The organism is Pseudomonas sp. AC193, assembly GCF_979258075.1.
In genome coordinates this window covers 4,968,650-5,026,094 of the sequence record NZ_OZ409832.1, presented here as the reverse complement: position 1 = coordinate 5,026,094, position 57,445 = coordinate 4,968,650, and the positions used below count along the sequence as shown (strand labels likewise).

The 57,445-nt window shown below is 59.9% G+C and carries 45 protein-coding genes, 1 tRNA gene and 5 pseudogenes (1 of these 51 only partly in view); 32 read left to right on the top strand and 19 right to left on the bottom strand.

Annotation, left to right across the window (positions count from 1 at the left end; all coding sequences use genetic code 11):
* Nucleotides 1-238: 238 nt before the first annotated feature.
* The 5 genes and pseudogenes from ACZZ0D_RS22565 to ACZZ0D_RS22545 all read right to left on the bottom strand — a co-directional run.
* A tRNA-Phe gene (locus ACZZ0D_RS22565) sits at nt 239-314 on the bottom strand.
* Between the two features lie 103 nt (nt 315-417).
* Nucleotides 418-690, bottom strand: coding sequence for an oxidative damage protection protein (locus ACZZ0D_RS22560; RefSeq protein WP_053116583.1), 273 nt, complete (start codon nt 688-690; stop codon nt 418-420).
* On the bottom strand, nt 687-1,754 hold the full coding sequence (gene mutY / locus ACZZ0D_RS22555; protein ID WP_053116584.1) for an A/G-specific adenine glycosylase: 1,068 nt from the start codon (nt 1,752-1,754) through the stop codon (nt 687-689). The genes ACZZ0D_RS22560 and mutY overlap by 4 nt, the downstream gene beginning before the upstream one ends.
* On the bottom strand, nt 1,751-3,973 hold the full coding sequence (locus ACZZ0D_RS22550; RefSeq protein WP_463554321.1) for an AsmA family protein: 2,223 nt from the start codon (nt 3,971-3,973) through the stop codon (nt 1,751-1,753). Before ACZZ0D_RS22550 ends, mutY begins: the two co-directional genes overlap by 4 nt.
* Before the next feature lie 78 nt (nt 3,974-4,051).
* Nucleotides 4,052-4,192: pseudogene (locus ACZZ0D_RS22545) on the bottom strand (aspartate 1-decarboxylase autocleavage activator PanM); the annotation flags it as partial.
* Between the two features lie 306 nt (nt 4,193-4,498).
* On the opposite strand from ACZZ0D_RS22545, the gene ACZZ0D_RS22540 reads away from it, so the two are divergent.
* The 7 genes from ACZZ0D_RS22540 to ACZZ0D_RS22510 all read left to right on the top strand — a co-directional run bounded on the left by ACZZ0D_RS22540 (nt 4,499) and on the right by ACZZ0D_RS22510 (nt 10,318).
* The gene (locus tag ACZZ0D_RS22540) at nt 4,499-6,163 is read left to right on the top strand and encodes an OFA family MFS transporter (protein WP_463554320.1); all 1,665 of its coding nucleotides are present in this window, start codon (nt 4,499-4,501) and stop codon (nt 6,161-6,163) included.
* Nucleotides 6,164-6,427: 264 nt separating this feature from the next.
* A complete protein-coding gene (gene hisB / locus ACZZ0D_RS22535; RefSeq protein ID WP_042557195.1) occupies nt 6,428-7,021 on the top strand; it encodes an imidazoleglycerol-phosphate dehydratase HisB in 594 nt (197 codons plus the stop codon).
* The gene (hisH, locus tag ACZZ0D_RS22530; RefSeq protein ID WP_075947168.1) at nt 7,021-7,659 is read left to right on the top strand and encodes an imidazole glycerol phosphate synthase subunit HisH; all 639 of its coding nucleotides are present in this window, start codon (nt 7,021-7,023) and stop codon (nt 7,657-7,659) included. The genes hisB and hisH overlap by 1 nt, the downstream gene beginning before the upstream one ends.
* Nucleotides 7,660-7,920 (top strand): DUF2164 domain-containing protein, encoded by a 261-nt coding sequence (locus ACZZ0D_RS22525; RefSeq protein WP_053116588.1) that lies wholly within the window; start codon nt 7,660-7,662, stop codon nt 7,918-7,920.
* A gap of 42 nt (nt 7,921-7,962) precedes the next feature.
* A complete protein-coding gene (hisA, locus tag ACZZ0D_RS22520; protein ID WP_007909210.1) occupies nt 7,963-8,700 on the top strand; it encodes a 1-(5-phosphoribosyl)-5-[(5-phosphoribosylamino)methylideneamino]imidazole-4-carboxamide isomerase in 738 nt (245 codons plus the stop codon).
* 9 nt (nt 8,701-8,709) lie between these two features.
* A complete protein-coding gene (gene hisF, locus ACZZ0D_RS22515) occupies nt 8,710-9,480 on the top strand; it encodes an imidazole glycerol phosphate synthase subunit HisF (RefSeq protein ID WP_053116590.1) in 771 nt (256 codons plus the stop codon).
* An 82-nt stretch (nt 9,481-9,562) separates the two neighbouring features.
* Entirely contained in the window at nt 9,563-10,318 is a 756-nt protein-coding gene (locus ACZZ0D_RS22510) for a substrate-binding periplasmic protein (protein ID WP_053116591.1), read from the top strand.
* A gap of 187 nt (nt 10,319-10,505) precedes the next feature.
* Here the strand turns inward: ACZZ0D_RS22510 and ACZZ0D_RS22505 are convergent, their stop codons facing one another.
* From ACZZ0D_RS22505 to gpmI, 4 genes and pseudogenes are all read right to left on the bottom strand, one after another.
* Nucleotides 10,506-11,282 (bottom strand): divergent polysaccharide deacetylase family protein, encoded by a 777-nt coding sequence (locus ACZZ0D_RS22505; protein ID WP_463554319.1) that lies wholly within the window; start codon nt 11,280-11,282, stop codon nt 10,506-10,508.
* A gap of 2 nt (nt 11,283-11,284) precedes the next feature.
* On the bottom strand, nt 11,285-12,604 hold the full coding sequence (locus tag ACZZ0D_RS22500) for a S41 family peptidase (RefSeq protein WP_053116593.1): 1,320 nt from the start codon (nt 12,602-12,604) through the stop codon (nt 11,285-11,287).
* Nucleotides 12,605-12,638: 34 nt separating this feature from the next.
* Nucleotides 12,639-13,924 (bottom strand): annotated as a pseudogene (locus ACZZ0D_RS22495) (murein hydrolase activator EnvC family protein).
* A gap of 241 nt (nt 13,925-14,165) precedes the next feature.
* Complete coding sequence (gene gpmI, locus ACZZ0D_RS22490; protein ID WP_426618628.1) at nt 14,166-15,695, bottom strand: 2,3-bisphosphoglycerate-independent phosphoglycerate mutase; 1,530 nt, start codon at nt 15,693-15,695, stop codon at nt 14,166-14,168.
* Nucleotides 15,696-15,848: 153 nt separating this feature from the next.
* Here gpmI and ACZZ0D_RS22485 point away from each other — a divergent pair, with 153 nt between their 5' ends.
* From ACZZ0D_RS22485 to secB, 3 genes are read left to right on the top strand one after another with little or no spacing between them, the layout of a single operon-like run.
* Nucleotides 15,849-16,262, top strand: coding sequence for a rhodanese-like domain-containing protein (locus ACZZ0D_RS22485; RefSeq protein WP_008080560.1), 414 nt, complete (start codon nt 15,849-15,851; stop codon nt 16,260-16,262).
* The gene (grxC, locus tag ACZZ0D_RS22480; protein ID WP_463554318.1) at nt 16,263-16,517 is read left to right on the top strand and encodes a glutaredoxin 3; all 255 of its coding nucleotides are present in this window, start codon (nt 16,263-16,265) and stop codon (nt 16,515-16,517) included.
* A 57-nt stretch (nt 16,518-16,574) separates the two neighbouring features.
* Nucleotides 16,575-17,060, top strand: a complete 486-nt coding sequence (gene secB / locus ACZZ0D_RS22475) for a protein-export chaperone SecB (RefSeq protein WP_016772114.1) — start codon at nt 16,575-16,577, stop codon at nt 17,058-17,060.
* 183 nt (nt 17,061-17,243) lie between these two features.
* On the opposite strand, the gene ACZZ0D_RS22470 is transcribed toward secB, so the two are convergent.
* On the bottom strand, nt 17,244-17,699 hold the full coding sequence (locus ACZZ0D_RS22470) for a tRNA (cytidine(34)-2'-O)-methyltransferase (protein ID WP_463554317.1): 456 nt from the start codon (nt 17,697-17,699) through the stop codon (nt 17,244-17,246).
* On the opposite strand from ACZZ0D_RS22470, the gene ACZZ0D_RS22465 reads away from it, so the two are divergent.
* Nucleotides 17,698-18,135 (top strand): hypothetical protein, encoded by a 438-nt coding sequence (locus tag ACZZ0D_RS22465; RefSeq protein WP_053116598.1) that lies wholly within the window; start codon nt 17,698-17,700, stop codon nt 18,133-18,135. The genes ACZZ0D_RS22470 and ACZZ0D_RS22465 overlap by 2 nt on opposite strands.
* Nucleotides 18,136-18,675: 540 nt before the next feature.
* On the opposite strand, the gene ntrC is transcribed toward ACZZ0D_RS22465, so the two are convergent.
* From ntrC to glnA, 5 genes and pseudogenes are all read right to left on the bottom strand, one after another.
* Nucleotides 18,676-20,112: a nitrogen regulation protein NR(I) gene (gene ntrC, locus ACZZ0D_RS22460; protein WP_053116599.1), complete on the bottom strand. Its 1,437-nt coding sequence runs from the start codon at nt 20,110-20,112 to the stop codon at nt 18,676-18,678.
* Entirely contained in the window at nt 20,109-21,194 is a 1,086-nt protein-coding gene (gene glnL, locus ACZZ0D_RS22455; protein WP_053116600.1) for a nitrogen regulation protein NR(II), read from the bottom strand. The genes ntrC and glnL overlap by 4 nt, the downstream gene beginning before the upstream one ends.
* A 231-nt stretch (nt 21,195-21,425) precedes the next feature.
* Nucleotides 21,426-22,049 carry a DUF4124 domain-containing protein gene (locus ACZZ0D_RS22450; protein ID WP_282358463.1) on the bottom strand — a complete coding sequence of 208 codons (624 nt, stop codon included), beginning with the start codon at nt 22,047-22,049 and terminating at the stop codon, nt 21,426-21,428.
* Entirely contained in the window at nt 22,046-22,558 is a 513-nt protein-coding gene (locus ACZZ0D_RS22445) for a DUF4124 domain-containing protein (RefSeq protein WP_053116602.1), read from the bottom strand. Before ACZZ0D_RS22445 ends, ACZZ0D_RS22450 begins: the two co-directional genes overlap by 4 nt.
* A 232-nt stretch (nt 22,559-22,790) precedes the next feature.
* Nucleotides 22,791-24,198 (bottom strand): annotated as a pseudogene (gene glnA, locus ACZZ0D_RS22440) (type I glutamate--ammonia ligase).
* Nucleotides 24,199-24,526: 328 nt separating this feature from the next.
* Here glnA and thiI point away from each other — a divergent pair.
* Together thiI and typA are read left to right on the top strand one after the other, a co-directional pair.
* Nucleotides 24,527-25,981, top strand: coding sequence for a tRNA uracil 4-sulfurtransferase ThiI (gene thiI, locus ACZZ0D_RS22435; RefSeq protein WP_159815527.1), 1,455 nt, complete (start codon nt 24,527-24,529; stop codon nt 25,979-25,981).
* A 139-nt stretch (nt 25,982-26,120) separates the two neighbouring features.
* A complete protein-coding gene (gene typA / locus ACZZ0D_RS22430; RefSeq protein ID WP_053116604.1) occupies nt 26,121-27,941 on the top strand; it encodes a translational GTPase TypA in 1,821 nt (606 codons plus the stop codon).
* A gap of 221 nt (nt 27,942-28,162) precedes the next feature.
* On the opposite strand, the gene ACZZ0D_RS22425 is transcribed toward typA, so the two are convergent.
* A complete protein-coding gene (locus ACZZ0D_RS22425; protein ID WP_008080573.1) occupies nt 28,163-28,600 on the bottom strand; it encodes a YkgJ family cysteine cluster protein in 438 nt (145 codons plus the stop codon).
* Between the two features lie 260 nt (nt 28,601-28,860).
* Here ACZZ0D_RS22425 and ACZZ0D_RS22420 point away from each other — a divergent pair, with 260 nt between their 5' ends.
* The 5 genes and pseudogenes from ACZZ0D_RS22420 (at nt 28,861) to ACZZ0D_RS22400 (ending at nt 38,380) form a co-directional block, all read left to right on the top strand.
* Nucleotides 28,861-31,311 (top strand): glycogen/starch/alpha-glucan phosphorylase, encoded by a 2,451-nt coding sequence (locus tag ACZZ0D_RS22420; protein ID WP_212549948.1) that lies wholly within the window; start codon nt 28,861-28,863, stop codon nt 31,309-31,311.
* Between the two features lie 167 nt (nt 31,312-31,478).
* Complete coding sequence (locus ACZZ0D_RS22415) at nt 31,479-35,063, top strand: DUF2339 domain-containing protein (RefSeq protein WP_463554316.1); 3,585 nt, start codon at nt 31,479-31,481, stop codon at nt 35,061-35,063.
* Nucleotides 35,060-36,432: pseudogene (locus tag ACZZ0D_RS22410) on the top strand (DUF3999 domain-containing protein). Before ACZZ0D_RS22415 ends, ACZZ0D_RS22410 begins: the two are co-directional and overlap by 4 nt.
* Before the next feature lie 331 nt (nt 36,433-36,763).
* Nucleotides 36,764-37,774 carry a class 1 fructose-bisphosphatase gene (locus ACZZ0D_RS22405; protein WP_007909265.1) on the top strand — a complete coding sequence of 337 codons (1,011 nt, stop codon included), beginning with the start codon at nt 36,764-36,766 and terminating at the stop codon, nt 37,772-37,774.
* Between the two features lie 3 nt (nt 37,775-37,777).
* Nucleotides 37,778-38,380: a DUF924 family protein gene (locus ACZZ0D_RS22400; protein ID WP_212544801.1), complete on the top strand. Its 603-nt coding sequence runs from the start codon at nt 37,778-37,780 to the stop codon at nt 38,378-38,380.
* Nucleotides 38,381-38,561: 181 nt separating this feature from the next.
* On the opposite strand, the gene ACZZ0D_RS22395 is transcribed toward ACZZ0D_RS22400, so the two are convergent.
* Both ACZZ0D_RS22395 and ACZZ0D_RS22390 read right to left on the bottom strand, forming a co-directional pair.
* Nucleotides 38,562-39,326 (bottom strand): methyl-accepting chemotaxis protein, encoded by a 765-nt coding sequence (locus ACZZ0D_RS22395; RefSeq protein ID WP_463554833.1) that lies wholly within the window; start codon nt 39,324-39,326, stop codon nt 38,562-38,564.
* Between the two features lie 93 nt (nt 39,327-39,419).
* A pseudogene (locus ACZZ0D_RS22390) lies at nt 39,420-40,442 on the bottom strand (HAMP domain-containing protein); the annotation flags it as partial.
* Between the two features lie 294 nt (nt 40,443-40,736).
* Between ACZZ0D_RS22390 and ACZZ0D_RS22385 the strand changes: the two are divergent.
* Both ACZZ0D_RS22385 and ACZZ0D_RS22380 read left to right on the top strand, forming a co-directional pair.
* The gene (locus ACZZ0D_RS22385) at nt 40,737-40,991 is read left to right on the top strand and encodes a hypothetical protein (RefSeq protein ID WP_053116610.1); all 255 of its coding nucleotides are present in this window, start codon (nt 40,737-40,739) and stop codon (nt 40,989-40,991) included.
* A 30-nt stretch (nt 40,992-41,021) separates the two neighbouring features.
* The gene (locus ACZZ0D_RS22380) at nt 41,022-41,591 is read left to right on the top strand and encodes a lipocalin family protein (protein WP_053116611.1); all 570 of its coding nucleotides are present in this window, start codon (nt 41,022-41,024) and stop codon (nt 41,589-41,591) included.
* 122 nt (nt 41,592-41,713) lie between these two features.
* On the opposite strand, the gene ACZZ0D_RS22375 is transcribed toward ACZZ0D_RS22380, so the two are convergent.
* Nucleotides 41,714-43,078, bottom strand: coding sequence for a formimidoylglutamate deiminase (locus ACZZ0D_RS22375; RefSeq protein ID WP_463554315.1), 1,365 nt, complete (start codon nt 43,076-43,078; stop codon nt 41,714-41,716).
* Between the two features lie 146 nt (nt 43,079-43,224).
* Here ACZZ0D_RS22375 and hutC point away from each other — a divergent pair, with 146 nt between their 5' ends.
* The 12 genes from hutC to pip all read left to right on the top strand — a co-directional run.
* The gene (gene hutC, locus ACZZ0D_RS22370) at nt 43,225-43,935 is read left to right on the top strand and encodes a histidine utilization repressor (protein WP_163013658.1); all 711 of its coding nucleotides are present in this window, start codon (nt 43,225-43,227) and stop codon (nt 43,933-43,935) included.
* A 9-nt stretch (nt 43,936-43,944) separates the two neighbouring features.
* A complete protein-coding gene (locus ACZZ0D_RS22365) occupies nt 43,945-44,514 on the top strand; it encodes a HutD/Ves family protein (RefSeq protein ID WP_463554314.1) in 570 nt (189 codons plus the stop codon).
* 464 nt (nt 44,515-44,978) lie between these two features.
* Nucleotides 44,979-46,646 (top strand): urocanate hydratase, encoded by a 1,668-nt coding sequence (hutU, locus tag ACZZ0D_RS22360; RefSeq protein WP_162130775.1) that lies wholly within the window; start codon nt 44,979-44,981, stop codon nt 46,644-46,646.
* A gap of 155 nt (nt 46,647-46,801) precedes the next feature.
* On the top strand, nt 46,802-48,274 hold the full coding sequence (locus ACZZ0D_RS22355; RefSeq protein ID WP_463554313.1) for a purine-cytosine permease family protein: 1,473 nt from the start codon (nt 46,802-46,804) through the stop codon (nt 48,272-48,274).
* A gap of 70 nt (nt 48,275-48,344) precedes the next feature.
* A complete protein-coding gene (locus ACZZ0D_RS22350; RefSeq protein ID WP_053116616.1) occupies nt 48,345-49,313 on the top strand; it encodes an ABC transporter substrate-binding protein in 969 nt (322 codons plus the stop codon).
* An 83-nt stretch (nt 49,314-49,396) separates the two neighbouring features.
* Nucleotides 49,397-50,248 (top strand): ABC transporter permease, encoded by an 852-nt coding sequence (locus ACZZ0D_RS22345; RefSeq protein ID WP_008080600.1) that lies wholly within the window; start codon nt 49,397-49,399, stop codon nt 50,246-50,248.
* The gene (locus ACZZ0D_RS22340; protein WP_426618617.1) at nt 50,245-51,075 is read left to right on the top strand and encodes a quaternary amine ABC transporter ATP-binding protein; all 831 of its coding nucleotides are present in this window, start codon (nt 50,245-50,247) and stop codon (nt 51,073-51,075) included. Before ACZZ0D_RS22345 ends, ACZZ0D_RS22340 begins: the two co-directional genes overlap by 4 nt.
* 134 nt (nt 51,076-51,209) lie before the next feature.
* Nucleotides 51,210-52,733 carry a histidine ammonia-lyase gene (gene hutH / locus ACZZ0D_RS22335; RefSeq protein ID WP_463554312.1) on the top strand — a complete coding sequence of 508 codons (1,524 nt, stop codon included), beginning with the start codon at nt 51,210-51,212 and terminating at the stop codon, nt 52,731-52,733.
* 118 nt (nt 52,734-52,851) lie between these two features.
* Nucleotides 52,852-54,384 carry a histidine ammonia-lyase gene (hutH, locus tag ACZZ0D_RS22330; protein WP_053116619.1) on the top strand — a complete coding sequence of 511 codons (1,533 nt, stop codon included), beginning with the start codon at nt 52,852-52,854 and terminating at the stop codon, nt 54,382-54,384.
* Between the two features lie 100 nt (nt 54,385-54,484).
* Nucleotides 54,485-55,690, top strand: coding sequence for an imidazolonepropionase (gene hutI / locus ACZZ0D_RS22325; RefSeq protein ID WP_159811603.1), 1,206 nt, complete (start codon nt 54,485-54,487; stop codon nt 55,688-55,690).
* Between the two features lie 10 nt (nt 55,691-55,700).
* On the top strand, nt 55,701-56,504 hold the full coding sequence (gene hutG, locus ACZZ0D_RS22320) for an N-formylglutamate deformylase (protein ID WP_463554311.1): 804 nt from the start codon (nt 55,701-55,703) through the stop codon (nt 56,502-56,504).
* Nucleotides 56,505-56,812: 308 nt separating this feature from the next.
* Nucleotides 56,813-57,445, top strand: the 5' portion of a protein-coding gene (gene pip, locus ACZZ0D_RS22315) for a prolyl aminopeptidase (RefSeq protein WP_053116622.1). 339 nt of this gene lie beyond the right edge of the window; 633 of the gene's 972 nt are visible here — the first part of the coding sequence; it begins with the start codon at nt 56,813-56,815; the stop codon falls past the right edge of the window.

The window sequence follows — 57,445 nt, the reverse complement described above, 5'->3', positions numbered from 1 at the left end:
AGGTAGAAACGACCAATCGATCTACCTACCCATCAGCGGTTATCAGGGGGGGGGGCAGGGCGATTTCCAAGAGCTGTTGCGAAAAGCTCCGCGGTGGGCTTGGCGTACAGGCGCCAGGCTGCCTGTATTTCTTGGAAAACCGTTTTTGTTATTTGATATGACATGGCACGAATTGAGCGATCGCCAAATCGCAGACATAAAAAAACCCTGAATCTTGCGATTCAGGGTTTTCGGTATTTGGTGCCCAGAGACGGAATCGAACCGCCGACACGGGGATTTTCAATCCCCTGCTCTACCGACTGAGCTATCTGGGCAACGGGGCGCATTAAAAGGGTTTTTCGGATTTACGTCAACGACTTTTTTAAAATTTCTTAAATTAATTCCGTCGCTTACGATCCGACCCCCGATTTCCGGGGTTTACTCTGCAGGTGGAACGTAGCCTTCGGCTTGAGCGTATTCCTCGCCGGAGAAGTACTTGTCCATTTCGCCCTGAAGATATTTGCGGTCTTCGGCGTTCATCATGTTCAAACGCTTTTCATTGATCAGCAGGGTCTGGTGTTTCTGCCAGTCGGCCCAAGCCTTGGCCGAGACGTGGTCAAAAATATCCTGACCTTTAGCGCCCGGGAAAGGGGCGCGTTCCAGCGCGGGCAGTTCTTCTTTGTATTTGCGGCACATTACGGTGCGGGTCATGGCGACTCTCCTGCATTCAAGACGGCGGCCGCGCGTTCGAGCAAGGTTTTGACCGGGGCAGCGAGGCCCAGGCGCGGCGGGGTGGCGAGGTTATACCAGAGCCAGTCGGCCTCGGCCACGTGATGGGCGGCCTCCTGTACCTGAACCAGCCAGGGTTCGATGGACAGCTGGAAATGGCTGAACGTGTGGACAAGGCTCGGCAGCGCCTGCTGCTCGCCCATGGTCAGCGCGTGCTGGTCGGCGAGGTGCTGCAGGTCGTCGAGGTCGTCGAGTTCCGGAAGGCTCCACAAACCGCCCCACAAACCGCTCGAGGGGCGACGGTAAAGCAGAATCGCGCCGTCGCCGTTGGCGAGCATCGGCATCAGCGTGCGCTTCTGCGGGATGGCTTTGCGCGGCTTGGGAATCGGATAGCGGGTTTCGAGGCCGAGCATGTGCGCTTCGCAACCGCGCTCCAGCGGGCACAGCAGGCAACTCGGCTTGCTGCGCGTGCAGAGTGTGGCGCCGAGATCCATCATCGCCTGGGTGTAGGCGTTGACCCGATCGTGCGGCGTAAAGCGCTCAGCGTTGGCCCATAGCTGTTTGGCGACCTTCGGCTCGCCGGGGTAGCCCTCTTGCGCAGTAAAACGCGCCAGCACGCGTTTGACGTTGCCGTCGAGGATCGGCGCGCGCAGGCCCATGCTGATGCTGGCGATCGCGCCGGCAGTGGACAGGCCGATGCCCGGCAAATCCGTAAGCTTTTCGACGTCGCGCGGAAACTCGCCACCGTACTGGCTGACGACGATCTTCGCGGTCTTCTGCAAATTGCGCGCGCGGGTGTAGTAACCCAGGCCAGTCCACAAGTGCAGCACCTCGTCTTCCGGCGCTTCGGCCAGCGCTTCGACCGTCGGCAGCGCGGCCATGAAACGGTCGAAGTAATTGAGCACGGTGCTGACCTGAGTCTGCTGCAACATGATCTCCGACACCCACACCCGATACGGGTTGATGTCCTGCTGCCAAGGCAAATCGTGGCGGCCGTGGCGGTCGAACCAATCCAGCACCGCCGTGGAAAACTGCTCCGCTCTCATCGCTTGAACAGCCCCTTCAATGCGTTTTTCAATTCCGGGCTGACCTTGTCACCGAGTTTCTCGTCGATCTTGTCGCTGAGCTTGTCGCCAGCCAGTTTGGTCGCGACCTGACCGAGTCGATCATTGTCGACGCGGCAGGCTTTCGCGCCCAGCTCCAGCGGGCCACGGCAGCGCAGCGGCCACTCGATGCCGACGAATTTTTCGCCGACCTGACAGGCTGGATCCGGCATCGCACTGGTGTCACCTTCGACGATGATGCCGACGCGATAGTCCATGCCGAGCACGCGCAAATCGATGTCGCCGTCACCGTTGACGGTCATGCCGGGGATGCGCACTTTCAGATCGGGGTTGCTGGCGACGCCGTTGCGGAAGGTCAGGTTGCCCTTGAGTTCCTGGAACGGCGTGTCTTTGCCGCGTGGCTCGCCGCTGAGGGTTTTGCGGTTGAGTGTGGCGATGCCTTTGCACAATTGCTGTTCAAGGTTGGCGTTGAGCAGCACGCCGTTATTGATCACGAAACTGGCGTTGCCGTTGAGGCTTTCGATCAGCGCTTGCTGGCTGTTGCCGTTGCCGGTGACGTTACTGGTGAGGGTAATCAAACCTTTCACCGGCGGATTCTTGCCTTGGCTTTCGAGGATTTTATCGACCGGCACGCGATTGAGCTTGGTCTGCAAATTCAGCACGGGTGCGGTTTGGCGGACATCAAGGGTGCCATTGGCGGCGAAGTTGCCGTTGTACAAGTCGCCGCTCAGGTTGGTCAGGGTCAGCAGGCCGCCCTGGCCGGTGGCTTTCAGTGCGGCGTTCTGGATCGGCAATTTGTCGAGGGTCAGTTGGCCGAAGGTCAGATCGGCGTCCACATCGAGCTTGGCCAGACGTTCCACCGGCAGCAGGCGATCGGTGCTCCACGCGGTTTTGGTCGGCTTGTCCGGCAGCGGCGTACTGCCGGCGCCGGCCATGGCATCGGCTTCGGTGCTGGCGACTTCGGCCTGACGCACTTGCGTGGCGTTCGCGGCTTTTTCCGATTTCGGCGGCAGGTAGCGGTCGACGTTGAAGGTGTCAGCCTTGAGGATCGCGCGCAGCGATTGCTTGGCGAAATCCTCGACGGCGATGCGGCCGCTGAAGCTGCTGTCGTCGACTTTCAGGTTGATGTTGTCGAACGCGACGCTGGTTGGCGTGGCGGCAATGCGGCTGACCAGTTCGACTTTGCTCAGGCTGCCGGCGGCCATCGCTGGAAGTGTCTGGCCGATGCTGTCGACGAATTTCGCCAGATCGAACTGAGCGATGGACAGGCCGCCAGTGATCTGCGGGGTTTTATCGAGATCGTTGGCTTTCAGTTCGCCCAAGGCGCGCAATTGGTTGGCGGAGATCTTGATCCCCGTCCATTCGGCGACGTTCGCGGCTTTATCCAGCGAAACCTGACCTTGAGCCGAGAAGGTCATGGCCTTGCCTTGCAGCGGATCGCCCGTCAGTTCGCCGGACAATTTCATGTCTTCGAACCTGTAGCGTTGTAGCGCGCGCTCGATGCGCAATTCGCCGTTCAGCTCGGTGCGCACCCGCAGCATCGGCTGATTGGTGCTGAGGAAAGCGGTGGCCTTCAACGGAATATTGGTCGAATCGTGAACCGCGCCGGTGCTCAACTGGATGCTTTCGGCGCTGAACTGCTTGCCGGTCTTCTCGTCGTTGTATTCAACGCGGGCGTTGTTGACGGTCAGGCTGTCGATGTCGAGGCGGATTGGTTGCGGTGGTTTTTCCGCTGCTGGCGGGGTTTCGCTGGCCGGTTGATTGGCTGCGACAGGCGGCGTTGCACCGGCAGGCTGCGGCAGCTTGCCAATGTCTTCCCAGTTGCCATGACCGTCCTTGTCGCGGTTCAGGCGCAGGTTCAGGCCTTCGACGCGCACGTCGCTCATCTGCACTTCACGGCGCAGCAGCGGCAGCACACGCACGGACAGGCCGAGCATCTGCAAGTCGGCAAACGGTTCGGCCGGTTTGATCAGGGTGGCGACGCTGGCCTCGTGCAATTCCAGGCCGAGCCACGGGAACAGGCTCCAGCCGATATCGCCATTGAGCGTCAGCTCGATGTGGGCCTTGTCGCGGGCTATCTGGCGGATCTCGTCTTTATAGTCGTTGGGATCGAAGAGGTGGGTCAGGGCAAAGCCTGCCGCCACGATGATCAGCAACAGCCCGAGAAGTACCAGACCCAGGATTTTGCCGAACGCTTTCATGGGCGAGTCCTTGTAATTAGTCGAATTCGTAATTTAGCCGGGGAGTATAGCGCTGCAAATGCCCGGTTCGGTGTGGCGTCATGTTGCCAGTACCTCCAGCGGCACGTGCAACTTCGCCGCGATGGCCAGAGCTTCAGGATGTCCGGCAGGTGCCAGCAGGCGCAGTTCGGCCCCCGCTTGCGACGCCATTTTCTGCGCTTGGTTCACCCGTCGTTCAGCAAAAATCGCCCCGTGTTGGAGCTGCGGAACGCTGCGATCTTTTGATGTTTATCAAAAACAGGATCAAAAGATCGCAGCCTTCGGCAGCTCCTACACAGGTGTAGAGATCAGATGACATGAAAAAGGTGATATCAGTTTGGTTTTTCTGTCACTTGCAAATGGTAACCTTCGCCCCGTTCGTCCGTCCCTCTGCGACTTAACGTCGCGCCTTCAAGGAGCTTCACCCAAAAAACGGTCATGCCTGCGTGCATAAGGCCGAGGGTGAACAGTGGCTGGCGAACCATACTAATAATTGGGGGATACACAATGAGCACGAGCATTACGGCGGACGGCCTCAGCGCCGCCCAGCCTGCGTTCCTCTCCAAGGAGCGCATCATCGCCAAGCCCGGTTTCAACCGCTGGCTGGTACCACCGGCCGCTCTGGCCATTCACCTGTGCATCGGCATGGCGTACGGCTTCTCGGTGTTCTGGTTGCCGCTGTCCAAGGCGCTGGGCGTCACCGCGCCAGTGACTTGCGCGCCGGACATGAGCTTCATCGCGCAGGTTTTCTCTTCGCAATGCGACTGGCCGATCTCGATGCTCGGCTGGATCTACACGCTGTTCTTCATCTTCCTCGGCTGCTCGGCAGCGATCTGGGGTGGCTGGCTGGAGCACGCTGGCCCGCGCAAGGCTGGCGTGGTATCGGCACTGTGCTGGTGCGGCGGTCTGCTGATCTCGGCGCTGGGTATTTATACCCACCAGATCTGGCTGATGTGGATTGGCTCGGGCGTGATCGGAGGTATCGGTCTCGGTCTGGGCTACATCTCGCCGGTCTCGACCCTGATCAAGTGGTTCCCGGACAAGCGCGGCATGGCGACCGGCATGGCGATCATGGGCTTCGGTGGCGGCGCGATGGTCGGTGCACCGTTGGCGACCGCGCTGATGAGCCACTTCGGCTCGGCTGAAGGCGTTGGCGTCTGGCAGAGCTTCGTGGCCATGGCCGCGATCTACTTTGTGTTCATGATCGGTGGCGCTCTGTCGTACCGCGTGCCGCCAACCGGCTGGAAACCTGAAGGCTGGACTGCGCCGGCGAAGAAAGCCGCGAACGCGATGATCACCAATCGTCACGTGCACGTGAATGTGGCGTGGAAAACCCCGCAATTCCGTCTGGTCTGGCTGGTACTGTGCCTGAACGTTTCTGCCGGTATCGGCATCCTCGGCATGGCGTCGCCACTGTTGCAGGAAGTGTTCGGCGGCAAGCTGCTGGGCGTTGATGTGCCGTTTGGCCAACTCGATGCTGGGCAGTTGGCTTCGATCGCTGCGATCGCTGCAGGCTTCACCGGTTTGCTGAGCCTGTTCAACATCGGTGGTCGTTTCTTCTGGGCTTCGTTCTCGGACTACCTGGGCCGCAAAAACACCTACTTCGTGTTCTTCGCCCTGGGTTTTGCCCTGTACGCGCTGATTCCGAACATGGGCCATTTGGGCAACGTTGCGCTGTTCGTGGCGGCGTTCTGCATCATTCTGTCGATGTACGGCGGTGGTTTCGCGACGGTTCCAGCGTATCTGGCTGACCTGTTCGGTACGCAAATGGTTGGCGCGATCCACGGTCGTCTGCTGACTGCCTGGGCGGCGGCTGGCGTGCTCGGCCCGGTGCTGGTGAACTACCTGCGTGAGTATCAGCTGAGCATCGGCGTTGAACGCGCTGCCGCTTACGACATCACCTTGTACATCCTCGCCGGCCTGCTGGTGTTGGGCTTCCTGTGCAACATGCTGGTTCGTCCGGTGGCCGAGAAGTACTTCATGACCGACGCTGAACTGGCCGCCGAACAGGCGCTGGGTCACGACAAAGGTGCTGATGCCAGCACGGTTCTGGAGTGGAAAGCCGCGCCGGGCAGCAAGCCGCTGGCGATTGCTGCGTGGTTGGCCGTGGGTATTCCGTTGGCGTGGGGTGTGTGGGTAACCCTGCAGAAAACGGCGGTACTGTTTCACTAAGTAAAAACGCAGTACCCCTGTAGGAGTGAGCCTGCTCGCGATAGCGGTCTGACAGTCACAGAAATGTTGACTGTGAGGCCCTCATCGCGAGCAGGCTCACTCCCACATTTGTTTTTGCAGTGCCTGTAATGGCTTGTATGGACATGTCTACCCGCGACAGCCGGGCGTTCTATCCGTCAGCCATATCACCTCTCGTGTTTCTGTTTACGCCCCGCGTGCCTATAATGGCTGCCTTTTTCGCCCAATGATTTTGCGGAGCTGGTGATGGCCGAACGTAAGGCTTCTGTCGAGCGCGACACTCTGGAAACCCAGATCAAAGCCTCGATCAACCTTGATGGCACCGGAAAGGCCCGATTCGATATCGGTGTTCCTTTTCTTGAGCACATGCTGGATCAGATCGCCCGTCACGGGTTGATCGACCTGGATATTGAATGCAAGGGCGATTTGCATATCGACGACCACCATACGGTGGAAGACGTCGGTATCACCCTCGGCCAGGCATTTGCCAAAGCCATCGGCGATAAAAAAGGCATCCGTCGCTACGGTCATGCTTACGTGCCGCTCGATGAAGCGCTGTCGCGCGTGGTGATCGATTTCTCCGGTCGTCCAGGCCTGCAGATGCACGTGCCGTACACCCGCGCCACCGTCGGTGGTTTCGACGTTGACCTGTTCCAGGAATTCTTCCAGGGCTTCGTCAACCATGCGTTGGTCAGCATGCACATCGACAACCTGCGTGGCACCAACACCCACCACCAGATCGAAACCGTGTTCAAGGCTTTCGGCCGCGCGCTGCGCATGGCCGTCGAGCTGGATGAGCGCATGGCCGGGCAAATGCCATCGACCAAAGGCGTTCTGTAATGCAGACGGTTGCAGTAATCGATTACGGCATGGGCAACCTGCACTCGGTGGCCAAGGCCCTCGAACACGTCGGTGCCGGCAAGGTGTTGATCACCAGCGATGCCAACGTGATTCGCGAAGCTGACCGCGTGGTGTTTCCCGGTGTTGGCGCGATTCGCGACTGCATGGCAGAGATCCGTCGCCTCGGTTTCGACTCGCTGGTGCGCGAAGTCAGTCAGGATCGTCCGTTCCTCGGCATCTGTGTCGGCATGCAAGCCTTGCTCGACACCAGCGAAGAGAACGATGGCGTCGACTGCATCGGCCTGTTCCCGGGCGCGGTGAAGTTCTTCGGCAAAGACCTGCATGAAGACGGCGAGCACCTGAAAGTCCCGCACATGGGCTGGAACGAAGTGCAGCAGAAGGTCAGCCACCCGCTGTGGCATGACATTCCGGACATGGCGCGTTTCTACTTCGTGCACAGCTACTACATCGCTGCCGCCAACGCGCGGCAAGTGGTCGGTGGCGGTCATTACGGTGTCGATTTCGCTGCGGCGCTGGCCGATGGCTCGCGCTTCGCCGTGCAGTTCCACCCGGAGAAAAGCCATACCCATGGCCTGCAGTTGCTGCAGAACTTCGCTGCGTGGGACGGTCGCTGGTAAATGGCCGCCAAGAAAACCAAACCGCCGATTCTGACCCTCACTCCCGAACAGGAGAACGAGGCCAATCGCAAGATTCAGCGGTTCATGGAAGACCGTTTCGAACTCGATCTGGGATCGTTCGAAGCGGGGGAAATTCTTGAGCTGTTTACCCGCGAAATTGCTCCGCACTATTACAACAGGGCGATTTTCGATGTGCAGACCCATCTCAAAGAGCGGTTTGAAAGCATCGAAAGCGACCTGTGGGCGCTCGAGAAAAACTGATTTCCGAGCCAAGCTGAACATTCAAATTTGAAGGTTTGCCAGATGCTGATTATTCCCGCTATCGATCTTAAAGACGGTGCCTGCGTACGTCTGCGCCAGGGCCGCATGGAAGATTCCACAGTGTTCTCCGATGACCCGGTGAGCATGGCTGCCAAGTGGGTGGAGGGCGGTTGCCGCCGTCTGCATCTGGTCGATCTGAACGGCGCGTTTGAAGGCCAGCCGGTCAACGGCGAAGTTGTTACCGCGATCGCCAAGCGTTACCCGACTCTGCCGATCCAGATCGGTGGCGGCATCCGTTCGCTGGAAACCATCGAGCACTACGTCAAGGCTGGCGTCAGCTACGTGATCATCGGCACCAAAGCCGTGAAAGATCCGGCTTTCGTTGCTGAAGCGTGCCGCGCGTTCCCGGGCAAGATCATCGTCGGTCTGGACGCCAAAGACGGTTTCGTCGCCACCGATGGCTGGGCTGAAATCAGCACCGTGCAGGTCATCGACCTGGCCAAGCAGTTTGAAGCCGACGGCGTCTCCTCGATCGTTTATACCGACATCGCCAAAGACGGCATGATGCAGGGCTGCAACGTACCGTTTACCGCTGCGCTGGCCGCGGCTACCAAGATCCCGGTGATCGCGTCCGGTGGCATCCACAATCTGGGTGACATCAAATCGCTGCTCGACGCCAAGGCGCCGGGCATCATCGGCGCCATCACTGGCCGGGCGATTTACGAAGGCACCCTCGACGTCGCTGAAGCGCAAGCTTTCTGCGATTCGTATAAAGGCTGAGGACTGACCATGGCGCTGGCCAAACGCATCATCCCTTGCCTGGACGTGGACAACGGCCGGGTCGTCAAAGGTGTGAAGTTCGAGAACATCCGCGACGCCGGTGACCCGGTGGAAATCGCCCGTCGCTATGACGAGCAGGGTGCCGACGAGATTACCTTTCTCGACATCACCGCCAGCGTCGATGGTCGCGACACCACGCTGCATACCGTCGAGCGTATGGCCAGCCAGGTGTTCATTCCGCTGACCGTTGGCGGTGGCGTGCGTACCGTGCAGGACATTCGCAATCTGCTGAATGCCGGTGCGGACAAGGTGTCGATCAACACCGCGGCCGTGTTCAACCCGGAATTCGTTGGCGAAGCCGCGCAGCATTTCGGCTCGCAGTGCATCGTCGTTGCCATCGACGCCAAAAAGGTTTCTGGCCCGGGCGAAACCCCGCGCTGGGAGATCTTCACCCACGGCGGGCGCAAGCCAACCGGCCTCGACGCGGTCGAGTGGGCGAAGAAAATGGAAGGCCTTGGCGCCGGCGAAATCCTGCTGACCAGCATGGATCAGGACGGCATGAAAAACGGTTTCGATCTCGGCGTGACCCGCGCGATCAGCGACGCGCTGGGCATTCCCGTGATCGCTTCCGGCGGTGTCGGCAACTTGCAGCACTTGGCTGACGGCATTCTCGAAGGCCACGCCAGCGCTGTGTTGGCGGCGAGTATTTTCCACTTCGGCGAATACACCGTGCAGGAAGCCAAGGCCTACATGGCTAAACGCGGCATCACGATGCGTTAAGCGTCAAAATCGATACAGGCCAGTGGACACCATGGCGCACCCAAGGCACTCTTGGGCACGCCATGGATTTCGGTAGCCCAACATGATCAAACGCCTGCTCCTAGTTCTCGCCAGCGCCTCTCTGTTGCTCATCAACACTGCCCGCGCCGAAACCAGTCCCGACACCGATCTGGTGCTCCTTACCGAAAACTTCCCGCCGTACAACATGGCGAAGAACGGCAAAAATTTCGCCCAAGGCGAAAACATCAACGGCATCGCCACCGACATCGTTCGGGAAATGTTCCAGCGTGCCGGCGTCACTTACAGCCTGACCCTGCGCTTTCCTTGGGAGCGCGTGTACAAACTCGCCCTGGAAAATCCTGGTTACGGCGCCTTCGTGATGGCGCGCCTGCCGGATCGCGAAAAGCTCTTCAAATGGGTCGGCCCGATCGGCCCGGACGACTGGATCCTGTTGGCCAAGGCCGACAGCAAGATCACCCTCGAAACCCTTGAGGATGCGCGCAAATACAAGATTGGCGCGTACAAGGGCGATGCGATTGCCGAGACACTGACCAAGCAGGGCTTGAAGCCGGTGGTGGTGTTGCGCGATCAGGACAACGCCAAGAAGCTGGTCAACGGGCAGATTGATTTGTGGGCGACGGGTGATCCGGCCGGGCGTTATCTGGCAAGGCAGGATGGGGTGACGGGGCTGAAGACAGTGCTGCGCTTCAACAGCGCTGAGCTGTATCTGGCGCTGAATAAAGATGTGCCGGAAGAAACCGTGAAGAAGCTCCAGGCCGCGCTGGATCAGATGCGCAAGGATGGTGTGGTGGATGACATCATGGGACGGTATTTGTAGCGCTTATCAGATCGCTACCCCCTCACCCCAACCCTCTCCCCCAAGGGGGCGAGGGGGAAAGGGAGCTGATCTATGTACTTTCAAAACCTGAGTTCGACTCGGTATTGCAAGTCGGTGCAGCTGTCCCAATCAACTCGGTCAGCTCCCTCTCCCTCCGGGAGAGGGCTGGGGTGAGGGGCTTCTAAAGTCAGCGGTACACGCCATCCTTGCCGTGTGCCGCAGTCGCCTTGTTACTGCGCACGCTGATCATCTGCCGGATATCAATCCACTCAATCCCCTGAGCCTTCAGCTTCGGCAATTCCCGCTCCAGCACCGCCAGCGTCTGCGGATACGGATGCCCGATCATCACTGCCGAACCCTGCTTGTGCGCCAGACTAATCGCCGTCTGCAACTGCGTATAAATCGCCGCTTCGGTGCGCTCATCATCAAGAAACACATCCCGCGAAACACTCGCCAGATCGATCTTCTGCGCCTGCTGCGCGGCGACGGTTTGCGCACTGGTGCGGCTGTCGACGAAGAACTTGTGGCGGCGCTGCAACTCGCCCATCAACCACGCCATCGCCACTGGTTGCGCAGTCATGCGGCTGCCCATGTGGTTATTGATGCCGGCGGTGTACGGCACCATTTTGAACGCGGCGTTCAGGCGTTTTTCCAGTTCTTCGATAGGCAGATCGGGATGCCAGGCGTAAGGCCCGGTGGCCGGATCCATTGGCATGTGCAGGATGACGATCTTGCCGGCGCGATGGGCCTCGCGGGCAAATTCGGTGGCGTGCGGGGTGTCGGGCATGATCGCCGTGGTCACCGGGCCGGGCAGGGCCAGCACGCGGCGATCCCGGGGCAGATTTTGCCCCAGGTCATCGATGATCAGACTCAGGTAGGCCTTGTGAGGCTTTGGGCTGACGGGCTCTGCGTGAGAAGCACCCGCCAGACAGCACAACAGAACGAAGACGAAACGCAAAAACATCCTCAACGGCCGGACGTAATGCTCAGCCCTTTGAGCAGGCTCAGGGCCTGGGCCAATTGGTAGTCATCATCCTGCGGCATGGCTTTAGGCTTGGCGCCCGAGCCAGTCGGTTTGTCGGCGCCGCCGTTGCCGTTACCCAAGTGACCTTGCAGGTCGGCTTCTTTGAAGTAATCGCCGTCCGCCTCGTTGGTGATCTTCGCTTTGCGCACTTCGATGTCCGGGACGATGCCCTGCGCCTGAATCGAGCGGCCGTTCGGCGTGAAGTACAGCGCGGTGGTGATCTTCAGCGCGCGGTCGTTGTTCAGCGGCAGCACGGTTTGTACCGAGCCCTTGCCGAAACTGGTGGTGCCCATGACCACGGCGCGTTTCTGATCCTGCAAGGCGCCGGCGACGATTTCCGAGGCCGAGGCGCTGCCACCGTTGATCAACACCACCATTGGCACCGCTTCGCTTTCGTCTTTGCCGGTGGCGGAGAAGCGCAGTTCGGAGTTGGCGATGCGGCCCTTGGTGTAAACGATCAGGCCTTTGGTGATGAAGTGGTCGACCACTTCCACCGCTGCCTGCAACACGCCACCCGGGTTGTTACGCAGGTCGAGAATGATGCCGTTGAGCTTCTTGCCGTTGTCCTTGCGCAGCTTGGCCAGAGCCTTGGAGACCTCTTCGCCGGTCTTGACCTGGAACTGGGTGATGCGGATGTACGCATAGCCGGTTTCCAGCAGCTGCGCCTTGACGCTCTTCACCTGAATCACTGCGCGGGCCAGGGTCACGTCGAACGGCGTGCCGCCGTCGCGAACCAGGGTCAGGGTGATTTTCTGGCCGATCTTGCCGCGCATTTTGTCGACGGCTTCGGTCATGGTCTGGCCGCGAGTCGGCTGGCCGTTGATCTTGACGATGAAGTCACCGGCCTGAATGCCGGCCTTCGATGCCGGGGTGTCATCGATTGGCGAGACGACTTTGATGAAGCCGTCCTCAGCGCCGACTTCGATACCCAACCCGCCGAACTCTCCGCTGGTGCTTTCCTGCAGTTCGGTAAAGTCCTCTGGGCCGAGGTAGGCCGAGTGCGGATCAAGGTTGCTGAGCATGCCCTTGATCGCGTTTTCCAGCAGGGTCTTGTCGTCCACCGGCTCGACGTAAGCGGCTTTGATCCGATCCATGACCTCGGCAAAGGTGCGCAACTCTTCCAGCGGCAACGGCGCCTTGGAGGTTGCGGCTGTGCCTGCCGGAGCGACGGCCGGAGCCGGTTGAGCGGCGAACGCCAGAGGCGCGCCGATCACCAGGGCGATCGTCAGGGCCAGCGAGGTAAGACGGGACAAATGCAGCATGTCGAACGAACTCCTAATGTAGGTGACTCAACGCCTATCCTTGCGCGCGGCACCATTGCGCCGGATCACTCGGGTGACCCTGCTGACGAATTGCGAAATACAGCGCTGATGTGTCCTGACCGCCACTGTTACCGACAGTGGAAATCGACTCACCGGCTTTGACCACGTCACCCGCTGACTTGAGCAGCGTCTGGTTGTGGCCGTAAAGACTCAAAAAACCGTTACCGTGATCGAGGATCACCAGCAGCCCGGCGCCACGCAACCAGTCGGCGAACACCACGCGACCGCCGTGCACGGCATGCACCTGGCTGCCGGCGGCGGCGCTGATCATCACGCCATCCCACTTGGTACGGGCGTCGTCGCCACGGCTTTCACCGAAGCGCGCCAGTAGTCGACCATCAACCGGCCAAGGAAGTTTTCCCCGGGTTGCAGCAAAAGCGCCACCGAAGGTCTCGCCGCTGCTGGAAACCAGCGCGCCGGGCGTCGATTTGGCGGGTTTTCGTGGGGCGTCGGTGTTTTCCGCCTGCGCCTCACGCAAGCGCTTTTTTTCCGCTTCCTGCTGGGCGATCAGCGCTTTCTGCCGCGCTTCTTCTGCCTCACGGGCCTGACGGGCCAGGGTTTCTTCAATGGTTTTAAGGACTTTAGACAGGTCTGCCTGATCCTGCTCGCGTGCGGCGAGTTTCTGATCGCGGGCCTTTACGTCGTCATTGAGCTTGGCGAGTACCTGCTGACGTTCCTTGCGGACTTTTTCCAGTTCGTCGCGCTGGGTGTCGAGGCTGCTTTTCTGCACCAGCAATTGCGCCTGTTGCGCGGCGATATCCTGTTCGACATTGGCCAGTTGGCGCAGGGTTTCGTTGAAGTTCTTCAACTGCTCCAGGCGGGCCTGGCTCAGGTAATCGTAATAGGTGAGGGTGCGGGCGAATTTCTCGGGATTCTGCTGGTTGAGCAGCAGCTTGAGGTATTCCTGACGACCGTTCTGATAAGCCGCACGGGCCTGAATGGCGATCAGTCGCTGCTGTTCAGTGCGCGCGCTCTGGAGTTTTTTTTCTCTGCATCGAGTCGCTGCAGCTCGGATTCGCTTTTCTGCAGTTCTTTCTGCAGCGCATCGACCTGCTTCTGCAGCTTGCCCAGCTCGGTTTCCGTGCCCTTGAGCTCTTTCTGCACGCCGGATTTTTCTTCCTGGACTTTGCCCAGCAGCTTTTTCAGCTCGGCAATGTCCTGACGCGTGGCGTCCAACTGCTGTTGGGTTTGCGCGCGCTCGTCAGCGAAGGCCGGTTGGAGCAGGCATGTCAGAGCAAGGGCGATCAGGACGCGAAGCATAGGGGCGGGCGGCACCAGGGTAAGGGACGGCCTAGTATGCCCGCCCGAGGCTGCAAAAAAAACGCCCAATTGGGGCTGTGTGATAACTGGAGCAGATTCGGTATTGAAAATAGCGCAAAACCAATGTGGGAGCGGGCTTGCTCGCGAATGCGGTGGATCAGGCAACATTGAAGTCGACTGATCTACCGCATTCGCGAGCAAGCCCGCTCCCACAGGGCTTTGTGGTGTTTGATCGGGTTGGTTAGACCAGGATGGAGGTGCCGGTCATCTCCGCCGGTTTTTCCAGACCCAGCAGCTTCAGCATGGTTGGCGCTACGTCCGCCAGCACGCCGCCTTCACGCACTTTCAGATCACGCTTGCCGACATAAATGAACGGCACCGGCTCGGTGGTGTGCGCGGTGTGCGCCTGGTGGGTTTCTTCGTCGGCCATTTTTTCGACGTTGCCGTGGTCAGCCGTGATCAGCGCTTCACCGCCAACCTTTTCCAGTGCTTCAACGATGCGGCCGACGCAAGTGTCGAGGCATTCAACCGCTTTCACCGCCGCGTCGAACACACCGCTGTGGCCAACCATGTCGCCGTTGGCGTAGTTGACCACGATCACATCGAAACGCTGGTTTTCGATGGCTTCAACGATGCGGTCGGTGACCTCCGGCGCGCTCATTTCCGGCTGCAAGTCGTAAGTGGCGACTTTCGGCGACGGGATCAGAATGCGCTCTTCGCCCGGGAACGGCTCTTCACGACCACCGGAGAAGAAGAAGGTCACGTGCGCGTATTTCTCGGTTTCAGCGATGCGCAGCTGGGTTTTGCCATTCTTCGCCAAGTAATCGCCCAGCACGTTTTCCAGGCTGCCCGCGGCGAATGCCGACGGTGCCGGGATGCTTGCCGCGTATTGGGTCAGCATGACGAACCCGGCCAGTTTTGGCTGGCGTGCACGCTCGAAGTCCTTGAAATCGTCTTCGACGAATACGCGGGTCAGCTCGCGGGCGCGGTCGGCGCGGAAGTTCATGAACACCACAGCGTCGCCGTCTTCAACTTTCACCGGCTCACCGATGGTCGTGGCTTTGACGAATTCGTCGCTCTCGCCGCGAGCGTAGGCCGCTTCGAGACCTTCCTGCGCGGTGGCGGCGTTGAATTCGCTGTTGCCGTCGACGATCAGGTTGTAGGCCTGAGCGACGCGATCCCAGCGGTTGTCACGATCCATTGCGAAGTAGCGGCCGATGATGCTGGCGATGCGGCCCTTGCCGAGTGCCTGGAAGGTTGCATCGAGCAATTCGATCGACGACGCAGCGCTTTTCGGCGGCGTATCGCGGCCATCAAGGAAAGCGTGCAGGTAGATTTTTTCAGCGCCGCGTTTGAAGGCCAGTTCGGCCATGGCGATCAGGTGATCCTGGTGGCTGTGCACGCCGCCATCGGAGAGCAGACCCATGAAATGCACAGCTTTACCGGCGGCCACGGCTTTATCCACAGCGGCGCAGATGGTCGGGTTCTCGAAGAATTCGCCATCGCGGATCGACTTGGTCACACGGGTGAAGTCCTGATACACCACGCGGCCGGCGCCGAGGTTCATGTGGCCGACTTCGGAGTTGCCCATCTGGCCGTCCGGCAGACCGACGTCCATGCCGCTGCCCGAGATCAAGCCGTTTGGCACGGTGGCCCACAGGCGATCAAGGACGGGCTTCTTCGCCGCAAAAACGGCGTTGGATTCGGGGCTTTCGCTGTGACCGAAGCCGTCGAGAATCATCAGGACCAAAGGTTTAGGCGTGGTAGTCATGGAATCCACTCGTGGCTAATAAAGAAGAGGGCGATGGAAAAGGGAGTTGGAGTTTAAAGCTAAGTTCCGACCGCGTCACCGCCGGACGGGGTTTGGCCGACCATAGTGGCTGTGTATACTGGCCGACATTTTAACGCCCTGGAACCTCCTTCGATGGTTGCTCACCTGATTGAATTTGCCACTAACCACTACATTCTTGTCGGTATCTTCGTCGTACTGCTGGCTCTGCTGCTGGCGCACACGATGCAGGGCGGCGGTAAAAGCCTGAGCACCGGCGAACTGACTGCGCTGGTCAATAAAGACGCAGGCGTGGTGGTGGACATCCGTCCGGCCAAGGATTTCGCTGCCGGCCACATCGTTGGCGCGATCAACATTCCCCAGGACAAACTGGCTGCGCGCACCGCCGAGCTGGAAAAGCACAAGGCCAAGACCATCATTCTGGTCGACGCCCTGGGCCAGACCGCCGGCACCCACGCCCGCGAACTGATGAAATCCGGCTTCACCGCCGCCAAGCTGTCCGGCGGGATCTCCAGCTGGAAAGGCGACAACCTGCCGCTGGTGAAATAAATGAGCGAAGTCATCGTCTACTCCAGCGACTACTGCCCTTATTGCTCCCGAGCCAAGTATTTGCTCGAGAACAAAGGCGTGGTCTTCAAAGAGATCAAGGTCGATGGCAAGCCGCAGGTGCGCGCCGAAATGGCCCAGAAAGCGGGGCGCACGTCCGTTCCGCAGATCTGGATCGGCAGCAAGCACATCGGCGGTTGTGATGATTTATTTGCCCTGGAGCGCGCCGGCAAACTCGACGCGCTGCTCAAGGCCTGAACGGCTGCACCCACGTACAGCACTCCCTAAAAGACCCAAGATCAGAAAGGATCTGAGATGACTGACCAACAGAACACTGCAGCCAGCGAAGAAGAAACCGCACCGCAATTCTCCTTGCAGCGCATCTATGTACGCGACCTGTCCTTCGAAGCCCCGAAAAGCCCGGCGATCTTCCGCCAGCAGTGGGATCCGGCGGTCGGTCTGGATCTGAACACTCGTCAGAAAGCGCTGGAAGGTGATTTCTACGAAGTCGTGCTGACCCTGTCCGTCACCGTGAAAAACGGTGAAGAAGTTGCCTTCATCGCTGAAGTGCAACAGGCCGGCATCTTCCTGATCAAGAACCTCGACGCGGCTTCGATGAGCCACACCCTGGGTGCGTTCTGCCCGAACATCCTGTTCCCGTACGCCCGCGAAACCCTGGACAGCCTGGTCACCCGTGGTTCGTTCCCGGCCCTGATGCTGGCTCCGGTGAACTTCGACGCCCTGTACGCGCAAGAACTGCAGCGCATGCAGGAAAGCGGCGAGACGCCAACCGTTCAGTAAACGGTCTGGGCTACAAAGAAAAAAGCGCCGCAACAGGCGCTTTTTTCTTGGGCTGAAATACTCGTCTCATGTAGGAGCTGCCGCAGGCTGCGATCTTTTGATCTTGATCTTGAAAAGCAGGATCAAAAGATCGCAGCCTTCGGCAGCTCCTACAGTGGAGTCAGGAACTGCGGTTTTGTGGTGTTACTTGAAGTCGTTCTGGCGCCAGGCTTCGTACACGGCGACCGCCACGGTGTTGGACAGGTTCAGGCTACGGCAGCCTTCACGCATCGGCAGACGCAGGCGCTGATCCGGCCCAAGGGCGTCGAGCACTTCCGGCGGCAAGCCACGGCTTTCCGGGCCGAAGATGAACGCATCACCCGGGACAAACGCCGCATCATGAAACGGCCGCGAGCCCTTGGTGGTGAACGCATACACCCGAGGGTTGCCGATGCTCTCCAGGCAACTGGCGAGGTCGGCATGGCGTTGCAGCGTGGCATAGTCGTGGTAGTCGAGACCGGCACGGCGCAAGCGCTTGTCGTCCATCTCGAAGCCCAGCGGTTCGATCAAATGCAGGTGGCAGCCGCTGTTGGCGCACAGCCTGATAACGTTGCCGGTGTTCGGCGGAATTTCTGGTTGAAAAAGGATGACGTGAAACATGCACGGCTCCGAAGGTAAAGATGACGCGCATTCTACGCCGCAAGCAGACCGGCGTTCGAAACTATTCCCGCGAGTGATCGGTTCGCTGGCGATTGTCGGCATGATGATCGGCTTGATGATTGGCCGTCTGACCACGCCGGATCCCAGTGTGCTGCAGCAAGTCGAAGTGACTGACGGCGGTTTGGTGGTGTGGTTCAACAACGAGCCGAAGCTGCACGGTGAGATCATCGATGGCACCGTGGCGCTGCTGTTTCAGGCCGAAGGACGGGCGCAGAAAGGCCAGCTCAAGCTCAACGGCAAAGACGTGAACTGGCGGACGCGAGCGAGTGACGGAGGGTTGTTGCTGACGGTGTTGGCGGCGCGGCCGCTGCAGGGAGACTGGGCCGGCAGCAAGGTCGATGACCGCTGGCGGCTGGAGATCCATCTCCGCGAGTAATAAAAGCGGGAATCCCTGACCTGCCTGTATCAGGGTTCCCAAAACGGGGTGGACTTCGCGTGACGCGTCGGTCCAGGTATAAAGAGGGAACCCCCGGCCTGCCTGTACCAAGGATCCCAAAAGGGTGGGCGCATCGCGTGGCGATCTGCGCCCGGTGTAAAGAGGGGAATCCCCGGCCTGCCTGTACCAAGGTCCCCGAAACGGGTGGTGAAACGAATCACCTGTAAGAGGTATTGCAGGGCGCGTGCCAGGTTTTAATTTGTTGAAACAAAAAAGCTGAGCAGAAACGCGAAAGCCCCGGGATTCGGGGCTTTCGTGTTTTTTGAAGGCTTAGCTTTTAAGGTTTTGAGGTGGTCTTTCGAAAGACTGGCAGTGCCCGATCACAGGTCATCGTGCATCCATGCGGTGCACGGAGAACCAAATGTGGGAGCGGGCTTGTTCGCGAAGGCGTCGTGTCAGTCACCCTATATTTCAATGACCCGCCGCATTCGCGAGCAAGCCCGCTCCCAAAGGGGATATCGGGTGCTCGCCTATTATGTGTTAACCCTCATCCCCCTCATCCTCATCCGCACCATCAACCTTCATCCCCAATTCCTTGATCTTGCGCGTCAGGGTATTACGCCCCCAACCCAGCAACACCGCCGCATCACGCCGACGTCCGGCCGTGTGCTTCAGCGCCGTCTCGATCATGATTCGCTCAAACGCCGGCACCGCGCTGTCGAGCAAACTCGACTGGCCGCGCGCCAAGGCCTGATCCGCCCACTGACGCAGCGCCTGCTCCCAATTGGTCACTGGCGCCGAATCCTGCGGCAGGTTCAGCAGTTCCGGCGGCAGGTCGCTGATGTGCACTTCGCGCCCGGACGCCATCACCGTGATCCAGCGGCAGGTGTTCTCCAGCTGACGCACGTTGCCGCCCCACGGCAGGTTTTTCAGGTATTCCTCGGTCTCGCTTTTGAGCAGCTTCGGCTCGACCGCCAGTTCTTGCGCGGCGCGGCTGAGGAAGTGCTTGGCCAGGGTCGGAATGTCTTCACGACGATCCGACAGGCGCGGAATGTGGATGCGGATCACGTTGAGGCGATGGAACAAGTCTTCACGGAATTTGCCAGCGTGCACCAGGGTTTCCAGATTCTGGTGCGTCGCGGCGATGATGCGCACATCGACCTTGACCGGCACATGCCCGCCAACGCGATAGAACTCGCCGTCGGCCAGAACGCGCAGCAAACGGGTTTGCGTATCTGCCGGCATGTCGCCGATTTCATCGAGGAACAGCGTGCCGCCGTCAGCCTGTTCAAAGCGGCCGCGACGCAAATTCGCCGCGCCGGTGAACGCGCCTTTCTCATGGCCGAACAGCTCGGACTCCATCAGATCCTTGGGGATCGCCGCCATGTTCAGCGCGATAAACGGCGAGGCCGCGCGCGGGCTGTGGCGGTGCAGGGCGTGGGCGACCAGTTCTTTGCCGGTGCCGGATTCGCCGTTGATCAGCACGGTGATGTTGGAGTGGCTCAAGCGCCCGATGGCGCGAAACACTTCCTGCATCGCCGGCGCTTCGCCGATGATTTCCGGGGTGCGGGTCAGCGCGGGTACGACTTCCAGACCTTGCTGTTCTTGCGCATGCTGGTTGGCACGTTTGACCAGCGACACCGCTTCATCAACGTCGAACGGCTTCGGCAGGTACTCGAACGCGCCGCCCTGATACGAGGCGACAGCGCTGTCCAGATCGGAGTGAGCGGTCATGATGATGACCGGCAACCGTGGGTGCTGCTCGCGAATCCGCGCCAACAGATCCAGACCGCTGGCACCCGGCATACGAATGTCGGAAATGATCACGTCAGGCTGCTGACGGGCCAGCCGACTCATCACGCCATCGGCGCTGTCGAAGCTCTGGGTGGTCATGCCTTCCTGCTGCAAGGCCTTTTCCAGAACCCAACGGATAGAACGGTCGTCATCGACGATCCACACGGTTTCACTACGGCTCATGTCGATGTGGCTCCTTGTTCCAGTGGCAGAAAGATCGAGAAGGTGGTGTGGCCTGGATGGCTGTCACACTCGATCAAGCCCTGGTGCTGGCTGATGATGTTCTGGGTAATGGCCAGGCCGAGCCCGGTACCGTCCGGGCGTCCGCTGACCATGGGAAAGAAAATGGTTTCTTGAAGTTCCGCGGGGATCCCCGGGCCGTTGTCGATGATTTCGATCTTGGTCACCAGACGATGACGGACGTGGCCGATAGTGAACTGGCGCATGGCGCGTGTGCGCAGGCTGATGCGGCCCAGACGCAGCTCGTTCTGGCTGCTGATCGCCTGCATCGCGTTGCGCACGATGTTCAATACCGCCTGAATCATTTGTTCGCGGTCGATCAGCACGTCGGGAATGCTTGGGTCGTAATCGCGCACCAAGGTGATGCAGCCCTGACTTTCCGCTTCGACCAGATGGCAAACGCGTTCCAGCACTTCGTGAATGTTGCACATCGCCAGCGACGGCAACTTGTTCGAGCCGAGCATGCGGTCGACCAGATTGCGCAGGCGATCGGCCTCTTCAATGATCACGTTGGTGTAATCGCGCAGACTTTCTTCCGGCAGTTCACGGGCGAGCAACTGCGCAGCGCCACGGATGCCGCCCAGCGGATTCTTGATTTCGTGGGCAAGGCCGCGTACCAGCATTTTGCTGGTTTCCTGTTTGGAAATTTGCGCCTCTTCCTTGGTGATCCGCAGCAAGCGATCACGCGGATGCACTTCCAGCAGGAGCATGGTCGCGCCGTTACTAAGGATCGGCGTCACCGCGTAATCCACGGTCAAGGTCTGGCCGGTGAGGGCAGTGAGCATCGCTTCGCGCTTGGTAAACGGATGCGCCTGCTCTACCGCTTGGCGCAACGAATTCAGCGCTTCGGTGGATTCTGTGAACAGCTCGCTGATGAATTGCCCATGGCTACGCTGCCCGCTGATGGCGAGCAGCATCTCCGCCGCCGGGTTCATGTACTCGAGGCGCAATTCAGCGTCGAGCAGGATGGTGGCGGTGGTCAGGTTGTCGAGCAGCAAACGGTGGATTGCGTCGCTAATGGTCATCGGAGCCTCTTTTGGGGGCGGAGCGTGCGCAACAAGCAAGCGTCGGTATCGGCAAAATGCAAAAAACAAACCAAGGCTCTGAAAAGAAGCGCTTAACCCCTGAAACAGGCGTTTGACGCTCGTTTACGTGGCACTGGGCCAGCTCTCGCGGGTAGTTTCGAACCAAAATGGGTTGGAATGTGAGTACGGTGCAGGCTATTGCACCAATATAGTGCGCAAAGCTGAACGGCGTTAGAAGAAACGCAGGAAGGGGTTTTTCGGCTCGGGCGGTTTGTCTTTCAAAGGGCATTCCGGGCGTACGCCGTAGTCGTCGGCGACGCAGGGTTTAACCTGGCGCTTCTGCGCGAGGGAAATGCGCAACATGTGGAACGGCTGGTTGGCGGTGCGTTCGACGGTGCGGCCCTCCAAATCGAGGATTTCAACCGAGAGATTGTGGCTGCCGCGATCAATGTTGTTCAGCGGGAACACAGGGCTCAGGCCGGGTTCGCCGGTGGCCTGGCCGTCCAGTAATAGGCGATAGCGGTGACCACGTTGCAGGCCGGGTTCGCTGGTGACGCTGACGATGATTTCGCCGGCGCTGCTGCGAATCGTCGCATCGGGTTCGGGCACCAGAATGCGCAGCATGTCGTAGTGGAAGGGTGGTTGTTCCGGGGATTTTTTTGCGGTGGTGATCGGTGCGGCAGCGGTTGGATTGGCGGACATGCGATTGCTGGTCGCGATCGGTACGCGCTTGGCGTTGCTGCGCGGTTGATCGGTGTAGACGCGGTTACCTTGCGAATCAATGTAAGTGAACACCTCGGCTGAGGCCTGCAGTGTCACCAGCGCCATCGCGACGATCAGCCACGCGCGAATCATGGCGTGTGCACCCGTTGTACGCTGAGGGCGACGGGCGGGCTCTGTTGAATGATCGTCTGACCGTCGATGACCTGCACGGCGAGGCGATGTTCGCCGCGATCGACGTTGACCAATTGCAGGATCGGCACATTGCTTGGCTGGCCGTAGGGTTCGTCATCGAGTACCAGCCTTAATTGATGCGGCGGTTGCAGCCGCGGCTTGATCAGCACGTTGACGGTGAAGGTGCCGTTGTTCGCGCGCAGGGCTTCTTCGGTGGGCAGCCCGGCGAGTTCGAGGATGTCGTAGGCGTTGCGCTGAGGTTCACGGTTGTCGCTGACGGGCGCAGGGGGTGCGCTCGGCGCTTGCGGCTCGACGCGATTGAGCGGCGGCAATTCCACGGGCTGCGCCTGTACGCCGTCCGGCGAGTGATCGCTGTAGACCGTGTTGCCGTTGGCATCGGTGTACTTGTAGATCTGCGCGGCGGCGGGCAGGGCGATCAACAATAGAATGTAGAGAAAGGTGCGACCCATGAAATCGACCGGGATTGAAAGCGATGGGGTGCAGCATAGGTCAGGGTGGGCGAGAGGCCCAAGCTGTTAACAATTGGAATTGAAAAACAAAGTCAAAAGATCGCAGCCTTCGGCAGCTCCTACAGGGATCGATGTAGGAGCTGCCGAAGGCTGCGATCTTTTGATCTGCAATAAAAAAGGCCTCCCGAAGGAGGCCTCTTTTTGTCACGCCGAGAAACGCGGCGCTACCGGATCAGCAGCTGTAGTACAGCTCATATTCCAGTGGGTGTACGAAGGTGCGAACCTTGATTTCTTCTTCCGATTTCAGCGCGATGTAAGCGTCGATGAAGTCGTCGGAGAATACGCCGCCCTTGGTCAGGAACGCGCGGCCCTTGTCCAGCTCTTCCAGGGCTTCTTTCAGGCTGCCGCAAACTTGTGGGATCTCTTTCGCCTCTTCAGGCGGCAGGTCGTACAGGTTTTTGTCAGCAGCGTCGCCAGGGTGGATCTTGTTCTGGATACCGTCCAGACCAGCCATCAGCAGTGCTGCGAAGGCCAGGTACGGGTTGGCAGCCGGATCCGGGAAGCGGGCTTCGATACGGCGGGCTTTCGGGCTCGACACGTAAGGAATACGGATCGAAGCGGAACGGTTGCGAGCCGAGTAGGCCAGCATGACCGGAGCTTCGAAGCCTGGAACCAGACGCTTGTACGAGTTGGTCGCCGGGTTGGTGAAGCCGTTCAGGGCCTTACCGTGTTTGATGATGCCGCCGATGAAGTACAGAGCGGTATCGGACAGGCCGGCATAGCCTTCACCTGCGAAGGTGTTTTTGCCGTCTTTCCAGATCGACATGTGTACGTGCATGCCCGAACCGTTGTCGCCGTACAGTGGCTTCGGCATGAAGGTCGCGGTGCGGCCGTAAGCGTCAGCAACGTTGTGTACAACGTACTTCAGGGTTTGGGTTTCGTCGGCTTTCTTCACCAGGGTGTTGAACTTGACGCCGATTTCGTTCTGGCCGGCAGTCGCCACTTCGTGGTGGTGAACTTCAACGGTCAGGCCCATTTCTTCCAGTGCGTTGCACATGGAAGTACGGATTTCGTGGTCGTGGTCGAACGGTGGAACCGGGAAGTAGCCGCCTTTGACGCCTGGACGGTGACCCTTGTTGCCGCCTTCGATGTCCTGGTCGGACATCCACGAACCTTGCTCGGAGTAGATCTTGAACATCGAGCCGGAGATGTCCGACTTGAATTTCACCGAGTCAAAGATGAAGAATTCTGGCTCTGGAGCCGGCGAATACGGTGTCACCGATACCGGTGGCTTTCAGGTGTTCTTCGGCGCGCTTGGCGATCGCACGTGGGTCGCGGTCGTAGCCTTGCATGCTCGAAGGTTCGATGATGTCGCACACCAGGATCAGGGTGGCGTCTTCGGTGAACGGGTCGAGAACGGCAGTTTCGTCAACCGGCATCAGGATCATGTCGGAGGCTTCGATGCCTTTCCAGCCAGCGATGGAGGAACCGTCGAACATTTTGCCGACTTCGAAGAAGTCGTCGTCCAAAGCATCGCGAGCCGGCATGGTCACGTGGTGCTGAGTACCTTTGGTGTCCGTGAAGCGCAGATCAATCCACTTGACGTCATGATCTTTGATGAGTTGAACCGTCTTCGACATATGTCCTCCGGGTGGCTTCGGGCTTGGTAGTGGATGCCCTTAAATGTGGGTGATGCCGGCGCGAATACTCTGCCAAGGCAACCTGCCTCACAAGGGAGCAAATTGCATGCCAGTGCCCCAGCATGGGTTTTTTGCCCCAAATTCACGCTTATTAAGGTGCAAAGCGTCTTAATGCTGCAAATATCGCCCCCTAATGTAGCGTCTTCGATCGAAAATGACCCGTTTTGGTGCATGCAAAACCTTCTGCACATTAACTGGTTAAACCTTGAGCAATTTCCGCTATAATCCGCGCCCCCCTTTTTCGGCTGGCCGTTCGCGCGCTGTTTTCATGAAACTAATCGTAAAAGTCTTCCCCGAGATCACCATCAAAAGCCGACCTGTCCGGACGAAATTCATCCGCCAGTTGGCCAAGAACATCCGCACCGTGCTCCGCGACCTGGACCCGGCCGTGGTGGTGAACGGTGTGTGGGACAATCTCGAGCTGGAAACCCGCATTACCGACGCCAAAGCCTTGAAAGAGATGGGTGAGCGCCTGACCTGCATGCCGGGCATCGCGCACTTTCTGCAGATCGACGAGTACCCGCTGGGCGACTTCGACGACATCACCGAGAAGTGCAAAGAGCACTACGGCGATGCGCTGGCCGGGAAGATCTTTTCGGTGCGTTGCAAGCGTGCCGGCAAGCACGCCTTCAGCTCGATGGACGTGGAAAAATACGTCGGCAGCAAGCTGCGTCGTGAGTGCGGTGCTGCCGGTATCGACCTGAAATCGCCGGAAATCGAAGTCCGTATCGAAGTTCGCGACAAACGGTTGTTTGTGATTCACAGCCAGCACAACGGCATCGGCGGTTACCCGCTCGGCGCCTTGGAGCAGACGCTGGTATTGATGTCCGGCGGCTTTGACTCGACCGTTGCGGCCTACCAGATCATTCGTCGCGGCCTGATGACCCACTTCTGTTTCTTCAATCTGGGCGGTCGCGCCCATGAATTGGGCGTTATGGAAGTCGCGCATTTCATCTGGAAGAAGTACGGCAGCTCGCAACGCGTGCTATTTGTCAGTGTTCCGTTCGAAGAAGTTCTCGGCGAAATTCTCGGCAAAGTCGATAACAGTCATATGGGCGTCGTATTGAAGCGTATGATGTTGCGCGCGGCATCCAACATCGCCGACCGCCTGCAGATCGAAGCGCTGGTCACCGGCGAAGCGATCTCCCAGGTGTCGAGCCAGACGTTGCCGAACCTGTCGGTGATCGACTGCGTGACCGACAAGCTTGTCCTGCGCCCGCTGATCGTGGCGCACAAGCAGGACATCATCGACACGGCCAATGAAATCGGCACCGCCGATTTCGCCCGGCACATGCCGGAATACTGCGGGGTCATTTCGGTCAACCCGAAGACCGCCGCCAAACGCGGTCGCGTTGAGCACGAAGAGAAAGAATTCGACATGGCGGTGCTCGAGCGTGCGCTCGAAAACGCCAAACTGGTGCCGATCGATCGCGTGATCGACGAATTGGGCCAGGACGTACAGATTGAAGAAGTCAGCGAAGCACTGGCCGGCCAGATCGTGATCGACATCCGTCACCCGGATGCCGCCGAGGATGAGCCGCTGGAACTCGCTGGCGTAGAAGTACAGACGATGCCGTTCTACGCAGTGAACGCTCGTTTCAAGGAGCTGGATCCGACTCGCCAGTACCTGCTGTATTGCGACAAAGGCGTGATGAGTCGCCTGCATGCTCACCATTTGCTCAGTGAGGGGCATGCCAATGTGCGCGTTTATCGACCGAGCTAAGTGCCCGGGGCTGTTTGCCTGTGGCCTGCGTCACCGGCCCCCCGACACCGCCGTCAAGCTGTAACGGCCATGCCGGACACTACTGCTAATCGCTGCCAAGACTTGTCAGCAAACCGAATCCTCTGATCGAGATACACAAGTGATCGAAAATCTACGTAACATCGCCATCATTGCCCACGTTGACCATGGTAAAACCACCCTGGTAGACAAACTCCTGCGTCAATCCGGCACTCTGGAGCGCAACGAGCTCAACGACGAGCGCGTGATGGACTCCAACGACCAGGAAAAAGAGCGCGGTATTACCATTCTGGCGAAAAACACCGCCATCAACTGGAACGGCTACCACATCAACATCGTGGACACCCCGGGCCACGCCGACTTCGGCGGCGAAGTTGAACGCGTAATGTCGATGGTTGACTCCGTTCTGCTGCTGGTTGACGCTCAAGACGGCCCTATGCCGCAAACCCGTTTCGTGACCAAGAAGGCTTTCGAAGCCGGCCTGCGTCCAATCGTGGTCATCAACAAGGTTGACCGTCCAGGCGCGCGTCCGGACTGGGTTCTGGATCAGATCTTCGACCTGTTCGACAACCTCGGTGCTTCCGAAGAACAACTGGACTTCCAGGTTGTTTACGCCTCGGCCCTGAACGGCATTGCCGGTCTGGATCACACCGACATGGCTGAAGACATGACCCCGCTGTACCAAGCGGTTGTCGATCACGTTCCGGCCCCTAAAGTCGACCGTGAAGGCGCGTTCCAGATGCAGATCTCCGCACTGGACTACAACAGCTTCCTGGGTGTTATCGGCGTTGGCCGTATCGCTCGTGGTCGCGTCAAGCCGAACACCCCGGTTGTGGCTATCGGTGCCGACGGCAAGCGTCGCAACGGTCGTATCCTGAAGCTGATGGGTCACCACGGTCTGCACCGTATTGACGTTGAAGAAGCTGCAGCAGGTGACATCGTTTGCATCAGCGGTATGGAATCGCTGTTCATCTCCGACACCCTGTGCGACCCGCTGACCGTTGAGGCGATGAAGCCTCTGACCGTTGACGAGCCAACCGTTTCGATGACCTTCCAGGTAAACGACTCGCCATTCTGCGGTAAAGAAGGCAAGTTCGTGACCTCCCGTAACATCAAGGATCGTCTGGACAAAGAGCTGCTGTACAACGTTGCACTGCGCGTTGAAGAAGGCGACTCGGCTGACAAGTTCAAGGTTTCCGGCCGTGGTGAGCTGCACCTCTCGGTACTGATCGAAACCATGCGTCGCGAAGGCTTCGAGCTGGCCCTGGGCCGTCCGGAAGTAATCATTCGTGAAGTGAACGGCGTTAAACAAGAACCGTTCGAAAACGTAACCATCGACATCCCTGAAGATTCGCAGGGCAAGGTCATGGAAGAGATGGGTCTGCGTAAAGGCGACCTGACCAACATGGTTCCGGATGGTAAGGGCCGTGTTCGTCTGGAATACAACATCCCTGCTCGCGGTCTGATCGGTTTCCGTAACCAGTTCCTGACCCTGACCAACGGTGCTGGCATCCTGACCTCGATCTTCGATCGTTACGACACCGTCAAGTCGGGCCACATGTCCGGCCGTCAGAACGGCGTTCTGGTTTCGGTTGAAACCGGTAAGGCACTGACCTACTCGCTGGAAACCCTGCAGGCTCGTGGCAAGCTGTTCGTAGAACACGGTCAAGAGATCTACAACGGTCAAATCGTTGGTCAGAACAGCCGTGACAACGACCTGGGCGTTAACCCTACCAAGGGTAAGAAGCTCGACAACATGCGTGCTTCGGGTAAAGACGAAACCATCGCTCTGGTTCCACCAGTGAAGTTCACTCTGGAACAGGCTCTGGAATACATCCAGGAAGACGAGCTGTGCGAAGTTACTCCTAAGTCCATCCGTCTTCGCAAGAAGATCCTGGACGAAAGCGAGCGTACCCGCGCTGCCAAGAAAGCCAAGAACTGAGTCATTAGTTCAGGCTGAATGAAAACGCCCCCGGTCGCGAGACCGGGGGCGTTTTTGTTTGTCCGGGGTTTGTGTGGTGTTTTTGCTGGCCTCTTCGCGAGCAAGCCCGCTCCCACAGTGGATCTCTGGTGTACACAAAATCTGTGTTCACTGAAGATTCACTGTGGGAGCGGGCTTGCTCGCGAAGGCGGCCGATCAGCCGCCGAAAATCTCAGGTCAGATCAAAACTTCTCGATCGCGCGGAAATTCTGCTCGCGCACCACTTCCTTCGGCTTGTACGCGCAATACCCCGGCCGTGGCCCGATCTTCGGGTGATTGCGGCAGGTATCCGGGCGCTTGTCATAAATGGTGCACAGGCGGCTCTTACGATCCAGGTAGTAGCAATCGTTGTTGCTCATGCGCTGCAGGGTGAAGATGCCGGACTTCTGATTGAAGCGTTCAACCAGGCCTTCCTTCTGCAAACGCTTGGCGATGTTCTTCGGCGGGTCACCGAGTTCGAACTCGTCGACCACACCGATGCGCACCAGATCCTTGATTTTCACCTCAACCGGCAGCGTGCAGCAGCTGGATATGCAAGAACCGCACATCGGGGCTGAATATTTTGCCCACGTATCGAGACGATCGATCTCGGCGGCGGCAATCAGGTTGGGCTTCATCATCGGGAGTTACCAGGCGTGTGTGCATCAGGGCGCGCGATCATACCGGGACTGGTGGATTTTTGAACAACCTTTCGCCAGATTTTTTCTCGATGCAGGCACATTGCCGGACAATTCGGCACGGCCCCTGCATTCATTAGCCCAGCCGCCAGGGTTATGCCGGGCCATCTCACCGTCTCAGGAAATACTGCCGAACCAGAGCCCTCACCGTCGGTCAGACCGTCTAGGCTCAGACAATTCCCGCTCGCTCGAGGGTCCCATTGATGACTCAAGAACCACTAGTTCGCGAAGCAGAGGTGGCCGCATTCCGCGATGCCGTCCTGACCAAACTCACCTACGCGGTGGGCAAAGACCCTGATCACGCCTTCGACCATGACTGGTTCGAAGCCATCGCTTTGGCTGCGCGCGATCACATGGTCGAGCACTGGATGGATCACACCCGGCAGATCTACCGCAAAGGCCAGAAGCGGGTGTATTACCTCTCGCTGGAGTTCCTCATCGGCCGTTTGCTCTACGACAGCCTGAGCAACCTTGGCCTGCTCGACGTCGCCCGTGAAGCGTTGACCGAACTCGGTGTCGATCTCGAACGCATCCGCTTGCTGGAGCCCGACGCCGCGCTCGGTAACGGTGGCCTCGGTCGTCTGGCGGCGTGCTTTATGGAAAGCATGTCGACCCTCGGCATCGCCGGCCACGGTTACGGCATTCGTTATGAACACGGTTTGTTCCGCCAGGCTATCGTCGATGGCTGGCAACAAGAGCAGACCGAGCACTGGCTGGATTTCGGTAACCCGTGGGAGTTTGAGCGGCCAGAGGTCGTCTACTCCATCGGCTTTGGTGGCAGCGTTGAAACCGTCACCGACGTCAGCGGCAAATCTAAACAAGTCTGGTCGCCGGCAGAAACCGTCCGCGCGATTGCCTACGACACGCCGGTGGTGGGCTGGCGCGGGGCAAGCGTCAATACGCTGCGTCTGTGGCGTGCCCGCGCCATGGAGGATTTGCACCTTGAGCGCTTCAACGCCGGTGACCACTTGGGCGCCGTCGCCGAGGTTGCTCGCGCCGAAAGTATCTCGCGCGTGCTCTACCCGGCAGACAGCACCGAAGCAGGGCAAGAGCTGCGCCTGCGTCAGGAATACTTCTTCGTCGCCGCCTCGTTGCAGGATCTGCTGCGTCGCCATCGCAACATGCACACCTCGGTGCTGACGCTGGGCGATCACGCGGCGATTCAGCTCAACGACACCCACCCTTCGATTGCCGTCGCCGAACTCATGCGACAACTGGTCGACGTCTACGACGTGGCATGGGACGCGGCGTGGCAAGTGACGGTCGATACGCTGTCGTACACCAACCACACGCTGCTGCCGGAAGCGCTGGAAACTTGGCCGGTGGGCCTGATGGAACGCATGCTGCCCCGGCACATGCAGATCATTTACCTGATCAACGCCCAGCACATCGATTCGCTGCGCGCCAAAGGCATTCACGATTTCGACGTGCTCCGCGCCGTGTCGCTGATCGAAGAAGACAACGGTCGCCGCGTGCGCATGGGCAACCTCGCGTTCCTCGGTTCGCACAGCGTCAACGGTGTATCCGGATTGCACACGCAGCTGATGCGTAAAACCGTGTTCGCCGAACTGCACAAGCTCTACCCGGAGCGGATCAACAACAAAACCAACGGCATTACTTTCCGCCGCTGGCTGTATCAGGCCAACTCGGAACTGACCTCGATGCTGGTCGACGCATTGGGCCCGGATCTGCTGGATAACGCGGAAGAGCGCTTGCTCGATCTTGAACCGTTCGCCGAGAAGCCCGCGTTCCGCAAAGCTTTCGCCGAACAACGCCTGCACAGCAAAAAAGCGCTGGCTTATCTGATTCATGAACGCTTGGGCATTGCCGTCAATCCGGCGGCGATGTTCGACGTGCAGGTCAAACGGATCCACGAATACAAACGCCAGCTGCTCAACCTGCTGCACACCGTGGCGCTGTATCAGGCGATTCGCGCCGAGCCGGAAGTCGACTGGGTACCACGGGTGAAAATCTTCGCCGGTAAAGCGGCGGCGAGTTATCACCAGGCCAAACTGATCATCAAACTGACCAACGACATCGCCCGGGTGGTGAATAACGATCCGACGGTGCGTGGCCTGCTGAAAGTGGTGTTCCTGCCCAACTACAACGTCAGTCTGGCGGAGAGCATTATTCCGGCGGCGGACTTGTCCGAGCAGATTTCCACTGCCGGTTTCGAGGCGTCGGGCACCAGCAACATGAAGTTCGGCCTCAACGGCGCGCTGACCATCGGTACGCTGGACGGCGCCAACGTGGAAATGTGCGAGCGCATCGGCGCCGAGCACATGTTTATCTTTGGTCTCAGCGCGCAGCAGGTTGAGGCGCGTAAACAGAATCATGAGTTCAGCGCCTTGCCGGACATCGCCGCGTCGCATCGTTTGAACGATGTGTTGCAAGCGATCCGCAGTGGGGTGTTCTCGCCAGACGATACTTCGCGCTACACCGGGTTGATCGACTCGCTGGTGGATTACGACCGCTTTCTGGTCTGCGCTGATTTCGACTCGTACTGGGAAGCGCAGAAACGCGTTGAAGCGCATTGGCATGATTCGAATAACTGGTGGCGCTCAGCGGTGCTCAACACGGCGCGGATGGGCTGGTTCTCGTCAGACCGGACGATTCGTGAGTACGCCACGGAGATCTGGAAAGCACTGGAGTAACTTTCCGCTCGGCTCGATATAATCGCGCGCCGGAAAAGATCGCAGCCTTCGGCAGCTCCTGCACAGGTGTTCGCATAACCCTGTAGGAGCTGCCGCAGGCTGCGATCTTTTTGGGTCAGGCTGCGCTAATCTTCCCGGATTGGCCTTCGCGCTTAGGGATATCGACCATGCAATGGATGTTCATGTTGATCGGGCTGATGCTCGGCTGGCTGCTCGACGAGTCGTTCAGTGATGCGCTGTTGGGCGCGTTGCTGGGGCTGGTGATCGGGCAGACGCTGCGCATTGCTCGGCTTGGCTCGCAAGCGGCTGAGCAACAGCAGCAACTTGAACAGGCGAAGGTCGCGCTGCAGGGCGTGGAGCAGCGGCTGTTTTTGCTAGAAGGTGCGCCGGTTCGTGCCGCCCCGCCACCGAGTGCAGCACCGGTAACCGAGACCGTCGCAGAACCCGCCAAAACCGTCGAAGAAGCCCCCGCACCGGAACTGGTCTGGGAGCTGCCACCCGAACTCGAACCGATTTCCGCCGTCGCCAGCGAAACCAGCCAACCGCTGCCCGCCGATGTCTGGAACCTCGACGCCGTTACTCCGGAACCACAAAAAACCGCCGAACCCCGTGGCCCGAATCTCATCGAGCGCGGCATCAGTGCCGCGCGCAATTGGCTGTTCGGCGGCAACACCGTGCTGCGCGTCGGCGTGGTGTTGTTGTTTTTCGGTCTGGCGTTCCTGCTGCGTTACGCCACCGAAGGCATGGTCGTGCCGATCGAGTTGCGTTACGCCGGTGTCGCAGCCGCCGCGCTGGGCTTGCTCGCGCTGGGCTGGTGGCTACGCAATCGCAACAGTAATTACGCATTGATGCTGCAAGGCACCGGGATCGCGGTGTTGTACCTGACGGTATTTGCGGCGATGCGTCTGCATCCGCTGCTCGATCCTTCTGCCGCGCTTGGATTGCTGGTCGCGGTCACGGTGTTCTCGGCGATTCTGGCGATCACCCAGGATGCGCTGGGCCTGGCTGCCGCAGCCGCATTGGGCGGTTTCGCCGCGCCGATCCTGACCTCGACCGGGGCCGGCAACCACGTCGCGCTGTTCAGTTATTTCGCGTTGCTCAACGCCGGCATTCTCGCCATCGCCTGGTTCAAGGCCTGGCGCCTGCTCAACTTGATCGGCTTCGTCGGCACCTTCGGCATCGGCTTCGCCTGGGGCCTGCGTTCGTATGCGCCGGAGCTGTTGTGGAGCACCGAGCCGTTTCTGATTCTGTTCTTCCTGATGTACCTCGGCATCGGCCTGTTGTTTGCTCGACGCAAATTGCTCGATATGCCCGATGCCCCGGCGGACGGCGACCGTGATGCCTTGCTGCACTGGTCGGCGCGCAAGGGCGATTACGTCGATGGGACGATGCTGTTCGGCCCGCCGATCATTGGTTTCGGATTGCAGTTTGCGTTGGTGCAGCATCTGGAGTTCGCCGCCGCGTTCAGCGCGCTGGCGCTCGGCATGATTTACATGGCGCTGGCCAAGGTGTTAATGGGTGGCCGCGCGGCGTTGCTGGGCGAAACCTGTCTGGCGCTCGGGGTGATTTTCGCCAGTCTGGCGATTCCGCTGGGGCTCGATGCGCGCTGGACGTCGGCGGCGTGGGCCGTGGAGGGGGCGGGGATTTTCTGGCTCGGTCTGCGTCAACATCGACCGTTTGCGCGGGCGTTCGCGTTGCTGCTGCAACTGGGCTCGGCGTTGGCGTTTCTCAGTCAGTTGCGGGTTGGCGAAAGCAGCCTGCTCGACGGTGCTCCGCTCGGCGCGTTGATGCTCGGCAGCGCTTTGCTGTTCAGCTTTTATCAACTGCGCAAGGCCTCGGCGGAGCAGGCTTCGCCATGGGAGCGTCAAGGCCTGCCAATGTTGGCCTGTCTGGGCCTGACCTTCCTCTACCTGCTGGCGCCGCTGTTTTTCTTCACGCAGGGCACGGCGATCAGTTGGGCGCTGGCCGGGTTGGTGACGTTGTTCGTCGGCCTGCGGATTCAGTCGCGCACGTTCCTGTTCACCGCGTTTGCTGTGCAATTGCTCGGCGGCGCTTTGTTCCTGTTGCGTCTGCAAGGCGCGGGCGCGGATTCAGCGGCGGTGTTCAGCGCCGGTTGGAGCGGTTTGCTCAGTGCTTCGCTGATTGGTCTGGCGTTGATCGCCGGCATGCTGTTGGCGGCTCGCGATGAAATGGTGCGCAGCGATGTACGCCTGCTGCGCGGTTTGTCGGTGGTGTTGCTGGCCGGTCTGGTGCTGATCAATCTGGCGGTGCTGTTCGTGCTGCCGTGGCAAACCGCGAGCGCGGTGTGGGCCGCGAGTGGTTTGTTGATTATCTGGCTGAGCCTGTACCTCAAGCAGCGCGTGAGTTTTGTCTTCGGTCTTTTATTGCAGTTGATTGGTGGCGCGGCGTTTCTGTTCGCAGGCCCGGAGCTGCTCGGGCCGCTGTCCAGCGAAGGACTGAAACCGTTGGCCCACGGCGGATTCTGGACGCCGCTGGTGCTGGGGCTGGCCGCGATGATCGGTGCGTGGCGCCTGCAACTGGGCAATCACGCTTCGGCGTTCGATGCGTTGAGTTTGCAGCGTTTGTCCGAAGTTTTGCTGGTGTGGGGCGCGGGTTGGTGGGCGCTGGCGTGGGTCAGTGAAGTGCTGCGTTTTGCTACGCCGAATCTGCAAGGCACGTTGCTGCTGTTGGTTGCAGCGGTGAGCGTGGCGTTGTGGACGGTGTTGTCGCTGCGCCTGAAATGGCCGGCGCTGGGTTTGCTTTGCACCTTGCTGATTCCGGCGGCGGGGCTGGTGTTGCTCGCTGTCTGGCATTCGCGTTATCACCCGGCGGCCGATTTCGGTTGGCTGGCGTGGGCAGCGGTGTTCGCCGTGCATTTCTTCAGTCTGCGCCGCTTGGCGCCGATGTTGCCGGCGCGCGCTTTGAGCACCGCGCATGTGCTGGGCTGCTGGCTATTGATCGGCGTGCTGGCGCTGGAATTGCGCTACGGCCTGCTGTTGTTGTCCGAGCAATACAACGCCTGGCGCTGGTTGGGCTGGGCGATTCTGCCGAGCCTGTATCTGCTGATGGCGGCGGCACCGCGCGCCTGGCCGTGGCCGGTGGCGTCGTTTGCCCGCGAGTACCGCTTGTACGCCGCTGCGCCGTTGGCGGTGCTGATGCTCGCGTGGTTCTGGCTGGCGAATGGCGTCAGCGATGGCAATGCCGAACCGTTGCCGTACGTGCCGCTGCTCAACCCGTTGGAGTTGGGTTTGCTGTTCGCGCTGTTCGGCGTTTATGTGTGGTCGCGCAGTGCGGTTTCGCAGCTGTCGATTCGTCAGGACTACGCCGAATACGCGACGCAATTGATCGCCGGGGTTTCGCTGTTCGCCTTCTGCACGGCGTTGGTCACCCGCGCCGCGCACCATTGGGCGGGGATTCCGTTTGAGCTGGATACGCTGCTCGCTTCGATGCTGGTGCAGGCGGGCTTGTCCATCGTCTGGACGCTGATGGCGCTGGGGCTGATGATCGGCGGGCATCTGCGTCATCGTCGCGAAGTGTGGCTGATCGGCGCGGCGCTGATTGCGCTGGTCGTGGCCAAACTGATTTTTGTCGAATTGAGCAACCGTGGCGGCCTCGCCCGGATCGTCTCGTTTATCGGCGTGGGCGTGTTGCTGCTGGTGGTCGGCTATTTCGCGCCGCTGCCGCCCAAACGCGTCGACGCTGACCCGGCGGCGGACAAACCGGCCCCGGACACCGAAGGAGTTTCATCTTGAGTCGCATGCTGAATCTGGGTTGGTTGGCGTTGGGTGTGGTGATGGCTGCCGGCGCCCAGGAAAAACCGGCGGACTTCGCCACGCAAGTGCCGCTGTCGGTCAGCGGCGACGGGCCGTGGTATCGCCTCGAACTGCCGCTGAATGTGCAATTGCAGGCGCGCCAGACCGATCTCAGTGACCTGCGCGTGTTCAACGCCGCCGGCGAAGCGCAGGCGTACGCCTTGGCGCGCGAATCGGCGCAGACCCGCGATGACGGTCAGTTGCACGAGGTGAAGTGGTTCCCGCTGTACAACGCCGCCGATTCGAATGAACACGTGCCGAACGTGCGCGTGCAGTCGACCACCAACGGCACGCTGGTCGAAGTGCAGCCGTCGAGTCAGCTGGAGGCGGGCGAGGAAGTGCTGCGCGGTTGGCTGCTCGATGCCAGCGCGATCAAGGCGCCGTTGCAGCAGTTGATCCTCGACTGGACCAGCGAGCGCGATGGCTTTCAGCGTTTCAGCATCGAAGCCAGTGATGACTTGCAGCACTGGCAGCCGTGGGGCGAGGGCCAGGTCGCGCGCCTGACGTTTTCCGATGAGCGCATCGAGCAGCATGAAGTGACGTTGCCGGGGCAATCCGCGCGCTATTTGCGCCTGTTGTGGGATTCGCCGAGTTCGGCGCCGACCATCACCTCGGCACAGTTGAAAAGCAGCGATCCGCGCAACGTTCCGCTGCCGTTGGTCTGGTCGCAAGCGTTGGCTGGCAGCAGCACCAAGGCTGGCGAGTACAGCTGGCAGTTGCCGATGGGGCTGAACGTCGAGCGCGTGCAGGTCGAGCTGAAACAACCGAACAGTCTGGCGCCGGTGACATTGGCCGGGCGCCGCGAAAGCAGCTTGCCGTGGCAGGAACTGAGCAACGGTTTGCTGTATCGCCTGACGCAGAATGGCCAGGATGTGGTGCAGAACGAATTGCAGCTCTACGGGCAAACCGTGCAGCAGTTGAAGTTGACGGTGGATGAGCGCGGCGGTGGTCTGGGTGAGCAGGCGCCGAGCCTGAAATATGCAGTGCGCGCGACCCAGGTGATTTTCCTTGCGCGCGGCGAGGGGCCGTACAGTCTGGCGGTGGGCAATGCGACGGTGAAAACGGCGAATCTGCCGTTGGCGACGCTGATTCCGGATTTCAAACCGGAGAAGTTGGTAGGGCTGGGTAAGGCTGTGGTTGGGGGGGAGTGGTGGCGACGCAGACTTCGACGGCCACGACGGCCACGACGGCGGCGGTGGCGGAGACCAATTGGAAGAAGATCGGGTTGTGGGCGGTGTTGTTGCTGAGTGTGGTGTTCCTTGGGGCGATGGCGTTTAGCTTGTTGCGCAAGCCTCCCGCTAAATCCTGAAAAAGCGGGTGCTGTGCACCCGATCGCGAGCAGGCTCACTCCTACAGGGGAACGCATTTCTTCAGTTGGAATACCATCAACTGTAGGAGTGAGCCTGCTCGCGATAGCGTTTTCCCAAACAACAAAAATCCACAAACTGTCGCGCCCACCCTGCACCATCCGTCCCGAACCGGACTACGCTAAATCCGCTACCTGAACTCTCCACCGACAATCACGTCTCATGCAGGCAATTACACCCCAACGCACGTTACCGGGCGTCTTCGCTCGCTACGGTTTCAGACTCCCTGTAAACTGCGCGGGTTTTTAGCCCCCCATTCCACCGGAGCCGTCCATGTCCCGCGTTACCCTGAGTCGCTATTTGATTGAGCAGACCCGCAGCAATAACACTCCTGCCGATCTGCGTTTCCTGATCGAAGTGGTCGCGCGTGCTTGCAAAGAAATCAGCCACGCCGTGTCCAAAGGCGCCCTGGGTGGTGTTCTGGGCAGCATGGGCACTGAAAACGTCCAAGGCGAAGTGCAGAAGAAACTCGACGTGATCTCCAACGAGATCCTGCTCGAAGCCAACGAATGGGGCGGTCACCTGGCCGGCATGGCGTCCGAAGAAATGGACAATGCCTATCAGATCCCGGGTAAATACCCGAAAGGCGCGTACCTGCTGGTATTTGACCCACTGGACGGCTCGTCGAACATCGACATCAACGCCCCGGTCGGCACCATCTTCTCGGTACTGCGTTGCCCGAACGAATACCTGAGCCAGAACGAGCCGCTGAACGAGAAAGCGTTCCTGCAGCCAGGCACTCAGCAAGTTGCCGCCGGTTACGCAATCTACGGCCCGCAAACCATGCTGGTGCTGACCCTGGGCGACGGCGTCAAAGGCTTCACCCTGGACCGCGAAATGGGCAGCTTCGTGCTGACTCACGAAGACATCACCATTCCTGAATCGACCCAGGAATTCGCCATCAACATGTCCAACCAGCGTCACTGGGAAGCCCCGGTACAACGTTACGTTGGCGAGTTGCTGGCCGGTGAAGAAGGTCCGCTGAAAAAGAACTACAACATGCGTTGGGTCGCGGCGATGGTTGCCGACGTACACCGCATCCTGACCCGTGGCGGTCTGTTCATGTACCCGCGCGACAGCCGTGAGCCATCCAAACCAGGCAAACTGCGTCTGATGTACGAAGCCAACCCGATGTCGTTCCTTGTGGAACAAGCGGGCGGCGCGTCCACCGACGGTCACCAGCGCATCCTCGACATCCAGCCTGAAGGCCTGCACCAGCGCGTAGCGGTGTTCCTCGGCTCGAAAGAAGAAGTCGCACGCGCGACGGCTTACCACAAGGAATAAACCATGACCGCGCCCTGGCAGCCGTTGCTCGATTGGTGGTTCGGACATGCCGAATCACCGGACGACATTTCGGCTGACAAGGGCAAGTTATGGTTCGGTAAGCGAGACAGCCAAGACCTCGAAGCGCAGACGCGTTTCGGGGTCTTTGTCGATCAGGCCCTGGCTGGCGAATTGACCGAGTGGACGCAACGTCCCGAAGGTTGGCTGGCGCTGGTGTTACTGCTCGATCAACTGCCGCGAATGATCTTTCGCGACACCCCCAAAGCGTTTTCCGGTGATCTGCGCGCGCAGAAACTCGTCGCCCAAGGCATTGCGGCGGATTTTGATCGGCAGTTGAAACCGATCCAGCGTGTGTTTATTTATCTGGTGTTCGAACACTGCGAAAACCTCGCGGTGCAGAACGAGGCCGTTTCCAGGTTTATCGAACTGGTGGCTGAACAGCCGGAAGGTGAACGGGCGGTGTTTGCCGATAACCTGGATTATGCCGAACGGCATCAGAAAGTGATCGCGCGGTTTGGCCGGTTTCCGCATCGCAATGCGGTGTTGGGGCGGGAGTCTACGGTGGAGGAGTTGGTGTTTCTTTCCGAACCTGGGTCAAGGTTCTAAGGGCTTACCCTCACCCTAGCCCTCTCCCGGAGGGAGAGGGGACTGACCGAGGTGTCTGGGCTTGATACATCGACCTGAGATATCGAGTCGAACTCAGGTTTGAACAGCGCGAAGATCTGCTCCCTTTCCCCCTCGCCCCCCTGGGGGAGAGGGCTGGGGTGAGGGGGTAAAGCCCTTGATCTTAAATGCGGAAACTACCCACCAACTGCTTCAACCGCGCCGCCTGCTGCTCCAGATCCGAGCAAGCCCGCAACGTCGCCTGCAAGTTCTCCACACCTTCCTGATTCAGCGTGTTGATCTCGTTGATATCGACATTGATCGACTCGACCACCGCCGTCTGCTCTTCAGTCGCCGTGGCCACCGACTGGTTCATCCCGTCGATTTCACCAATACGCTGAGTCACGCTGCCCAGACGCTCACCAGCCTGATTGGCAATGCCGACGCTGCTTTCGCTCTCGCGCTGGCTCTCGGTCATGATGCTGACCGCCTGACGTGCGCCGACCTGCAGTTCTTCGATCATCTTCTGCACTTGCTGCGCCGAGTCCTGAGTGCGGTGCGCCAGATTGCGCACTTCATCGGCTACCACGGCGAAACCACGCCCGGCTTCACCGGCACGCGCCGCTTCGATCGCGGCGTTGAGCGCGAGCAAATTGGTCTGCTGGGAAATGCTGGTGATCACTTCGAGAATCTGGCCGATGTTCACCGTGTTGGCGTTCAGCGTTTCGATGTTGCCGCAGGAGTCGCTGATCTTCGCCGACAGCTGTTGCATGGCCGAAATGGTTTTATCCACCACCTGCTGACCGTCCACCGCGAGGCTGCGCGCATGGCTCGAATGCTGCGAGGCGAGCGCGGCGTTCTGGGCGATTTCCTGCGCGGCGGCGCCGAGCTGATTGATCGCGGCGGCGACGCTGTTGGTGCGGGTGGCTTGCTGATCCGAGTTGTACATCGACGAGTTCGACGCCGCGACTACGCGCAGGGCGACTTCGTTGACCTGGCCGGTGGCCGAGGACACTTCGCGGATCGAGGTGTGGATGCGCTCAACAAAACGGTTGAACGAAGTGCCCAGCGCGCCGAATTCATCGTTGCCGTGGATCACCAGACGTTTGGTCAGATCGCCTTCACCTTCGGCGATGTCATGCATGGCGCGACCCATGGTCAGCAGCGGCTGCATCAACACGCGGATGAGCATGCCGAGCAGGGCGATGATGATCACTACGGCGATGACCATGGCGATCAGTGCCGAGGTGCGGAATTCGCTGAGCATGGCGAACGCGGTGTCTTTATCGAGCACCAGCGCCACGTACCAGTCGGCAGATGGCACACCGTTGACGTGGGTGAAAGAGATCAACTGCGTCTTGCCGTCGAACTCGACTTCCTTCAGGCCCGGAGTGACTTTCGGCGCACCGTTCGGGTAGGCCTCGGCGAGGGTCTTGAGCACCAGTTTGCTGTCCGGGTGAATCAGGATCTTGCCGTCGGCGCTGACGATGAACGCGTGACCGTGACCGCCGAAGTTCAGCGAGTTGATGATCGCGCTGACGCTGGTCAGATCGATGTCGGCACCGGCGACGCCGAGCATCTGCCCTTGGCGCTGCACCGGGGTGGCGACGGTGATCACCAGTTTGCCCGAGGAGGCGGCGATGTACGGTTCGGTGACGATGGTCTGCTGCGCGCTGTTCGCCGCTTTATACCAGCCGCGTGCGCGCGGGTCGTAATCCGGCGCGCGGTTGCCGGCCGGCACGGAGAACATCACGCCGTCGGCACCACCGAAGTAGCTGAGCTGGAAATTGCCGGTGTAGGCGGGCAGGTCGATGATGCGTTTGAGGCTGGCCGGGGCGTTGCCGTCGACTACCACTTGCTGGGACATCGATTGCAGCAATTGAATGCGGCTCTCCAGCCAGGTCTGGATGTTGCTGGTGGTCAGGCTGCCCAGTTCCTGCATCGACGCTTCGGTGCTGCTGCTCAGAGCTTCGCGCTGTCGATAGTCGTTGAAGAAAATGAAACAGGCGAACGCAACGGCCACCACGAGGGCGGCAGCCAACAAAATCTTGTGGCTGAATTTCATGTTTTTGGTCATCGAATGAGCTACCGCGAAGGGGCTGATCAAGAAAGGCCGGCAACTTGCCACACAGGGAGGCTTTGCGCTGCTCTTGTTTCGACCGGGGCGCGCCAAAGATTAGGCCTTTTTTGCGAATTGCGACGAAATGCTCAAAAGCGCGACAAAGTGTCTGATTTATCGGCAAAAGCCAGACGAGCGGAGCAATAAATAGGCGTCCCGGGAGGGAACCAGACACCACTTTTCTCTTCTAAGCTTCTGGTTGGCCCCATGCCATCCCCCTTCCGTTCCAGGAGTTACACCATGTCGCTGCGATCTATCGCCCTTTTGTCGTTCTGCGTGCTGTTGGCCGCCTGCGGCAAGATCAATCAGGAAAACTACTCGAAGCTCTCGGCCGGCATGGCCAAGACCGAAGTGGAGACCTTGTTGGGCAAACCGACTGATTGCTCGGGCGCGCTCGGCATGTCCAGTTGCACCTGGGGCGACAAAAACAGCTTTATCAGCGTGCAGTACGCCGGTGACAAAGTGCTGATGTTTTCCGGCCAAGGCCTGAAGTAAACCGGGGCCTCGCGCCCACGGAGAAGAAAAATGAAGCGGTTATTGCTTGTCCTTTTTGCCGGCCTGGTACTGGCCGGCTGCGCCACTTCCGGCGTAGATCCGTTGGCGCCGAAGACCGTCAACAGCGTCAATCTCAAGCGTTACCAAGGGACCTGGTATGAGCTGGCGCGTTTGCCGATGTACTTCCAGCGCGACTGCGCGCAATCCGAAGCGCATTACACCCTCAAGCCTGACGGCAACGTCGCGGTGCTCAATCGCTGCCTGACCCCGCAATGGCAGTGGGAAGAAGTGAAGGGCACGGCTTATCCACAAGTGCCGGGCAAGACCGACAAATTGTGGGTCGAGTTCGATACCTGGTTCTCGCGTCTGATTCCGGGTGTGGCGAAAGGCGAATACTGGGTGCTGTACGTCAGCGATGACTACAAGACCGCCATCGTCGGCGACCCGAGTCGCAAGTACATGTGGCTGCTGTCGCGCACGCCGACCGTTAACGGTGTGGTGCGTGAAGAGTTGCTGAGCAAGGCGCGTCAGCAGGGCTATGACACCACGCGATTGATCTGGCGAGCGTCGGAACGGCAGATGGCCAAGACCTCGAATTAAGCATCGCCACAGATCAAATGTGGGAGCGGGCTTGCTCGCGAAAGCGGTGTATCAGTCAACATTTCAGTCGACTGATACGACCTCTTCGCGAGCAAGCCCGCTCCCACATTTTTTGTTTTGTGTCAGCCCAAAAGGTCGCGCAGGACTTGGGTGAACGCGCGGGCGCTGTCCTCTTCCCCGGCATGCCGGCCATCACGCACAACCCACTGGCCATTGACCAACACATCACGCACCTGACGATCTCCTCCGGCAAACAACCAGCGATTCAAAATCCCGTCGCCACTGGCCGTCGCCAGATACGGATCATTGCCATCGAGCACAATCCAGTCCGCCCGTTTGCCAACCACCAGCGCACCAATCGGCTGCCCCAGCGCTTGCGCGCCGCCATCCAGCGCCGCGTCATACAGGGTGCGCCCGACCATCGGCTGATCCGCGCCGTACAAGCGGTTACGCCGCTGATCACGCAGACGCTGGCCGTATTCCAGCCAACGCAATTCTTCCACCACACTCAGCGAGACATGGCTGTCGGAACCGATGCCCATGCGCCCGCCCTGCGCGAGAAAATCCACCGCCGGGAAAATCCCGTCGCCCAGGTTGGCTTCAGTGGTCAGGCACAGCCCCGCGATGGCGCGACTCTTGGCCATCAGCGTGACCTCTTCCGGATTGGCGTGGGTGGCATGCACCAGACACCAGCGCTGATCGACTTCGGCATTTTCGTTCAGCCATTGCAGCGGACGCCGACCGCTCCAGCTCAGGCAGTCGTCGACTTCTTTCTGCTGTTCGGCGATGTGAATGTGAATCGGGCATTGCTTGTCGCTGGCCGCCAACACTTCGCTGATCTGCTGCGGCGTCACCGCGCGCAACGAGTGGAAGCACAGCCCCAGCGATTGCGCTTTTTGCTGCGCCAGTAACGGCTGCAAACGCGACTGCAGATTCAGGTAATTTTCGGTGCTGTTGATAAAACGGCGCTGGCCATCGTTAGGCGTTTGCCCGCCGAAACCGGAGTGGCTGTAGAGCACCGGCAGCAAGGTCAGACCGATGCCGCTTTCACTCGCCGCCTGACTGATACGCAACGCCAGTTCAGCCGGATCGGCGTACGGCTGACCATTGCTGTCGTGGTGCACATAGTGGAATTCGGCCACCGAGGTGTAACCGGCCTTGAGCATTTCGATGTACAGCTGACGGGCGATCACACCGAGCTGATCCGGGCTGATTTTTCCGACGAGGCGATACATCAAATCGCGCCACGTCCAGAAACTGTCGTTCGGGTTGCCGGCCACTTCGGCCAGTCCGGCCATCGCACGCTGGAAGGCGTGGGAGTGCAGATTGGGCATCCCCGGCAGCAACGGCCCGCTCAGTCGTTCGGCGCCATCTGCGGTGGAATCGGCCTGGATTTGGGTCAGCAGGCCCTCGGCGCTGACCTCAAGACGTACATTGTTGGCCCATCCGTTAGGCAGCAGCGCGCGTTCGGCAAAGAAGGCGGACATGGTTCAGCACCCCATCGTGTGTTATTTGTATATACATATACAGACGTTTGCCTGCCCGGTAAACTCCGGCAAGCTAGCCACTCTCATCCAATGAACAGGGATCAACCGTGCCGACTCCGCCTCCAGTCTCCCCGTTGGCCGCGAACATGGGCGACAGTCCGGCGCCCTTGTACGCCCGCGTCAAACAGATGATCACCCAGCAGATCGACAGCGGAAACTGGCCGCCGCACTACCGCGTGCCGTCCGAAAGCGAGCTGGTCAATCAACTCGGTTTCAGCCGCATGACCATCAACCGCGCGTTGCGCGAGATGACTGCCGATGGTCTGTTGGTGCGCATGCAAGGCGTCGGCACGTTTGTCGCCGAACCGAAGAGCCAGTCCGCGCTGTTCGAAGTGCACAATATTGCCGACGAAATCGCTTCCCGTGGCCATCGCCACACCTGCCAGGTGATCACCCTCGAAGAAGAGGCCGCCGGTTCCGAACGCGCGCTGGCGCTGGATATGCGTGAAGGGCAGAAGGTCTTTCACTCGCTGATCGTGCATTACGAAAACGACATTCCGGTGCAAATCGAAGACCGTTTCGTCAACGCGCTGGTCGCGCCGGAATACCTCAAGCAGGACTTCACCCTGCAAACGCCTTACGCCTACCTGAACCAAGTGGCTCCGCTGACCGAGGGCGAGCATGTGGTTGAAGCGATTCTGGCCGAGCCGTCCGAGTGCAAGTTGCTGCAGATTGAGAAGGGTGAGCCTTGCTTGCTGATCCGTCGCCGCACGTGGTCGGGGCGTCAGCCGGTGACGGCGGCGCGATTGATTCACCCGGGTTCTCGTCATCGTCTGGAAGGACGGTTTCATAAATAGAGGGCATAAATGAGTGAAGTGAAGGTTCTACGCGTCGAAGGCTACCCGCGCATGCCGTGGAAAAACGGCGGCGGCAGCACTGAGGAAATAACCCGTGATGCCGGTGCCGGGCTGGACGGTTTCGGCTGGCGCCTGTCGATTGCCGACATCGCCGAGTCCGGTGGTTTTTCGACGTTCGCTGGCTATCAGCGGGTGATCACCGTGTTGCAAGGTGACGGCATGACCCTGTGCGTCGACGGCGACGATACGCGGCCGCTGTTACCGCTCGACCCGTTTGCCTTCAGCGGTGAAAGCCAGGTTTCCTGCACGCTGCTCGGCGGTGCGATTCGCGACTTCAACCTGATCTACGCGCCGCAGCGGTACAGCGCGCGGTTGCAGTGGCTGGACGGTGAACAGCGGTTGTTCAGTTCGGCGGGGACGGTGCTGGTGTTCAGTGTCAGTGAGTTGCTGGAAGTGCAGGTTGGTGATGCTGTTTCGCAACTCGGTCGCCATGATTGCCTGCAACTGGACGGTAACGCCGGACTGGTTGAAGTCACCACCAATGCCGCTTGCTGTGTCATTGAGCTGACGGCGCGCTGATTCAAAAATCTTAAAAGATCGCAGCCTTCGGCAGCTCCTACAGGGTGTACATCAATCCCACTGTAGGAGCTGCCGAAGGCTGCGATCTTTTGCTTTTGGGATGTTCCCAACCCACGCACCAACTTGTTACCGAACGCCCCAGCGTGGCGCAAAACCACGCTTTCGTAACAATCTCCAACCCCCTCCATCCATACCCTCGAAATATTTCATCCACGCCAGAACCCTTGATTCAGGCGCTTTCCAGCCGTGTCCGCGTTTTTTCTTGAACAGCCCTCCAACAAGTTGGCCGCTTGATTGCATATGCTTGTATGTACAAGTAAAGACGTATGCGTATGAGTCGTTCGAGACTCTCCGCAGCGTCCACTGATTCGCTTGTCGCGCAGCGAAGCGCACAGGCTGCTTGCCCACTGCCAGGGTTGGTTTGAATTGATCGCTGAGGAGTCTCTTTCGTGACTGATAACAAAATGACTAAGTTTCGCGACGTCGAAATCCGTGCCGCCCGCGGCAACAAGCTGACCGCCAAGAGCTGGCTGACCGAAGCGCCGCTGCGCATGCTGATGAACAACCTCGACCCGGAAGTCGCCGAGAACCCGAAAGAGCTGGTGGTTTACGGTGGTATCGGTCGCGCCGCGCGTAACTGGGAGTGCTATGACAAAATCGTCGAAAGCCTGACCAACCTGAATGACGACGAGACCCTGCTGGTGCAATCCGGCAAGCCGGTCGGCGTGTTCAAGACGCACAGCAACGCCCCGCGCGTACTGATCGCCAACTCCAACCTCGTCCCGCACTGGGCGAGCTGGGAGCACTTCAACGAACTCGACGCCAAAGGCTTGGCCATGTATGGCCAGATGACCGCCGGCAGCTGGATCTACATCGGCAGCCAGGGCATCGTTCAAGGCACCTACGAAACCTTCGTTGAAGCCGGTCGCCAGCACTACAACGACAACCTCACCGGCAAGTGGGTGTTGACCGCCGGTTTGGGTGGCATGGGCGGCGCACAACCGCTGGCGGCAACCCTGGCCGGCGCTTGCTCGCTGAACATCGAGTGCCAACAAGTGAGCATCGATTTCCGCCTGAAAAGCCGCTACGTCGACGAGCAAGCCAAAGACCTCGACGACGCGCTGGCACGCATCGACAAATACACCAAAGAAGGCAAAGCGATCTCCATCGCGCTGCTGGGTAACGCCGCAGAAATTCTGCCGGAACTGGTCAAGCGCGGCGTGCGCCCGGACATGGTCACCGACCAGACCAGCGCCCACGACCCGCTCAACGGTTACCTGCCTGCCGGCTGGACCTGGGACGAATACCGCGCCCGCGCCAAGACCGAGCCGGCCGCTGTGATCAAAGCCGCCAAGCAGTCGATGGCCGTGCACGTTAAAGCGATGCTGGAATTCCAGAAGCAAGGCATTCCGACCTTCGACTACGGCAACAACATCCGTCAGATGGCGCAGGAAGAAGGCGTCGAAAACGCGTTCGACTTCCCGGGTTTCGTACCGGCTTACATCCGTCCGCTGTTCTGCCGTGGCATCGGCCCGTTCCGTTGGGCGGCGCTGTCCGGCGATCCGCAAGACATCTACAAAACCGACGCCAAGGTCAAAGAGCTGATCCCCGACGACGCGCACCTGCACAACTGGCTGGACATGGCCCGCGAGCGCATCAGCTTCCAGGGTCTGCCGGCACGTATCTGTTGGGTCGGCCTGGGCCTGCGCGCCAAGCTCGGTCTGGCCTTCAACGAAATGGTGCGCAGCGGTGAGCTGTCGGCGCCGATCGTCATCGGTCGCGACCACCTCGACTCTGGCTCGGTGGCTAGCCCTAACCGTGAAACCGAATCGATGCAGGACGGTTCCGACGCTGTGTCCGACTGGCCACTGCTCAACGCTCTGCTGAATACCGCGAGCGGCGCGACCTGGGTTTCCCTGCACCACGGCGGCGGCGTTGGTATGGGCTTCTCGCAGCACTCGGGCATGGTGATTGTCTGCGACGGTACGGACGAAGCGGCCGAGCGCATTGCGCGCGTGCTGCACAACGACCCGGCCACTGGCGTTATGCGCCACGCCGATGCCGGTTACCAGATCGCCATCGACTGCGCCAAGGAACAGGGCCTGAACTTGCCGATGATTACCGGCAAATAAATGCAAAACCCCTGTAGGAGTGAGCCTGCTCGCGATGAGGCCGGCACATTCAGCAAATGTGCTGACTGACACACCGCCATCGCGAGCAGGCTCACTCCTACAAAAGCAAAAGCCAAAAAAGAACAAAACCCGGAACAATCCACAGAGGTTGAATCATGGCTGTCAACACCGATCGTGCAAGCAACAAACCGTTGATCGAAAGGCGTTCGATTGACTACATCCCGGAAGCGGAAAGACACGGTCGTCTGTTCAGCCAATTCACCCTGTGGATGGGCGCCAACCTGCAAATCACTGCGATTGTCACCGGGGCTTTGGCCGTGGTGCTCGGGGGTGATGTGTTCTGGTCGCTGATCGGTCTGTTGATCGGTCAATTGCTCGGCGGCGGGGTGATGGCGCTGCACGCCGCGCAAGGGCCGAAACTCGGCCTGCCGCAGATGATCTCCAGCCGTGTGCAGTTCGGCGTTTATGGCGCGGCGATCCCGATCGTTTTGGTGTGCCTGATGTACCTGGGTTTCACCGCGACCGGTACCGTGCTTTCCGGTCAGGCGCTGGGCCAGTTATTTAATGTCAGCGACAGCGTCGGCATCCTGATTTTCGCCAGCGTGATCGTGGTGGTCACGGTACTCGGTTACCGAGTGATCCACTGGATCGGCCGTGTCGCCAGCGTCATTGGCGTGATCGCTTTCGTCTTCCTGTTCTGGCGTCTGATGAGCCAGACCGACGTCGGCGCACTCCTGCAAATCCGTCATTTCAGCTGGAGCAGCTTCCTCCTCGCGGTGTCGCTCGCGGCCTCCTGGCAGATTGCGTTTGGCCCTTACGTGGCTGACTATTCCCGTTACCTGCCGAGCAATACCTCGGCGGTGAAAACCTTCTTTGCCGCCGGTGCCGGTTCAGTGGTCGGCGCGCAAGTGGCGATGATCCTCGGCGTGTTCGCGGCGGCTTCGGCCAACGGCCAGTTCGCCGGTCACGAAGTTGCCTACATCGTCGGCCTGGGCGGCACCGGAGCCACCGCTGCGCTGCTGTACTTCAGCATCGCATTCGGCAAGGTGACCATCTCGACGCTGAACTCCTACGGCAGCTTCATGTGCATCGCGACCATCATCAGTGGTTTCAAAGGCCACCTGACGGTTACGCGGATGCAGCGTCTGGTGTTCGTACTGGTGATCGTCGGCGCAGCGACCCTGATCGCGCTGCTCGGCCAGCACTCGTTCCTCGGTGCGTTCAAGTCTTTCATCCTGTTCCTGCTCGCGTTCTTCACCCCGTGGAGCGCGATCAATCTGGTGGATTACTACTGCATCACCCGTGAGCGCTACGAGGTGCCGGCGCTGGCCGATCCGAACGGTCGCTACGGTCGCTGGAACATGCTCGGCATCAGCGTTTATGTGTTCGGTGTGCTAGTGCAACTGCCGTTCATCTCCACCAAGTTCTACACCGGCCCGCTGGTGGCGGCCCTCGGTGATGTGGATATTTCCTGGATCATCGGTCTGGTGCTGCCGGCCGTCGTCTACTACGTGTGCGCGAAAAAATGGCACAGCGCGGTACCCGATCAACTGATTCTGCCGGTCGAGCAGAACAGCGTTGTACAACCTAAAACAAGCGGGGCCGGACGCGCTGCGGCGCAGGCCTGATTTGGACGTGGACAGGGCTGGATGCCTCTTGACTGCCGAAAGCCAATTCATGATTAGGAGCGTCACAACAATGAAATCGAACAAGACCCTGCTGACCACATTGCTGTCCATGGGCCTGTTGGCCAGTGCCGGCGCGACCCAGGCCGCGGGCTGGTGCGAGTCGGGCAAACCGGTGAAGTTTGCCGGCCTGAACTGGGAAAGCGGCATGCTGCTGACCGACGTGCTGCAAGTGGTGCTGGAGAAAGGTTACGACTGCAAGGTCGACAGCCTGCCGGGCAATTCCATCACCATGGAAAACGCCCTGAGCAGCAACGATATTCAAGTGTTCGCCGAAGAGTGGGTCGGCCGCAGCGAGGTCTGGAACAAGGCCGAGAAGGCCGGCAAGGTCGTCGGTGTCGGCGCACCTGTGGTGGGCGCTGTGGAAGGCTGGTACGTGCCGCGCTACGTGATCGAAGGCGACGCCAAACGCAAGCTGGAACCGAAAGCACCGGATCTGAAAAACATCGCCGATCTGGGCAAGTACGCCGCCGTGTTCAAGGATCAGGAAGAGCCGTCCAAGGGCCGTTTCTACAACTGCCCGGCCGGCTGGACTTGTGAACTCGACAACAGCGAAATGCTGAAAAGCTACGGTCTGGAAAACAGCTACACCAACTTCCGCCCAGGCACCGGCCCGGCGCTGGATGCGGCGGTGCTGTCGAGCTACAAGCGTGGCGAGCCGATCCTGTTCTACTACTGGTCGCCAACCCCGCTGATGGGCCAGGTTGACCTGGTCAAACTCGAAGAAAAACCCGGCGTCGACAAGTCCGTGAGCATTAAGGTCGGCCTCTCCAAGACCTTCCACGACGAAGCCCCGGAACTGGTCGCCGTGCTGGAAAAGGTCAACCTGCCGATCGACCTGCTGAACCAGAACCTGGGTCGCATGGCCAAGGAACGCATCGAGTCGCCAAAACTGGCGAAAATCTTCCTCAAGGAACATCCTGAAGTCTGGCATGCGTGGGTCAGTGACGACGCAGCCAAGAAAATCGACGCGGCGCTGTAGGTCGATACCTCCCGGCCAACCGAGAGGCAGGCCGGGAGATATGCCGTAAACGCTTGATTGAGATTTCTGATTGAGAGCCGCTTATGTTTCCCGAGAGCTTTACCTTTTCCATCGCCGACTGGGTCAACGGTTGGGTCGATTCGCTGGTCACCAACTACGGTGATGTGTTCCGCCATATCTCCGACACCCTGCTGTGGGCCATCGTCAACCTTGAAGGCATGCTGCGTGCGGCGCCGTGGTGGTTGATGCTGGCGATCGTCGGTGTGATCGCCTGGCACGCCACGCGCAAAGTGGTGACCACTGCGGTCATCGTCGGTTTGTTGTTCCTCGTCGGCGCGGTCGGCCTGTGGGACAAACTCATGCAAACGCTGGCGCTGATGATGGTCGCGACGATCATTTCGGTGCTGATCGGCATCCCGCTGGGGATTCTCTCGGCGCGCAGCAATCGCCTGCGCTCGGTGCTGATGCCGCTGCTCGACATCATGCAAACCATGCCAAGTTTTGTGTACCTGATTCCGGTGCTGATGCTGTTCGGTCTGGGCAAGGTGCCGGCGATTTTTGCCACTGTGATTTATGCCGCGCCACCGCTGATTCGCCTCACCGATCTGGGCATCCGCCAGGTTGACGGCGAAGTGATGGAAGCGATCAACGCATTCGGCGCCAACCGCTGGCAGCAACTGTTCGGTGTGCAACTGCCGCTGGCCTTGCCGAGCATCATGGCCGGGATCAACCAGACCACCATGATGGCCCTGTCGATGGTGGTGATCGCCTCGATGATCGGCGCCCGTGGTCTGGGTGAAGATGTGTTGGTGGGGATTCAGACCCTCAACGTCGGACGAGGTCTTGAGGCCGGTCTGGCGATCGTGATTCTCGCAGTGGTCATCGACCGCATTACTCAGGCGTATGGTCGGCCACGGCATGAGGTGAGCAAATGAGCAACGCAACCGTGAGCAAGATCGAAGTCAAAAACGTCTTCAAGATTTTCGGCAACCGCGCCAAGGACGCATTGGCGATGGTCGGCCAGGGCAAGACCAAGGATCAGGTGTTGAGCGAAACCGGTTGCGTGGTCGGCGTTAACGATCTGTCGTTGAGCATCGGAACTGGCGAGATCTTCGTGATCATGGGCCTGTCGGGTTCGGGCAAGTCGACACTGGTGCGCCACTTCAACCGGCTGATCGACCCAACCAGCGGCGCGATCCTTGTCGACGGCGTCGACATCCTGCAATACGACATGGAAGCCCTGCGCGAATTTCGCCGGCACAAGATCAGCATGGTGTTCCAGAGCTTCGGCCTGCTGCCGCACAAGAGCGTGCTGGATAACGTCGCCTACGGCCTGAAGGTGCGTGGCGAGAGCAAGCAAATGTGCGCGGAACGCGCGCTGCACTGGATCAACACCGTGGGCCTCAAAGGCTACGAAAACAAATACCCGCATCAGCTCTCCGGCGGCATGCGTCAGCGTGTTGGTCTGGCTCGGGCTTTGGCGGCAGACACCGACATCATCCTGATGGACGAAGCGTTCAGTGCGCTGGATCCGCTGATCCGCGCGGAGATGCAGGATCAGTTGCTCGAGCTGCAGAAGACGTTGCACAAGACCATCGTGTTTATCACCCACGACCTTGATGAGGCAGTGCGCATTGGTAACCGGATTGCGATTCTCAAGGATGGGCGGTTGATTCAGGTCGGCACGCCACGCGAGATTCTGCATTCGCCGGCGGATGAGTACGTTGACCGGTTTGTTCAGCGGCGTGCGGCGGTGGTTTAAGCAGTTTTGTGTTGGCTGGGCTGGCCTCTTCGCGAGCAAGCCCGCTCCCACATTTGGAATGCGTCCCCTGTGGGAGCGGGCTTGCTCGCGAAGGCGTCAGTGAAGCTGCATCAATATTACGGTTGAGGTTTTAAATGTCCCAGGCTGAAAAAATCGTTATCACCGGCGCCCCTCTGCGTTGGCAGGACGTGGTTGCTGTCGCCCGTCACGGCGCTCAACTGGAGCTGTCGAGCGACACCTGGGCGCGCATCGAAAATGCCCAGGCGATCGTCCAGCGCATCGTCGAAAGCGGCGAGCGGGCCTATGGCGTCAACACCGGTCTGGGCGGTTTGTCCAACGTTTCCCTGCAGGACGAACAACTCAGCCAACTCTCGCGCAACACCTTGCTCAGCCATGCCTGCGGCGTCGGCCCGGTACTCGCCGACGAGCAGACCCGTGCGATCATCTGCGCCGCCATTCACAACTACAGCCACGGCAAATCCGGGCTGCATCGCCGGGTCGTCGAAGGGCTGCTGGCGCTGCTCAATCGTGGCATCACCCCGCGAGTGCCGTCGCAAGGTTCAGTTGGCTATCTGACGCACATGGCGCACATCGGCATCACGCTGCTCGGCGTCGGCAACGTCAGCTATCGCGGGCAGATTATCTCCGCACAACAAGCATTGGCCGAAGAGGGTCTGCAACCGGTGCAACTCGGCGCGAAGGACGGTTTGTGCCTGGTCAACGGCACGCCGTGCATGACCGGCCTCAGCTGTCTGGCGATTGCCGATGCCACGCGTCTGGTGCAATGGGCCGACGTCATCGGCGCAATGAGTTTTGAAGCCCAGCGCGGCCAGATCGACGCGTTCGACGCCGAGATCATCGCGTTGAAACCGCACCCGGGCATGCAGCAGGTCGGCATCAATTTGCGCGCATTGCTCGATGGCAGTGAAGTGATTGCGTCGAGCAAAGGCATTCGCACTCAGGATGCGCTGAGCATTCGTTCGATCCCGCAAGTACACGGCGCGGCGCGTGATCAACTCGATCATGCGATCAAGCAGATCGAAGCCGAACTCAACGGCTGCACCGACAACCCGCTATTGCTGGGCACGCCGGATAATTTCCGGGTGATGTCGCAAGCCAATCCGCACGGCCAATCGGTGGCGATGGCGGCGGATTTGCTGGCGATTGCCATGGCTGAAATCGGCTCGATCGCCGAGCGTCGCCTCGATCGTTTGGTCAACCCGCACGTCAGTGGCCTGCCGGCATTTCTGGTGGCCAATCCGGGGGTGAACTCCGGAATGATGATCGTCCAGTACGTCGCTGCGTCGTTATGCGCGGAAAACCGCCAATTGGCGCAACCGGCGGTGCTCGACAACTACATCACTTCCGGTTTGCAGGAAGACCATCTGAGCATGGGCACCAACGCCGCGCTGAAGCTGCATCGTGCGCTGGAAAACTGCACGCAGATCCTCGCCATCGAATATCTGCTGGCGGCGCAGGCGTTTGAATTCCTCAAGGTACAACGCTTCGGCGCCGGCACTGACCGCGCGTGGCGACTGCTGCGCGAAACCGTCCCGGCCTACGATCAGGATCGCTGGCTCGCCCCGGATATTGCCGCCGCCGCGAGCGTGTTGAAAAACCCGAATCTGCTGCACAACGTTCTATCGAATTTGCATTGAAAAACTACCCTGCCAGCGTGCCAAGGCGCCGGATGCCCACAAGGCTGAAAGCGACGGATAACGGAATGCTCCGGAGCGAATGGCAAGTTAATAACAAACTCTCAAAAGGAGCATTTAAATGACTGCGCTGAACCTGATTCCCGGCCAACTGAGCCTGGCCCAACTGCGTGACGTCTACCAGAACCCGGTCAAGCTGACGCTCGACAACAGCGCCTCGGCGCAGATCGAAGCCAGCGTTGCCTGCGTTGAACAGATTCTCGCCGAGAACCGCACCGCCTACGGCATCAACACCGGTTTCGGCCTGTTGGCCTCGACGCGCATCGCCAGCGAAGACCTGGAAAACCTGCAGCGCTCGCTGGTGTTGTCCCACGCCGCCGGTGTTGGCGTGCCGATCAGCGATGAGTTGGTGCGTCTGGTCATGGTGCTCAAGGTCAATAGCCTCAGCCGTGGTTTCTCCGGCATTCGCCGCGTGGTGATCGATGCGCTGATCGCGTTGATCAACGCCGAGGTTTATCCGCACATTCCATTGAAAGGTTCGGTCGGTGCTTCGGGCGATCTGGCGCCGTTGGCGCACATGTCGCTGGTGCTGCTGGGCGAAGGCAAGGCGCGCTACAAGGGCGAGTGGATGGAAGCGGTTGAAGCGCTGAAAGTCGCGGGTCTGACGCCGCTGACGCTGGCAGCGAAAGAAGGTCTGGCGCTGCTCAACGGTACTCAGGTTTCCACCGCGTTCGCGCTGCGTGGGTTGTTTGAAGGTGAAGATTTGTTTGCCGGCGCGTTGGCGCTGGGCGGTCTGACGGTTGAAGCGGTTTTGGGGTCGCGTTCGCCGTTCGATGCACGCATTCATGCGGCGCGTGGCCAGAAAGGTCAGATCGATGCGGCTGCGGCTTATCGTGATCTGCTGGGTGAGCGCAGTGAAGTCTCCGATTCGCATCAGAATTGCGAGAAGGTTCAGGATCCGTACTCGCTGCGCTGCCAGCCGCAAGTCATGGGCGCCTGCCTGACCCAGTTCCGTCAGGCCGCTGAAGTGCTGGCGGTTGAAGCCAACGCGGTTTCCGATAACCCGTTGGTGTTTGCCGCTGAAGGCGACGTGATTTCCGGCGGCAACTTCCACGCTGAACCGGTGGCCATGGCCGCTGACAACATGGCGTTGGCCATTGCCGAAATCGGCTCGCTGAGCGAACGCCGCATCTCGCTGATGATGGACAAACACATGTCGCAACTGCCGCCGTTCCTGGTGGCCAATGGCGGCGTGAACTCCGGATTCATGATTGCGCAGGTGACCGCTGCGGCGCTGGCCAGCGAGAACAAAGCGTTGTCGCATCCGCATTCGGTGGACAGTCTGCCGACCTCGGCTAACCAGGAAGACCACGTTTCCATGGCACCGGCGGCGGGCAAGCGTCTGTGGGAAATGGCCGAAAACACCCGGGGGATTCTCGCGGTGGAATGGCTGGCGGCGGTGCAGGGGCTGGATCTGCGTAACGGTCTGAAGACCTCGGCGAAGCTGGAACAGGCGCGAGCGATTCTGCGTAAGGAAGTGCCGTTTTATGAGAAGGATCGGTTCTTTGCGCCAGATATCAATGCGGCGACTGAGTTGTTGGCTTCGCGCTGCCTGACCGAGCTGGTTCCGGCGAAGCTGCTGCCTAGCCTGTGATGGACTCTTCGCGAGCAAGCCCGCTCCCACAGGGGTACGCATTCCAAATGTGGGAGCGGGCTTGCTCGCGAATCGATTTTGAACAAGACGAGGACTTGGGATGAAAACCCTCTGGCAACACTGCCACGTCGCAACCATGGCGCAAGGCGTCTACTCGATCATCGAGGATGCGGCCATCGTGACGTCCGGTGCGCTCATCGAGTGGATCGGCCCGCGCAATCAACTGCCGTCCGGCGAATACCCGGCGGTCAATGACCTGCAAGGCGCGTGGGTCACCCCCGGCCTGATCGACTGCCACACCCACACGGTGTTCGGCGGCAACCGCAGCGGCGAATTCGAAAAGCGTCTGCAAGGCGTCAGCTACGCCGAGATCGCGGCATCCGGCGGCGGCATCGCCAGCACCGTGCGCGCGACGCGTGAAGCGACGGAAGACGAGCTGTTCGCCAGCGCCGCCAAACGCCTGAAAAGCCTGATGCGCGACGGCGTGACCACGGTCGAAATGAAGTCCGGCTACGGCCTCGATCTGGTCAACGAACGCAAAATCCTCCGGGTCATCCGTCGCCTCGAAAAACAGCTGCCGATCAGCGTGCGCAGCACCTGTCTGGCCGCCCACGCGTTGCCGCCGGAGTACAAGGATCGCGCGGACGATTACATCGATCTGGTCTGCAACGAAATGCTTCCCGCGCTCGCCGCCGAAGGTCTGGTCGATGCCGTGGATGCGTTCTGCGAATACCTGGCCTTCTCGCCGGAGCAGGTCGAGCGCGTGTTTATCGCCGCGCAACAACTCGGTCTGCCGGTGAAGCTGCACGCCGAACAATTGTCCTCGCTGCACGGCTCCAGCCTCGCCGCGCGCTACAAGGCGTTGTCTGCCGATCATCTGGAGTTCATGGACGAGGCCGACGCCATCGCCATGGCCGAAGCCGATACCGTCGCCGTGCTGCTGCCGGGCGCGTTCTACTTTCTGCGCGAAACCCAGTTGCCGCCAATGGACGCCCTGCGCAAGCACAAGGTGAAAATCGCCATTGCCAGCGACCTCAATCCCGGCACTTCGCCGGCGCTGTCGTTGCGGCTGATGCTGAACATGGCCTGCACCTGTTTCCGCATGACCCCGGAAGAAGCCCTGGCCGGCGCGACGATTCATGCCGCACAAGCACTGGGCATGGCCGACACGCACGGTTCGCTGGAAGTCGGCAAGGTCGCGGATTTCGTCGCATGGCACATCGATCGTCCGGCGGATCTGGCCTATTGGCTGGGTGGTGATCTGGACAAACGCGTCGTCCGTCACGGCGTCGAATCAAGTCTGTAGGAGAGCGGTTGTGGATAAGGTTCTGAACTTCAAACAAGGTCGCGTGCCGTTGCTGATCAGCATGCCTCACGCTGGCGTGCGCCTGACGCCTGCGGTGGAAGCCGGGTTGATTCCGGACGCGAAAAGCCTGCCGGACACCGACTGGCACATTCCGCAGCTGTACGACTTTGACGAAGAGCTGGGCGCGAGCACGTTGGCGGCTGAGTATTCACGATTCGTCATCGATCTGAATCGACCGTCCGACGATAAGCCGCTATACGCCGGGGCGACCACCGGGCTGTATCCGGCGACGTTGTTCGATGGCATTCCGTTGTTCCGCGAAGGGCACGAGCCGTCGAAGGAAGAGCGCGCGACGTATCTGGAGCAGATCTGGACGCCGTATCACCGCACGCTGCAAGAAGAGCTGGCGCGATTGAAGGCCGAGTTCGGTTACGCGTTGCTGTTCGATGCGCACTCGATCCGTTCGATCATCCCGCACCTGTTCGACGGCAAGCTGCCGGACTTCAACCTCGGCACCTTCAACGGCGCCAGTTGTGATCCGCAACTGGCCAGTCAGCTCGAAGCAATCTGCGCCGGCCACAGCCACTACAGCCATGTGCTCAACGGCCGCTTCAAGGGCGGTCACATCACCCGGCATTACGGCAACCCGGCCGAGAACATCCACGCCGTGCAACTGGAGTTGTGCCAGAGCACCTACATGGAAGAGTTCGAACCGTTCCGCTACCGCGCCGACTTGGCCGAGCCGACGCAAGTCGTCCTCAAGGAACTGCTACAAGGCTATCTGGCCTGGGCAAAGTCTCACTACACCGCATAACCCCCTTGTGGGAGCGAGCCTGCTCGCGAAGCCGTCCGGTCAGCCAACATCTACGTTGACTGACACACCGCTTTTGCGAGCAGGCTCGCTCCCACAGGTTTTGATCGTTCCCACGCTCCGCGTGGGAATGCAGCCCGTGACGCTCCGCGTCACTGGACGCGGAGCGTCCCAAGAGGCATTCCCACGCAGAGCGCGGGAACGATCAAGTCCACAGGCATGCTCATTGACGTAAATCGGGTTTATGATGCCCAACGGCAGAATAATAGAAGTCCCCCCAGGGATGACCTCGACCCCTTACGGAGCGCGCAATGCAGACTTTGTTTCCGCAGATCAAACCTCACGCCCGGCACGATCTGGCTGTCGATGACACCCACACGCTGTACGTCGACGAAAGCGGTTCACCCGAGGGTTTGCCGGTTGTGTTCATCCACGGCGGCCCCGGCGCCGGTTGCGACGCGCAGAGCCGGCGCTATTTCGATCCGAATCTGTATCGCATTGTGACCTTCGACCAGCGCGGTTGCGGTCGCTCCACGCCGCACGCCAGCCTGGAAAACAACACCACATGGGATCTGGTCGCCGACCTTGAGCGCATCCGCAAACACCTGGGCATCGAAAAATGGGTGCTGTTCGGCGGTTCGTGGGGTTCGACCTTGGCGCTGGCCTACGCGCAAACTCATCCGGAACGTGTTCATGGTCTGATCCTGCGTGGGATCTTTCTCTGCCGTCCGCAGGAAATCGAGTGGTTCTATCAAGCCGGTGCCAGCCGTCTGTTCCCTGATTACTGGCAGGACTACATCGCGCCGATCCCGCTGGACGAACGCGACGATCTGCTCAGCGCTTTCCACAAACGTCTGATCGGCAACGACCAGATTGCGCAGATGCACGCGGCCAAAGCCTGGTCGACATGGGAAGGGCGCACCGCGACCCTGCGGCCGAACCCG

Excerpts from the sequence above, each read along its gene's own strand:
- ACZZ0D_RS22560 (WP_053116583.1), bottom strand. The coding sequence starts at position 690 with ATGACCCGCACCGTAATGTGCCGCAAATACAAAGAAGAACTGCCCGCG.
- mutY (WP_053116584.1), bottom strand. The coding sequence starts at position 1,754 with ATGAGAGCGGAGCAGTTTTCCACGGCGGTGCTGGATTGGTTCGACCGC.
- ACZZ0D_RS22550 (WP_463554321.1), bottom strand. The coding sequence starts at position 3,973 with ATGAAAGCGTTCGGCAAAATCCTGGGTCTGGTACTTCTCGGGCTGTTG.
- ACZZ0D_RS22540 (WP_463554320.1), top strand. The coding sequence starts at position 4,499 with ATGAGCACGAGCATTACGGCGGACGGCCTCAGCGCCGCCCAGCCTGCG.
- hisB (WP_042557195.1), top strand. The coding sequence starts at position 6,428 with ATGGCCGAACGTAAGGCTTCTGTCGAGCGCGACACTCTGGAAACCCAG.
- hisH (WP_075947168.1), top strand. The coding sequence starts at position 7,021 with ATGCAGACGGTTGCAGTAATCGATTACGGCATGGGCAACCTGCACTCG.
- ACZZ0D_RS22525 (WP_053116588.1), top strand. The coding sequence starts at position 7,660 with ATGGCCGCCAAGAAAACCAAACCGCCGATTCTGACCCTCACTCCCGAA.
- hisA (WP_007909210.1), top strand. The coding sequence starts at position 7,963 with ATGCTGATTATTCCCGCTATCGATCTTAAAGACGGTGCCTGCGTACGT.
- hisF (WP_053116590.1), top strand. The coding sequence starts at position 8,710 with ATGGCGCTGGCCAAACGCATCATCCCTTGCCTGGACGTGGACAACGGC.
- ACZZ0D_RS22510 (WP_053116591.1), top strand. The coding sequence starts at position 9,563 with ATGATCAAACGCCTGCTCCTAGTTCTCGCCAGCGCCTCTCTGTTGCTC.
- ACZZ0D_RS22505 (WP_463554319.1), bottom strand. The coding sequence starts at position 11,282 with ATGTTTTTGCGTTTCGTCTTCGTTCTGTTGTGCTGTCTGGCGGGTGCT.
- ACZZ0D_RS22500 (WP_053116593.1), bottom strand. The coding sequence starts at position 12,604 with ATGCTGCATTTGTCCCGTCTTACCTCGCTGGCCCTGACGATCGCCCTG.
- gpmI (WP_426618628.1), bottom strand. The coding sequence starts at position 15,695 with ATGACTACCACGCCTAAACCTTTGGTCCTGATGATTCTCGACGGCTTC.
- ACZZ0D_RS22485 (WP_008080560.1), top strand. The coding sequence starts at position 15,849 with ATGGTTGCTCACCTGATTGAATTTGCCACTAACCACTACATTCTTGTC.
- grxC (WP_463554318.1), top strand. The coding sequence starts at position 16,263 with ATGAGCGAAGTCATCGTCTACTCCAGCGACTACTGCCCTTATTGCTCC.
- secB (WP_016772114.1), top strand. The coding sequence starts at position 16,575 with ATGACTGACCAACAGAACACTGCAGCCAGCGAAGAAGAAACCGCACCG.
- ACZZ0D_RS22465 (WP_053116598.1), top strand. The coding sequence starts at position 17,698 with ATGCACGGCTCCGAAGGTAAAGATGACGCGCATTCTACGCCGCAAGCA.
- ACZZ0D_RS22470 (WP_463554317.1), bottom strand. The coding sequence starts at position 17,699 with ATGTTTCACGTCATCCTTTTTCAACCAGAAATTCCGCCGAACACCGGC.
- ntrC (WP_053116599.1), bottom strand. The coding sequence starts at position 20,112 with ATGAGCCGTAGTGAAACCGTGTGGATCGTCGATGACGACCGTTCTATC.
- glnL (WP_053116600.1), bottom strand. The coding sequence starts at position 21,194 with ATGACCATTAGCGACGCAATCCACCGTTTGCTGCTCGACAACCTGACC.
- ACZZ0D_RS22450 (WP_282358463.1), bottom strand. The coding sequence starts at position 22,049 with ATGATTCGCGCGTGGCTGATCGTCGCGATGGCGCTGGTGACACTGCAG.
- ACZZ0D_RS22445 (WP_053116602.1), bottom strand. The coding sequence starts at position 22,558 with ATGGGTCGCACCTTTCTCTACATTCTATTGTTGATCGCCCTGCCCGCC.
- thiI (WP_159815527.1), top strand. The coding sequence starts at position 24,527 with ATGAAACTAATCGTAAAAGTCTTCCCCGAGATCACCATCAAAAGCCGA.
- ACZZ0D_RS22425 (WP_008080573.1), bottom strand. The coding sequence starts at position 28,600 with ATGATGAAGCCCAACCTGATTGCCGCCGCCGAGATCGATCGTCTCGAT.
- ACZZ0D_RS22420 (WP_212549948.1), top strand. The coding sequence starts at position 28,861 with ATGACTCAAGAACCACTAGTTCGCGAAGCAGAGGTGGCCGCATTCCGC.
- ACZZ0D_RS22415 (WP_463554316.1), top strand. The coding sequence starts at position 31,479 with ATGCAATGGATGTTCATGTTGATCGGGCTGATGCTCGGCTGGCTGCTC.
- ACZZ0D_RS22405 (WP_007909265.1), top strand. The coding sequence starts at position 36,764 with ATGTCCCGCGTTACCCTGAGTCGCTATTTGATTGAGCAGACCCGCAGC.
- ACZZ0D_RS22400 (WP_212544801.1), top strand. The coding sequence starts at position 37,778 with ATGACCGCGCCCTGGCAGCCGTTGCTCGATTGGTGGTTCGGACATGCC.
- ACZZ0D_RS22395 (WP_463554833.1), bottom strand. The coding sequence starts at position 39,326 with ATGTACAACTCGGATCAGCAAGCCACCCGCACCAACAGCGTCGCCGCC.
- ACZZ0D_RS22385 (WP_053116610.1), top strand. The coding sequence starts at position 40,737 with ATGTCGCTGCGATCTATCGCCCTTTTGTCGTTCTGCGTGCTGTTGGCC.
- ACZZ0D_RS22380 (WP_053116611.1), top strand. The coding sequence starts at position 41,022 with ATGAAGCGGTTATTGCTTGTCCTTTTTGCCGGCCTGGTACTGGCCGGC.
- ACZZ0D_RS22375 (WP_463554315.1), bottom strand. The coding sequence starts at position 43,078 with ATGTCCGCCTTCTTTGCCGAACGCGCGCTGCTGCCTAACGGATGGGCC.
- hutC (WP_163013658.1), top strand. The coding sequence starts at position 43,225 with ATGGGCGACAGTCCGGCGCCCTTGTACGCCCGCGTCAAACAGATGATC.
- ACZZ0D_RS22365 (WP_463554314.1), top strand. The coding sequence starts at position 43,945 with ATGAGTGAAGTGAAGGTTCTACGCGTCGAAGGCTACCCGCGCATGCCG.
- hutU (WP_162130775.1), top strand. The coding sequence starts at position 44,979 with ATGACTAAGTTTCGCGACGTCGAAATCCGTGCCGCCCGCGGCAACAAG.
- ACZZ0D_RS22355 (WP_463554313.1), top strand. The coding sequence starts at position 46,802 with ATGGCTGTCAACACCGATCGTGCAAGCAACAAACCGTTGATCGAAAGG.
- ACZZ0D_RS22350 (WP_053116616.1), top strand. The coding sequence starts at position 48,345 with ATGAAATCGAACAAGACCCTGCTGACCACATTGCTGTCCATGGGCCTG.
- ACZZ0D_RS22345 (WP_008080600.1), top strand. The coding sequence starts at position 49,397 with ATGTTTCCCGAGAGCTTTACCTTTTCCATCGCCGACTGGGTCAACGGT.
- ACZZ0D_RS22340 (WP_426618617.1), top strand. The coding sequence starts at position 50,245 with ATGAGCAACGCAACCGTGAGCAAGATCGAAGTCAAAAACGTCTTCAAG.
- hutH (WP_463554312.1), top strand. The coding sequence starts at position 51,210 with ATGTCCCAGGCTGAAAAAATCGTTATCACCGGCGCCCCTCTGCGTTGG.
- hutH (WP_053116619.1), top strand. The coding sequence starts at position 52,852 with ATGACTGCGCTGAACCTGATTCCCGGCCAACTGAGCCTGGCCCAACTG.
- hutI (WP_159811603.1), top strand. The coding sequence starts at position 54,485 with ATGAAAACCCTCTGGCAACACTGCCACGTCGCAACCATGGCGCAAGGC.